At 59.0% G+C, this 40,587-nt stretch carries 34 protein-coding genes; 13 read left to right on the forward strand and 21 right to left on the reverse strand.

Annotated features, from left to right (window positions below; translation table 11 throughout):
- From M3436_04345 to M3436_04355, 3 genes are all read left to right on the forward strand, one after another.
- Positions 1–385, forward strand: a 385-nt coding sequence (locus tag M3436_04345) for a hypothetical protein (GenBank protein ID MDQ3563390.1), incomplete at its 5' end; no start/stop codon positions are given.
- A 142-nt stretch (positions 386–527) separates the two neighbouring features.
- Complete coding sequence (sodC, locus tag M3436_04350) at positions 528–1,043, forward strand: superoxide dismutase [Cu-Zn] SodC (protein MDQ3563391.1); 516 nt, start codon at positions 528–530, stop codon at positions 1,041–1,043.
- A gap of 316 nt (positions 1,044–1,359) precedes the next feature.
- Positions 1,360–1,932 (forward strand): TIGR04211 family SH3 domain-containing protein, encoded by a 573-nt coding sequence (locus M3436_04355; protein MDQ3563392.1) that lies wholly within the window; start codon positions 1,360–1,362, stop codon positions 1,930–1,932.
- A 167-nt stretch (positions 1,933–2,099) separates the two neighbouring features.
- Here M3436_04355 and yqeC read toward each other — a convergent pair whose 3' ends face one another.
- The 6 genes from yqeC to M3436_04385 form a co-directional block, all read right to left on the reverse strand.
- Positions 2,100–2,870 (reverse strand): selenium cofactor biosynthesis protein YqeC, encoded by a 771-nt coding sequence (yqeC, locus tag M3436_04360; protein ID MDQ3563393.1) that lies wholly within the window; start codon positions 2,868–2,870, stop codon positions 2,100–2,102.
- Positions 2,863–3,870 (reverse strand): hypothetical protein, encoded by a 1,008-nt coding sequence (locus M3436_04365; GenBank protein ID MDQ3563394.1) that lies wholly within the window; start codon positions 3,868–3,870, stop codon positions 2,863–2,865. Before M3436_04365 ends, yqeC begins: the two co-directional genes overlap by 8 nt.
- A gap of 164 nt (positions 3,871–4,034) precedes the next feature.
- Entirely contained in the window at positions 4,035–5,405 is a 1,371-nt protein-coding gene (locus M3436_04370; GenBank protein MDQ3563395.1) for a SpoVR family protein, read from the reverse strand.
- A gap of 4 nt (positions 5,406–5,409) precedes the next feature.
- Positions 5,410–6,594: a DUF444 family protein gene (locus M3436_04375; GenBank protein MDQ3563396.1), complete on the reverse strand. Its 1,185-nt coding sequence runs from the start codon at positions 6,592–6,594 to the stop codon at positions 5,410–5,412.
- 32 nt (positions 6,595–6,626) lie between these two features.
- Entirely contained in the window at positions 6,627–8,561 is a 1,935-nt protein-coding gene (locus M3436_04380) for a serine protein kinase (GenBank protein ID MDQ3563397.1), read from the reverse strand.
- Between the two features lie 172 nt (positions 8,562–8,733).
- Entirely contained in the window at positions 8,734–9,900 is a 1,167-nt protein-coding gene (locus M3436_04385) for an aminotransferase class V-fold PLP-dependent enzyme (GenBank protein MDQ3563398.1), read from the reverse strand.
- 124 nt (positions 9,901–10,024) lie between these two features.
- On the opposite strand from M3436_04385, the gene M3436_04390 reads away from it, so the two are divergent.
- Positions 10,025–10,675, forward strand: coding sequence for a TIGR02281 family clan AA aspartic protease (locus M3436_04390; GenBank protein ID MDQ3563399.1), 651 nt, complete (start codon positions 10,025–10,027; stop codon positions 10,673–10,675).
- A 190-nt stretch (positions 10,676–10,865) separates the two neighbouring features.
- Here M3436_04390 and M3436_04395 read toward each other — a convergent pair whose 3' ends face one another.
- From M3436_04395 to M3436_04405, 3 genes are all read right to left on the reverse strand, one after another.
- Positions 10,866–11,060, reverse strand: a complete 195-nt coding sequence (locus M3436_04395) for a hypothetical protein (GenBank protein MDQ3563400.1) — start codon at positions 11,058–11,060, stop codon at positions 10,866–10,868.
- Positions 11,061–11,220: 160 nt separating this feature from the next.
- Positions 11,221–11,622 (reverse strand): hypothetical protein, encoded by a 402-nt coding sequence (locus M3436_04400; protein MDQ3563401.1) that lies wholly within the window; start codon positions 11,620–11,622, stop codon positions 11,221–11,223.
- Between the two features lie 98 nt (positions 11,623–11,720).
- Positions 11,721–12,497, reverse strand: a complete 777-nt coding sequence (locus M3436_04405; protein ID MDQ3563402.1) for a fatty acid desaturase — start codon at positions 12,495–12,497, stop codon at positions 11,721–11,723.
- Positions 12,498–12,626: 129 nt separating this feature from the next.
- On the opposite strand from M3436_04405, the gene M3436_04410 reads away from it, so the two are divergent.
- Both M3436_04410 and M3436_04415 read left to right on the forward strand, forming a co-directional pair.
- The gene (locus tag M3436_04410; protein ID MDQ3563403.1) at positions 12,627–14,000 is read left to right on the forward strand and encodes a peptide MFS transporter; all 1,374 of its coding nucleotides are present in this window, start codon (positions 12,627–12,629) and stop codon (positions 13,998–14,000) included.
- Between the two features lie 325 nt (positions 14,001–14,325).
- A complete protein-coding gene (locus M3436_04415) occupies positions 14,326–14,613 on the forward strand; it encodes a hypothetical protein (protein MDQ3563404.1) in 288 nt (95 codons plus the stop codon).
- A 34-nt stretch (positions 14,614–14,647) separates the two neighbouring features.
- On the opposite strand, the gene glk is transcribed toward M3436_04415, so the two are convergent.
- Entirely contained in the window at positions 14,648–15,631 is a 984-nt protein-coding gene (gene glk, locus M3436_04420) for a glucokinase (protein MDQ3563405.1), read from the reverse strand.
- Positions 15,632–15,852: 221 nt separating this feature from the next.
- A complete protein-coding gene (locus M3436_04425; GenBank protein ID MDQ3563406.1) occupies positions 15,853–17,067 on the reverse strand; it encodes a glycosyltransferase family 4 protein in 1,215 nt (404 codons plus the stop codon).
- 65 nt (positions 17,068–17,132) lie between these two features.
- Here M3436_04425 and M3436_04430 point away from each other — a divergent pair, with 65 nt between their 5' ends.
- Positions 17,133–17,660 (forward strand): disulfide bond formation protein B, encoded by a 528-nt coding sequence (locus tag M3436_04430; GenBank protein ID MDQ3563407.1) that lies wholly within the window; start codon positions 17,133–17,135, stop codon positions 17,658–17,660.
- 8 nt (positions 17,661–17,668) lie between these two features.
- Here M3436_04430 and M3436_04435 read toward each other — a convergent pair whose 3' ends face one another.
- Genes M3436_04435 through ffh form a run of 3 tightly spaced genes read right to left on the reverse strand, consistent with a single transcriptional unit; the run spans position 17,669 to position 20,608 of the window.
- Positions 17,669–18,484 (reverse strand): ABC transporter permease, encoded by an 816-nt coding sequence (locus tag M3436_04435; GenBank protein MDQ3563408.1) that lies wholly within the window; start codon positions 18,482–18,484, stop codon positions 17,669–17,671.
- Complete coding sequence (locus M3436_04440; GenBank protein MDQ3563409.1) at positions 18,481–19,245, reverse strand: ABC transporter ATP-binding protein; 765 nt, start codon at positions 19,243–19,245, stop codon at positions 18,481–18,483. The genes M3436_04435 and M3436_04440 overlap by 4 nt, the downstream gene beginning before the upstream one ends.
- 10 nt (positions 19,246–19,255) lie before the next feature.
- Positions 19,256–20,608 (reverse strand): signal recognition particle protein, encoded by a 1,353-nt coding sequence (ffh, locus tag M3436_04445; GenBank protein ID MDQ3563410.1) that lies wholly within the window; start codon positions 20,606–20,608, stop codon positions 19,256–19,258.
- Positions 20,609–20,732: 124 nt separating this feature from the next.
- Here ffh and ccsA point away from each other — a divergent pair, with 124 nt between their 5' ends.
- On the forward strand, positions 20,733–21,545 hold the full coding sequence (ccsA, locus tag M3436_04450; protein MDQ3563411.1) for a cytochrome c biogenesis protein CcsA: 813 nt from the start codon (positions 20,733–20,735) through the stop codon (positions 21,543–21,545).
- A gap of 5 nt (positions 21,546–21,550) precedes the next feature.
- Here ccsA and M3436_04455 read toward each other — a convergent pair whose 3' ends face one another.
- From M3436_04455 to M3436_04470, 4 genes are read right to left on the reverse strand one after another with little or no spacing between them, the layout of a single operon-like run.
- Positions 21,551–23,278: a hypothetical protein gene (locus tag M3436_04455; GenBank protein ID MDQ3563412.1), complete on the reverse strand. Its 1,728-nt coding sequence runs from the start codon at positions 23,276–23,278 to the stop codon at positions 21,551–21,553.
- Complete coding sequence (locus tag M3436_04460) at positions 23,279–23,668, reverse strand: GtrA family protein (protein ID MDQ3563413.1); 390 nt, start codon at positions 23,666–23,668, stop codon at positions 23,279–23,281. It abuts the gene before it with no gap.
- A gap of 12 nt (positions 23,669–23,680) precedes the next feature.
- Positions 23,681–24,655, reverse strand: coding sequence for a glycosyltransferase family 2 protein (locus tag M3436_04465; GenBank protein ID MDQ3563414.1), 975 nt, complete (start codon positions 24,653–24,655; stop codon positions 23,681–23,683).
- Positions 24,652–25,680 carry a sterol desaturase family protein gene (locus M3436_04470; GenBank protein ID MDQ3563415.1) on the reverse strand — a complete coding sequence of 343 codons (1,029 nt, stop codon included), beginning with the start codon at positions 25,678–25,680 and terminating at the stop codon, positions 24,652–24,654. The genes M3436_04465 and M3436_04470 overlap by 4 nt, the downstream gene beginning before the upstream one ends.
- A 403-nt stretch (positions 25,681–26,083) precedes the next feature.
- On the opposite strand from M3436_04470, the gene M3436_04475 reads away from it, so the two are divergent.
- The 5 genes from M3436_04475 to thiD all read left to right on the forward strand — a co-directional run bounded on the left by M3436_04475 (position 26,084) and on the right by thiD (position 33,196).
- Positions 26,084–27,325 (forward strand): succinylglutamate desuccinylase/aspartoacylase family protein, encoded by a 1,242-nt coding sequence (locus M3436_04475; protein ID MDQ3563416.1) that lies wholly within the window; start codon positions 26,084–26,086, stop codon positions 27,323–27,325.
- Between the two features lie 683 nt (positions 27,326–28,008).
- Positions 28,009–28,209: a hypothetical protein gene (locus tag M3436_04480; GenBank protein ID MDQ3563417.1), complete on the forward strand. Its 201-nt coding sequence runs from the start codon at positions 28,009–28,011 to the stop codon at positions 28,207–28,209.
- 176 nt (positions 28,210–28,385) lie between these two features.
- The gene (locus M3436_04485; GenBank protein MDQ3563418.1) at positions 28,386–28,655 is read left to right on the forward strand and encodes a DUF4389 domain-containing protein; all 270 of its coding nucleotides are present in this window, start codon (positions 28,386–28,388) and stop codon (positions 28,653–28,655) included.
- A 27-nt stretch (positions 28,656–28,682) separates the two neighbouring features.
- Positions 28,683–32,441, forward strand: coding sequence for a pyridine nucleotide-disulfide oxidoreductase (locus M3436_04490; GenBank protein ID MDQ3563419.1), 3,759 nt, complete (start codon positions 28,683–28,685; stop codon positions 32,439–32,441).
- 5 nt (positions 32,442–32,446) lie between these two features.
- Positions 32,447–33,196, forward strand: coding sequence for a bifunctional hydroxymethylpyrimidine kinase/phosphomethylpyrimidine kinase (thiD, locus tag M3436_04495; GenBank protein MDQ3563420.1), 750 nt, complete (start codon positions 32,447–32,449; stop codon positions 33,194–33,196).
- 95 nt (positions 33,197–33,291) lie between these two features.
- Here the strand turns inward: thiD and icd are convergent, their stop codons facing one another.
- The 3 genes from icd to M3436_04510 form a co-directional block, all read right to left on the reverse strand.
- Positions 33,292–35,058, reverse strand: coding sequence for an isocitrate dehydrogenase (NADP(+)) (gene icd / locus M3436_04500; protein MDQ3563421.1), 1,767 nt, complete (start codon positions 35,056–35,058; stop codon positions 33,292–33,294).
- Between the two features lie 148 nt (positions 35,059–35,206).
- Positions 35,207–36,496 (reverse strand): serine/threonine-protein kinase, encoded by a 1,290-nt coding sequence (locus tag M3436_04505; GenBank protein MDQ3563422.1) that lies wholly within the window; start codon positions 36,494–36,496, stop codon positions 35,207–35,209.
- 4 nt (positions 36,497–36,500) lie between these two features.
- Entirely contained in the window at positions 36,501–40,166 is a 3,666-nt protein-coding gene (locus tag M3436_04510) for a DUF1631 family protein (GenBank protein ID MDQ3563423.1), read from the reverse strand.
- Positions 40,167–40,587: the final 421 nt, after the last annotated feature.

The raw sequence follows: 40,587 nt of genomic DNA on the forward strand, positions 1-40,587 counted from the left end.
TGTCTTGATCGGTCCCTCGGCGTATAGCTTTTTCGGCGGCCAACGACTCGCCCGGCTCGCCGAGAGCGGTTCCTTTTCCCCGGTGATCCAGACCCTTTCGTTGGCTGCCGTGCATGCTCTCTTCGGGAGCTATGCGCTCGCGGGAGCTAGCATAATCCGCCGCTTGCCCTTGCTTACGGTTGCTCTATTTACGATCGGCGGTATGTATGCATTCCGCGGGTTAAGCTTCATCGAACAGGCGCTGCAACTTCTTCGAGATCCTGACTCACTCCCGTTTCGCGTCCTCTTCTATTCCCTCGTGTCCTTCGCCACCGGTTGCGCCTATATTGTGGGAAGCGTAAAGAGATGGGGGTGGCTTCACGGCGAGGGAGAGATCGAAGCATGAGCGGCGCTATGCTCTGATCGGCGCGCCGCCTAGTGCTAAAACGTGTACACGAGCCGGTCGACGCAGCGAGCCTGTCTATTACCTGCTTATGAATAGGACCGATTCGGAATCCGATCACAAATTAAGGAGCGAGACGATGAAAATGCGCATCTATCTTGGCGTTCTTACTCTCTTGGCGAGCCAACTTCTGCGGGCGGAGGTGCTGATTGTCAACCTACACAACATCGATGACCGCGGTGTGGGGACCGTCCTCGGGTACCTGACGTTTTCGGAGCGATCGGGGGGGCTCCTGATACAACACGAGATTGGCGGGTTGCCCCCCGGGGATCATGGCTTTCATCTCCATGAAAATCCGAGCTGTGATCCGGGCGAGAAAGACGGCGCCGTCCAGCCCGGGTGGTCGGCCGGAAACCATTACGATCCGGCCAAGAGCGGGCGTCATGAGGGTCCGCTAGGCGCGGGCCATTTAGGCGACTTACCGATCCTCAACGTGGACGAGGCGGGGCGGGCGATCGGCGCGGTCACCGTGCCGCGGCTGAAGATGAGCGATCTCAAGGGGCGGGCAGTGATTATCCACGCGGGATCGGACAACTATTCCGATCAACCCGAGAAGGGCGGCGGCGGAGGTGCGCGCATCGCCTGCGGCGTTATCCAGTAGACCTGCTGAAGGGCGGGCTATCGGCTATCGCAAGCTAAGATGGCGATTTTTCTAGCTGTTCGAAAGCGATATTCGTGTCTCCTCAGAGGCCGAACGCGAGTCGGTTTGATAGATGGCGCGGTTTGCTGACTGCCGCTTGACCAATATCTCTTGAACGCATAGCCGCGGGTCGAGTTTACCGAAAGGGTAGGGCGGTACCGATCACATCGCGCACCGTTGCACCCCGGCATTTTTCACAGTACCGTGTTGCTGCCTATAATTATCATCACGGCTTCGAACGTCTATCGAATCTCGCCAGAATTGAGGGGGAATCGTTGTGTACAAAGCACTCTTAGGTTTCGCCTGTGTGCTGTTAAGCGCCATCGCGGCGGGAGCGCAGACTGTCTATATCAGCGACGATGTGGGCGTTTATCTGCGCCGTGGGCCCAGTAATCAGTTTAAGCTTATTGGAACCGTACCCGCCGGGTCGCGCGTGACCCTAGTCGATCGGAACGAGACGACGGGCTACGTAAAGGTCGTGGATGGGGAGGGAAAATCGGGCTGGCTGGAAAAACGTTACGTCAGCACTGAGATCAGCCGGCGCGAGCGCTTGGCGAGTGTGGAACGCGAGCTGGAACAACTCAAGGAACGATTCAAGGGATCAGGATCGAAGCTCGCGGCTTATCAATCGGAATTGACCCAGTTGAAACACCAGAATCAAACCCTCGATCATGAGGCCAAGCTACGCAGCAGCGAGGTTATGCGGCTCCAAAACGAGTTGGCCGGTAAGGACCAACAAAATCAGATCGAATGGTTTCAGATCGGCGCGGTGGTGCTTGCGGCGGGTATTGTGCTGGGATTGCTGGCGCCGCACTTGACGAAACGGCGCCGCCGTAATGACGGCTGGTAGGTTGCTTTAGCGCGCGAGGCCGGTACATCGCTTGGCGCCGGCGCTCGAGCCGCGCAGGCGAATCGCGTGGGCTGCGTGCGTTACTGGCCGAGGGGATCCATTTACTTCCGGACCGATGCCGATAAGAGCCTCGCCCGGAAACCTCCCCCGCAGGCCCTGGAATCGGATTAGCGTGTGATCACAGCGACGATCGGATTATCTCGAAGCATGGATGCAAGCACGACCCGATCAAAGCGCCGTGTCAGCGCCAGGGCCCATTTGGCGACCTGACGGGCGAGCGCTTCTTGCTCGGGCTCGTCAACCATATTGATGAGGGGGACGACCGCGGCCTTGCCGATCCCTTTAAGCGCGCCTTGCTCATCGGTGAGGAGGCGCGCCACATGCTCCGGGGTGATGGTCTCGCCGGGTTCGACTCCGGTCACCGCACTGATGCGATCGGCGCGATGCGCGATCGAGTCGCTAAGCCGTTCGCCGATGGCGCGGGCGGAAACTATCGGCACCACCGTGGAGGGGTGCTCGGGAAGTTGCGGCTCATCGGACGCCGGGGCTTTGATCAACCTGGAACGCGCACCGTCGGCTTTAACCAGGGTTACGTCGAAGGCGCCGGCTTCATGAATGTGCGCCACCTCACTCGGCGCCAGCCCGCGTAGACGCCCGGGTTTGATGGAGGGTTGCGCGAGCGCGACGGTACGATGCATGCGCGTATGCCTCACCGCCTCGAGGAGCGTGCTGTATTCGGCGACGATCCTATGGGCGTTCAAAGCTTCCGGAAACGGCGGGATGTGCACCGTGGCGGTCACGGCGACACGGCCCGTACACGCCGCCGCAAGCCGGTAAAGCGTGCTTTTTTTTCCGCCGGCCCCCACAAAACAAACGATGCCGCCTTGAATGGCGAGGGCATCGACCAGCGAGATGCGAACGCCCGTCGATCTATGCATGGGTGCTTACTTGGACGGAGAGAATGCGTGGCAAATAGCTCGCGATCAGATCCCAGTGATCGCCCGCATCCCGGCTCGCGAACAAATGTCCGCCGGAGGTCCCGAAATATACCCCACCGGGATCAAGACCATCGGTGGCCAAGGCTTCTCGCAGCACGGTGACATAAACATGCTCCTGGGGTAAGCCGTGTGTCAGAGCTTGCCAACTGGTACCGGCATCGCGGCTGCGATAGACGCGCAGATTGGCGCCGGCCGTGGTGCGGACATGGTGATTGTCCTCGGGGATCACATAGACCATGTCGGGATGTTCCGGGGCGGCCGCAATGGTATAGCCAAAATCGCTCGGTAGACCCGCGGTGATTTCAATCCAGGTGGTACCGCGATCATCGCTCCGATAGGTGCCGTTATAGCATTGGCGGTAGAGGCGGCCGGGTAGGGTAGGGTGCACGACCAAACGGTGAATGTTATGGCCGGTCTCCGGATGCGGGCGTGGGATGTTCTCCGCGCGTACGCCGTGGTTGATCGGGATCCATGTGTTCCCCTTGTCATTCGATCGAAACGCGCCGCCGGCGGAGACCGCGGCATAGACGCAATTCGAGTCACTCGGATCGCTATAAATGGAGTGAACCGCAAAGCCGCCGCGGGCCGGTTCCCAGGTGTGACGCGTCGGGTGCCGGTTGAGCCCCATTAGCGGTGCCCAGCTTTCACCGCCATCGGCGCTTGAAAATAAACCGGGCGGATCGATCCCGGCATACAGGCGCCCGTGATCTTCTCGATCAGCGGCCGCGACAAACCAAACCGCATCGAGGCTTGAACGGTATTCACCCGGGCTATGGCAGGGAACCGCCGGCAACGGGTACCAACTGCGACCGCCGTCCGTGCTGCGATAGACATGGGCGCCCCAGACAGGGTGGTTCGCCGCCGCGTACCCGAGACGCGGGGCTCTCGGATGCAGCCAGGCATGCATGATCTCGTAGCCGACGATGTGGGGCCCATCCATTTCCCACTGTTCCCGGCGATGATCGGAGCGCATACAAAACAAACCCTTTTGTGTGCCCACCAAGAGCGTGGTGCGGAAATTTACCGCTCGCATTTTGCACGTTAGCCCGGCTCGCCCTGGAGGAGGGGCCGATGGTCCCCGCGGCAGGGCTGCGGGGCGTCTGTTTAGTGACTTTTGATTCCAACCTTAATGACGGTTTCCCTGTTGCGCTCATCGAGCGTGTGCATCTCGACAGGCCGGCGCCAAACGCAGTGGACGTATTCGAGCACCTTGCGGGCGTACTCGCTATCGAGTCCGCGTCCGTCCGCGATGGCGTCGTGCTTGAGATTCAAGGTGCCGTCGGTCCGTAGCTGCGTCACTCCGATCCGCGGCGCGCCGAAATGATACCGCGGGGACAAGATCTGTTCGCGGATTGCGTTGATATCCGCATCATTGACTTTGATCTCGCCGCAGCGTTTGGCGCTATAGCTGAACAGTCCTAGCTCCGCCGCCAGCTCCTCGTCAAGATAATTATGCACGAAGCTAAAGTCATCTTCTTCCCGCATGATCCTGCGGGCTTTATCCAACCCGCGGTCCTCGACGAGGCGATCCCACAGAACGAACCCGAGATGATAGGGATTGATCTGCAGTGCGATCTCGTGTTCTCCGGCGAACGGACGAACGACGTCGGAATGGGCCCGGAGCGCGTCTAGGTAAAGGTCGTTCGGCAGAAAACGCGCTTCTCTGAGCAAACGCGCATGCCAATAGGACGCCCATCCTTCGTTCATGATCTGACAGGAAAATACCGGGTAGAAATAGAACGATTCCTCGCGCACGGCGAGAAAAATATCGCGTTCCCAGTCCTCCATTTCCGGGGCATAGTGCGCGATAAACCACAGTAGGTCATACTCGGGATGAGGGGGAACGGGAGCATGCACATGTTCGTGGCCGCTGACTTTCCGTAGGGCCTCGCCCGGTAGCGAGGTGAATCGCTTTCGAAATCCCTCGGCGGGAGGCGGATCCTCGGCGGCGGCATGCGCCGGATACGGCGGCCGCGACAAGGTTTGATTGTCGTCGATATGCTGTTCCAGTGCGAGCGCCGCATCAAGCACCATTTCCACCCGCTTTTGGCCATGGGCCGAAGCAGCGTTTTCGATATGCAGCGCGTGCGCCGCGGCTTGCTCGACCACATGGTACCCGGCTTGCTCCTGCGCACGCTGAAACAGAAGATTGTTTTTTGAAAAATCCGCGTGTCCCAGCACGTGCGCGATCACCAAGGCGTTTTCCTGAATCGTATTGGTGTTCGCAAGATAGGCGCGTCCCGGATTTCCCGGGAAGACCACCTCGAAAATCTTTGAATGCCCCATGCGATGCTGAACCAACTGATAGATGTACCGCACCCCGAAGGACCAGTGCGGCATGCGCACGGGAAATCCATAGACAGCGACCTCCATCATGAAGCTCGGGGGTACCAACTCAAACTCAACGGGATAAAAATCAAGCCCCTGATCGTACGCGAGTTGCTCCAATGGACCGCAGTAGGGATTGCGCTTCATGTTACTAGGGAGTGCCGTGCTGTGCTTGGTGGTTGAAGAAATTTTTTATGCCGGGCCAGATATCTTCCTGCCCCCCGACCACATAGCTCCCGACGCGTAGCCCCCGGTTTAGCAAACTCTGAAATAGGGCGCTCATCTGAGTGTCGAGGGCGTCCGACAAGGTTTGCGCGATCTCGACGTAGCCGACGAAATTTCCGGCCGCGGCTACTTTCTCCAAGGCAGCCTCCGATGGCTCGCGATCCTCGATAAAATTATCGCCGTCGGAGGCGTAGAACAGATACGTGTTGTAACGGCTCGGGTGGAATCGCGTCTCCAGTATTTCCAGCGCCAAAGCGAAACCGCTCGAGGCCTGGGTACCGCCCTGGGCGGTGACTTTGAAGAACTCCTCCTCGGAGAACTCCCATGCGGTCGCTGTGTGGGCGATAAATACTGTACTTATATTCAAATATTGGCGCCTCAGACCCTGCAGAACCCAGAAGAAGAAAGCCTTGGCGAGCTTGCGGTCGGCCTCCTCCATACTTGAGGAGGCGTCCAATAGAAAGAAGACAACGGCGTTCATTGCCGGCCTCTGGCGTTTCGCGAGTTGCCGAAAACGCAGATCCTCATTGGTGAAATCGGGCGCATCATCTTGGACCGAGCGGCGTTTGATCGCCTCTTTCAAGGTGCGCCGTCTATCCAGACGCGAGCGGGCGCCGCGCCGATCCCAGCCTTCGCGTACGAGTTGCTCATCGATCAGCGTTTCCCCGGGCCGCGGCTCAAGGTTCGGAAGTTCAAGCTCCTCCCAGAGCCAATCAACGATATCGTCAACCTTGAATTCGAGCAGCAACTGGACGCCGCCCGGTTCGTTCCCGGCTTGCCTGCCGGCGCTGTCGAAGAGTCCACGCGCCGGCCGCAAGATGTCTCCGGCCTTCACCTTACCCGGTTGCCCTTGCCCAACGCCGTCTCTTTGATCCGAGTCCTTCAGGCGGAAGCGGTAATGCTCTAAAAGCTTTACGGGCACCCGCAGCGTACGGTTATCGGGACGGGAGATCACGTCGGAACCGGCAATCAGCTCGGGCAGGCGTTGCTTAACGCTGTCGCGGATCTTTTCGTTGTGCCGCAGCCAGTCGCGGGCCCCGCGTGAAAACAAATCGTACCACTCCGTGTCCTTGGATTGCGGGATTCGCTCGCGGTGCTGATCCTTGTTCATTGGTAGTGTAATCCTTGCCGCTAATTCCGCATTCATTCCTGAGACAACAAGGTGGTTACGTAATTCAACGCTTCTTTAGCGCTGTGCTCATCATAGCCGTATTCGTCGACTAAGCGTTGATGCACGGCCGATATCTTTTGCTTCGCAACTTCGTCCGGACGGGTGGTCGAGGCGACAAGCCGGAGCACGTCGCGGCGTTCCTCGAATAGATACTGCTCGATCGCTTCGTGAAGCCGCGCGTGACTGTCGAGCGTGAACTTTTCGCCTTGCTTATATGCGACCATCGCCTTACGCACCACCTCCTGACGAAAGGACAGCTTGCCGGAGTCCGAGATATTAATCTTCTCTTCCACGGCGCGCTGGAACCGTTCATCGGGCGATCTGCGTTCACCCGTGATCGGATCGGTGATTTCACGGTGATCGAGCGTCGCCTCCACCTCATCGAGATACTTATCCAGCAAGGATTGCGCTTCTTGCTCGAAGGAGGCAAACAAGGCCTTATGCACGTCTTCCTTGACCCAGCGGTTGTAAAAATCCTTGCGCGCAACCACCAAAAAATCCAGCCACTGGCGTTTCTGCTTGGCGTCCATGCGGGCATCGGATTCGATCGCGTCTTTCAATGCGAGCAGGACTTCCATGCTGGTCAGGCTGCGCGCCTCGCTTTTCGTGATCGCTTTCGAGAGGGCGTTGATCACGAATCGTGGACTGACGCCCGACATGCCTTCTTCCGGCGTCTCAGCGCGGATGCGGTCCACTTCGGCCAGGCTCACCCCTTCCACCTGTTCTCCGGTGTAGAGGCGTGCTTTCTTGCTGAGATCCAAACCCTCGCGCTCGGATTTATGCAAACGCGTCAGGACCGCAAAAATAGCGGCACTATCAAGGGCATGGGGGTCGAGATGCACCTCCCGGAAGTTGGGCGCCGAAGAGATTAGCTTCGTATAGATTCGGCTTTCATCTTGGTACGACACGGTATACGGCACCTTGATGATGACCATGCGATCCAACAAGGCTTCATTCTCCCGTTCCTGCAGGAATTTTTGAAATTCCGCGAGGTTGGTGTGCGCCAGAATGGTCTCATCGAGGTAAATCAACGGGAAACGGGACACCTTGACGTTCTTCTCTTGCGTCAGAGTCAGTAGTAGATAGAGAAATTCCCGCTTTACTTTAAGAATCTCAATCATCTCCAAGATCCCGCGGCTGGCGGCATAGACGGCTCCCGACCAGGACCAGGCGCGCGGATCACCTTCGTCGCCGAACCTACTGACCTTCGATAGGTCGACGGAGCCCACCAAATCGGCGATATCCGCGGTGGTGGGATCATGGGGCGCATAGGTCCCGATCCCGGATCGGCCCGCTTCCGAGATGAAAATACGCTGGACCGGGAAACGCATGAAATCGCCGGCAAACTCGTCCGCGAGACGAACGCGGCAGAACGGACAAAGCTCCCCCGCGATCTCTACCCCATAGGTCTCCCGGAAGTTGCCTCGAAGCGTGTGCGGGATAAGATGAAGAGGGCTCTGATTGACCGGACATCCCTTGATGGCATAGAGCGCTCCGGCGTCGGTATGACTATATTCTTCCAGGCCGCGTTTCAACAGGATCACCATCGTGGACTTTCCACCCGAAGGCGGTCCTAAGAGCAGTAACAAACGGCGCCCGACCTCCGAGCCTGCACTCGCGGCTTTGAAGTAATCGGCTATGCGTTCGAGCGCATCCGTAATGCCGAAAAGCTCATCCGTGAATAGACCGTGGGGCCGCGCGTCGTTGCCGTTCTCGCGTTCCTTGATCCCGGTACGGCGCAGCATACTCCAAAGGTACTGGTGACTGTTGCGCGTAAAGCGCTCAGGCTGTTGCGGTAGAATGTCCTGTAGAAACTCTCTGAAATCGCCTTCCCAATGTTTCGCCCGGTGCTCTTGTGTGAAAGCCGTCAGCGATTCGAGAAACTGTCCCCGCGGATCCGTGGTCATATGTTCTCCGAATAATCTGAAAAGCGCGTGCCTAAAATTGAGTACCCGGTTCGTCTACGCGTTTATCTCAATGGTAGTAGCAATGGTGCCCTCATTACTAGGTCGTTGTGACGCTCTGTTAGTTCCACCGCACAGAGTTTAGTCTAGCTCGCTGAAAAGCACGGGCCGCTCGTTAGCGATCCGTGACCAGCTCAAGGGCGCGGTCAAGTTGATCGCGCGGAGTATAAAAGTGAGGTGAAAATCGAATTGCGCCGCCGCGAATCGCGCAAACGACACCCTCCGCGCGAAGTTTTCGATAGAGGCTTTCGCTCGGAACACGGCGGTGACGGAAGCTCACGATACCAGACTGGTGCGCCAGATGTGCCGGGGAGCACAGCTCTAAATCATGATGTAGTATAATAAGATCAGTAAGATAACTCGTATTATTCAACACTATTCTAGAGATAGCGGCCATGCCGATCTCGTGCAGCAGCGACAAGCTGGCCGACAAGGCATGTACTCCAAGCAGGTTCGGGCTCCCGCATTCAAACCGCCGCGCCGAATCCGCAGGAAGCCAGTCCTTGCGGTCGAAGTCGTTCGGATCCTGTGTCATGTGCCAGCCGAACTCGCTCAGCGCGATTTCGTCGCGGATGGCCGAATTGACATAAAAAAGGGCGATGCCCTCCGGGCCGAGCATCCATTTGTGGGCGTCGGCGGCGACAAAATCGGCGTGACAGGCGCTCACGTCGAAATTCAACGCTCCGAGCGTTTGAATCGCGTCAACGCAAAGTAATATCCCATGTTTTCGGCAGTGGGCCCCAATCAAATCGAGATCAACCCGAAAACCGCTCGCGTATTGCACGGAGCTGATCGCAAGCAGCCGGGTACGCCTGTCGCATGCATCGAGCAACGGCTGTTCCGGACAGGGATGGTCATTCAGCAACTCGATCGGACGCACGGCCACACCGCGCGCTTGCAGCGCTTCCCAAGGAATACGATTGCTCGGAAACTCCTCGGCTGAAATCACGATGTTGTCACCGGCGCTCCACGCGATCCCGCTGGCGACAAAAGACAGACCTTCGGAGGTGTTTTTCAGCAACGCTATATCATCGCTGGACGGGGCGTTAATGAGCTGCCGTAGCTGCTCTCTAATTCGCCGTTCCGTCTCCAACCAATGGCTATAGTTCGAAGCGCCATGGTGGACATTGTGTTCCGCGAATGTTTTTACCGCTTCGGCGGCACGCCGGGGCCACGGCGCAATACCCGCGTGGTTTAAATAAATGGTATTTTTTGTGAGGGGGAACTCGTCCCGCCACAGGGACGCATCTATTTGAGGATACGGATCTCGTATAATGCGCATAATGTGTATTATGTTAACTAGTATTTTTCTGTATCCTTTCAACTTCCCACGATAAGCATAAGTAAACCGGTACCGCAAACGCGCCGATACCAAGGCCGATTTCCGAACGACTCAGGGATGCGTTATGCATGGCAATAGGATCTGGTGTTTGATTTTCCTTCTGTTTCTGTTCCCAGGGTTGAGTTTCGCGGCCCCGAAGTTCATGGTTGTCGGTCTGTTTAAAGATAAGGCCATCATAGATATCAACGGCAAACAGCGTCTACTCGCCGCTGGACACCAGGCTCCCGAGGGTATTACGCTCATATCCGCCAATAGTAAAGAAGCCGTGATCGAGGTCGAGGGAAAACGCGGAACCTACGCTCTCGGCAACCGTATCGGCAGTCGATTCGCAGCCGCACCGGCAGGCGCCACGGTGCAAATCTCGCCTAATCACATGGGAATGTATAACGTAGGCGGCGCTATCAATGGATTCGCGGTGAGTTTCATGGTCGACACCGGCGCCACGCGGGTAGCGATGAACAAACACCTTGCCCGGCGACTTGGCATCGACTATAGGCTGATCGGAAGCGAAGGCGTTAGCTCGACAGCTTCGGGAATCGTAAAATCCTTCGGGGTTACGCTCAAGAAAGTTCGGGTCGGGGACATTGAGCTTGTGGACGTCCCTGCCACAATCATCGACGGCGACTTCCCTACCGAAACCTTGCTCGGAATGTCGTTCTTAAGCCGGGTCGATATGGACCGCGAGGGCCGGCTCATGGTGCTGCGAAAAAGATAATAGGTTCGCGTCGCTATCGCCCGGGGATCTTAGAGAAGCGCTACGGCGAATTGATCGTACTTATGCTAAGGCGCGACTTGAAGCTCTTGCCCGAAAATATAGAACAAGAGGTGCTGGCCGGTATGCCGGGCGATGCCGATGAGGCTACCGTGGTAGCACGGCCGCGTGATGGGCCTTGATGCGCGTGCCCTTAACGCGATTGCCGTGTTTCGACATAGACGATCCTTAAGGCCGCGTCTTCCCGATGCCAGAGGCCCGATATAGGATCTCGCCATTCCGTGTACTGCTGGGTATGGCCCTTGATCCGCCGGTGCTTCCAACCCGATCCCCACAACATAAACGCCCGCGCCGCATGTCTTAAAACCAGGTTAAATGGCGTACTCATAGTGAACACCTCGCCTGCTTACATAGCATTTTGGACCCGCGAGCCCCATGCGGGACTCATGGGCTATTAGCAGCATTATTTGTGCCGCGGCAGGGTGATTTTGAGACTATGAGTGGTGCGCCTTAACACCGCTTACAGATGCCGGTGAGGCGAGGAGCGTTCAGTCTTCGTCTCGCGAGCGGTCGTTATCATCGAGGCCGTCGGCCCAGTCATCTTCCTCTTTTTCCTCATCCTCCTCTTCCTCATTTTCTTCCAACGGCCGCTTAGGATGTTTAGAACGTGGCCTCCAATCGTCGCTCGGCTTGGATCCTTTCTCTTCATCCTCATCGCCGGAGTCTAGGCCGCTCGGCACAACGCTCTGCCCGATCCACTCCTCGGGAATCTCGATCGGTTCGATATCTAAATCGTACCATTCGTCAATATCCATTTCGTCAATTTCGCCGTTGGCATACTGAACCTCAACGACCCCACGCTCATCGTCCACATCGACGACCTCGAACTTCTGGCCACGCTCGATGTGTTCGTACCATCTCCCCGCGACCGGGTCAACTTCGTTGCTCATTGTTCTCTCCCGTGGCCTGTCCGCGCCCCCTGATAGGACGTATTGGTTTACTGCGAAGCATAGAGCATCTTTCGCGAATTAACCTAAGGCAAGGCCATTTACTCACGCAACCCCCATATGGCGCCTAAACGCTGCATAGGCCGCAACACGAGCCGGTAAGGCAAATCGGGCCCCGGCCGTCTTGCCTTACCGGGGAAGTCATGATGATTCCGGTGTTCGGATTCCCCGAGCAGTACCGCCGACGGCACGCGATAGCTGCGCGCCGTGCACCCCTCGGGATCCGGCGCGCCGCGGTGGGACATGACGTTAAACCAAAGCGTGCCGAAAGGCGACAAAAAGGCGGGGATCAAAATCACCAGGGTGGACAACGCCCGCGATCCGCTCAGTCCCCAGACCGCCAGCCATTCCACCCACGGGATAACAAAACACCACTTGTCGAGCCACGCGGTCTCGGGATAGCGCAGCTTGATACGGCGGCGCGCATTCCTCAGGTCATAGGGCCAACCCAACCAAGCGTAAAGGACCGAGCGGGCCACCGGTGAGTGCGGGTCCTCTAGGGTATCGCAGTGGCAGTGGTGATGGCGGTGATTCGCGGCCCACCAGGACATGCCTCCTTGGTTGGCCGCCGCGCACGAATAGGTGATCACGAACTCGAACCAGCGTTTGGCCTTGAACGCATTGTGTGAAAAGTACCGATGTAACCCGAGCGTCATGCCGAGGATCGAGTGCCGGTTTCCTTGCAGGATAATCAAGATCCACATCAGGGGCTCAAACAGCAGCGGCTTGACCGCCTCAAGGTCAAGGAAGATCAAGGGCACGATGTAAACGATGATCGTGCAAGTGCCGAAAATGCGCTGAAGGGTCCAGAACAACATTGGGTTATGATTTCGGGCTTAGGCGGCGCGTGCGCCCATTTAATTCAGTGATTATATTAGAAGACCAAGACGGAGGTTACACAATCGGTGCGCGGAAATCATACACTGCAAGCCTCCCAGGCCCGAAGCATGCCGCGTCAGCCGCGTGGTCTCCGGCTTTTGTTCGTAGTGGAGATGTGGGAGCGATATTCGTATTACGGGATGCGGGCGCTGTTGATCCTGTTTCTGGTCACGGAGACCGGGCGCGGCGGCTTGGGTTGGACGGTCGAGCGCGCGGGACAATTGTACGGTTGGTACACGGGACTCGTGTATCTCACTCCGGTCATCGGCGGCTACCTCGCCGACCGCTACCTCGGTACCCACCGCGCTCTCGTCGCTGGCGGCATCTTGATCGCGCTCGGGCATTTCTCTCTCGCGCTCGAAAATACCGTGGCGTTTTATTCCGGCTTGACCCTCTTGGTGTTGGGCACGGGGTTTTTTAAATCCAATATTTCCACGATGGTCGGCCAGCTCTATGGGCTGCATGATCCCCGCCGCGACAGCGGCTTTACCATTTACTACATGGGGATCAATCTCGGAGCGCTCATCGGCCCGCTCATCTGCGGCTATCTGGCGCACAGCAGCCGCTTCGGGTGGGGCTACGGTTTCGGGGCGGCCGGGGTCGGGATGCTGGCCGGGCTTGCGATTTATCTCGGCGGCAAAAAACGGTTTCTAGGAGACATCGGTATAGCGAACGCGCCACGCACGCCGGATGTTCAAGCACATCTGCCGTTAAACCGCGAGGAAAAAGAGCGGATCGCGGCGATGCTGGTGATGGCCTTCTTCGTGATGTTCTTTTGGCTGGCGTTCGAGCAAGCCGGTTCCTCCATGACGGTGTTTGCCGAGCGAAGCACCGATCGCACCACGCCGGGATGGTTACGCTGGTTGCTGGCCGAGGAGCAATTTCCGGCGGCTTGGTTTCAAGCGGTCAACCCCGCCTTCATTTTGTTGCTCGCGCCCCTTTTTTCCATGCTGTGGCTACGCCTCGGATCCGCCGGTTTGGAGCCGCGAACTCCGGTAAAAATGGCATCGGGATTGATCCTCCTCGGAAGCGGTTTCCTGGTCTTGGTGTTCGCCGCGGCGCAGAGCGACCGCGGTATGCCGGTAAGCCCGCTGTGGTTGGCTGGGGCCTATCTCTTACATACCTGCGGCGAGCTGTGCCTCTCCCCCGTGGGCCTCGCCCTCGTCACTCGCATCGCACCGCTCAAGTATGCCTCAATGTTGATGGGAGTGTGGTTCTTGGCCAACTTTGGAGCTAATCTCGCGGCCGGCTATTTCGCGGGCATGCTCGATGCCTTTCGCGAGGGCCGCGTGGTGACGATCCTAGGCGGCCAAGCGGACTTTTTCCTGATCCTGGTTGCAACTTCGTGTGCCGCCGGAATTCTTCTGTGGCTGATCGCTCCCTGGCTTAATCGGCTCATGCACGGCCGCGACCAGCATAGCGCATCCGTGCCGCCGGCCTAAACCATCTCCCATTTCGTGAATTTGTTACAGAAATTTTGTGACAAATTACCGCGATTCTTACGCGCATCATTCGGTATTCTACGAACCAATTCGTTATCCACTTAATCGCGGGTAACGCGATTGCCTCCTCCCCCGCCGCGACATGCGGCTCATTTTGGCACAGGGATGTGCCACCTTTTTTTTCAAGCGACTCCCCTGCCCCGCCGCCCGCGTGTAACGCCTATGGTGCTGACCAGATCTTTAATGCATACTGCTGCGGCGAGCTTCGCATGAATCGATAGCCGCTATCGGATCGACCTTGGCTTTTCGCCACCTTCACATTGCCATGAACAATTTGCATGAAAAAATCCACGGCAAGCCATGGCTCGCCGCCCTGCTCCTAGTCCCGGCCTTTGCAATCACGATCCTCTTCGCGGGTTTTTTTCTTGCGCTTTTTGTTAGTGTTTTTTTGGTGCTGGGGGCGATCGTCGGAATGCGCTTTTGGTGGATCAAACGCCGCATAAAAAAATCCGGCGGCCCAGAGATCATCGATGGCGAATTCATCGTCGTTGATAAACGGATCACCATTGTCAAGGAAGAGCACGCCCGCGATCGTGGCGCCGCGGATGACTGAAAACTTGCACTCACGGCTAAGACGCGGCCATTTGTTAATCAGCGCGATCGATCACGAACCCGCCGAAACGAACCAGCGCCCGCAGCCCGAGGAAGGCGGGAAAGGGATGGGTGAGGAGATAGGTCGGCAGGGTCTCTAAGTAACGCCGATACCGCCCTTTGTCGACAAAGCGTTCGCGAAAACGCGATCTCGTCAGCGCTTCGGCGATTTGCGGCAAGATCCCGCCCGCCAAGTAAATCCCACCCCGAGCCGCCAAGGTCAGGGCGAGATCGCCCGCCACGGTGCCGAGAAAGCAGAAGAACATGTCCACGGCTTGCGCGGCATAGCGGTCCTCTCCGAGTAGGGATCTAGCCGTGATCTCGGCCGGAGTTCGATCCGAGGCCACATCACCGGCGAGCGCCGCCAGACTTTGATAGATCTCCACCAACCCGGGTCCAGACACCGCGCGCTCCGCGGACACGTGCCCAAAGCGGGCCCGAAGACGCCCGAGCACAGCCGCTTCGGCGTCGTTCATCGGCGCCAAGGTAACATGCCCTCCTTCGCTTGCAAGCGGGACCCACCCCGAGCGGTAGGGGATGAGCCCGGACACCCCGAGGCCGGTGCCCGGCCCGATCACGCCCAGCGGCGCGTTCGCTTGCGGTTCCCCCGCGCCGATCTGATGTCGATGCAAAGCGTCGAGCCGCGGCAACGCATGGGCAACGGCGGTAAAGTCATTGATCACCTCAATGCGCTCCCAGCCGAGGGCCTCCTTGGTCCCCTGGATAGAAAAGGACCAACCGCGATTGACCATGCGCACGCGATCCCCCACGATGGGCGCGGCGACCGCCAGCGCACCGGCACGAATAGACGGCTGTGTCCCCTCCTCCTCCAGGTAGCTACGCAGCGCCGAGATCAGGTCCGGCAGAGCGTCATTCGACAGGACCCGGATCGCCGTGATTTCGTCGCGATCGTTGAGGATGCCGATCCGGGTCCGCGATCCACCGATATCAGCCAGCAACCACGGGCGCGCTGTGTTCATACTTTCAAGTTGCGAATGACGCCGAAGGGCGATCCGCCGCGTGGAAGCACAAGCCGGTTGCTCCCCTGTACACGCGGATTAGCAAGGCGCGGGACGGCCAGTACTCTTTTCACCCTAGAGGGCCCAGGCTCTATTACCTTTTCAGGTTCATTTTAGGATTAGAGAATACTGAGGTTGAATGTTCCTGTTCCAGCGCCCAGCGGGTTGCTTCGAGGTGGCGGCTATGCAGTACGAGCCGCATCCTCTAAGACCTGAATAAATCGCGCGGCGAGCTTGTCTATATCAAACTCCTCCGCCGCGAGCCGCTGGGAAGCCAACTCGGCCCTGCCGACCGCTTCCGAGTCCATCAGGAACTCGACCAACATCGCAGCGGCCTTCGCGGGGTCATCGGGCGGAACCACGATGCCGGCACCGGAACTCCGCAAGAGATCCGCCTGCCAGCCCGAGTAATTTATCATGACCGGTTTACCCGCGGCCAGCGCATCGAAAAACTTGTTTGCTGCGTTGTTCCACATCTCGGGCAGGTCGATGAATAAGGACGTCGCGACGTCCGACCCGGCGAGAACCAGGGGCATTCTGTGTTTTTCGACGGGAGGACACACGAAAACCGTCTTATTCAACAACCCCAATTGCTCGGCTTCGCCCTCAATGAGACCGCGCTCTGCCCCATCGCCCACGATCAAGAACTTGACATAGGGTGCGACGGCCGCCGTGTGGCCTGCAACCCTCACTAAATACGAGACGCCGTTAATGCGGCCACACGTCCCGCCGTAGAGGACCAGGCGGTCCGAATCGGCGAGCCATAGCCCCGGAAACACATCGCGGATACCGCCGCGCACGTTCTGAAACCGCGCCCGGTCGCAACCGTTAGGCACGATCGCGAGGCGTTTACGGGGATATCCCGCCCTGACAACCCCCTCTGCCATGCCCGGAGATAAGGCGATAACCCTCGCGGCGTGACGATAGGCCATGCGCTCGAGCCACCTCGCAAGGACAATTAGCACGGGATTTCGCAGATCCCCAACCGCCATCGGAAGTTCCGGCCACAAGTCCCGAACCTCGAACACCATAGGCCTCCGAAGCCTCCACGCCGCGTAGATCCCGGGAAGAGCGATGGTCAAAGGGGTGCTGGTCGCGAACACCAGGTCGCCCCGGATGGAGGCGGCGACCCGGGCGCTTTTGAAGGCGAACTCCGCAAAGGCCCTGATCCGCTGCCGGAACCCCATGTGATTGGAATACCTGACAGGGATCCAGTGGATATGGATACCATCCACGTGCGCTTGCCACACGCCTCGGCGAGCCGAGGGATCCCGAAAGGCCGTCACCACATGGACCTCATGGCCGGCCTGAACCAAGCGCGCGGCCATCGTGTAGGACCGTGTCCCCCCCGCCATCTCAGGCGTATTGAAATATTGGTGTAGGTAGACGACCTTCATCGTACCGGCCATGTCCCTCGACGGCCGAAGTATTTCACAACAGCATCGCCGCGTATAATACGCGCTTGACCAACAGGCGATACCGCTCGGCGGCCATGATCCCGAACCGCGTTGCATTTTTACTCATCTTTCTGCTCTGCGGAGCGTCGCTGGGGTTTGGGATTTATCTCGAGATCGTTCAAGGACTCGAACCTTGTCCCTTGTGCATGATTCAACGGCTGTTCTTCGCGGGCGCGGGTCTCGTGGGGCTCCTCGCCGCCGTGCACGGTCCGGCCCGAACCGGCAGCCGCGTCTACAGCGCCTTCATCGGCTTATCCGCGCTCGCTGGAGGCGGCGTCGCCGGGCGGCAGGTGTGGCTACAGCACCTGCCGCCGGATCAGGTACCGCAATGCGGTCCGGGCTTCGACTATTTGATGGATACCTACCCCATGCTCGAAGCCCTCGCCAAGATCCTGCGCGGCAGCGGGGAATGCGCGGAGATCGGGTGGAGCTTTTTGAGTCTCTCGATCGCGGAGTGGGCGCTCGGGTTATTTATCGTGCTGCTCGGGCTTTGCATTATTCAGATCGCGCGGCCCCCGGCGATAAGCGGCTAAGCTTGTGCCTATTCACCGCTTTGCAGAAGCAATCCGCGCGCGCGGGCGACTTCGAACACCCGCAGGAACACAATCGCCGCCAACACGATATAAAGGACATTCAATTCCGCCGCGGCGGCGAATCGATCGACATCGAAGCGGTGCTCGAACATCACCGTCCGCATTCCCTCGAACACATGGCTGCTGGGCAAACACCACGCCACCGGTTGCAGCCAGGCGGGTAAGGTGGCGATCGGGTAATAGATCCCGCTGATCGGGGCGATGGCAAAAATCGAGGCCCAGGCGAGCGATTCCACACCCAAGCCGAAACGCAGCAAGAGCGCGCAGATCACAAGTCCGATGGCCCAGCCGAAGATCAGCAAGTTGGCGAAAAACGCGATGAGCGGCATACCCATCGCAAAAATGGAGTACTGATAGAGCGGGATCGCGAGCAGCGCCGCCGTTCCCACCCCGATACAGGTACGCACGAGGCTGATGCTGATCAACGCCAGCACCAGCTCGTAAGGACGCAACGGACTCGCGAACAGCTGACCGAGGTTGCGCGCGAACATCTCCTCCATGAACACGACCGAAACCCCGAGCTGCGCCCGAAACAACACGTCCCAGAGCAGCACGGCCGCAATCAAGACCCCGGCGGCCTGGGCCACCCAGGAACTATTGGTGACGAAAAATTCCGTGACCAGCCCCCACATGATCATCTGCACGGTGGGCCAATACGCTTGTTCGAGGATCCGCGGCCACGATCCGCGCAGAAGATACAGGTAACGCAGTATCATTGCCCCGATCCGGCGCGCCGAGAAGACCTGCTCCGGAACCGCGATCATCGCACGCTGTACCGTGTCTGCCTGTCCGCGGGATCCCCGTTGCGGACGATGTGCAAGAAGACCTCTTCCATCGTCTTGCGGCCATATTTTGCGATCAGATGCATAGGCTTCCCGCGATCGACGATCTCCCCCGATCGCATGATCAGGACCTGGGTGCAAACCCGCTCGACCTCCGTCATGTTGTGCGAGGCCAAGAGTATGGTCGCGCCGTTGTTGCGCTGATAGTGAACTAAATACTGACGGATGCGATCGGCGCTGTCCGGATCGAGGGAAGCCGTGGGCTCATCGAGTAACACCAACTCGGGTCTATTCAGCAGGGCCTTGGCCAGCACCACGCGGGTCTTTTGGCCGGCCGACAGCGTCCGGTACTCACGCCGCATCAAACCCTCGATGTCGAGGTGCTGCCCAAGCTCCGTGACGCGCGCTTGGATATCACGCACCCCGTAGAGACGTGCGTACACATCGAGGTTTTCAGCGACGGTCAGCCGTTGCGGTAGATCGACGTAAGGCGAGGAAAAGTTCATGCGCGCCAATACGCTATAACGATCGTTCCGCAGATCCCTCCCCAAGACGCGGATCACGCCCGCCGTCGGGGTGATCAAGCCGAGGAGCATGGCCAGCGTCGTTGTCTTACCCGCCCCGTTCGCGCCGAGTAGCGCACAGATGGATCCACGCTCGATGCTGAAGCTGATATTCTCCACGGCCACGACGGCGCCAAAGCGTTTCGACAGGCCCTCGACCGCTACCACCGGATCGGGCATGCGGCTCGGGCTATGCCGGCGGGACGCGCCCGGACATGGAGCGCATGAGCTTCCCCAGCCCGCCTTTTTTTGAGACCTGCTTCATCGCGCGTTGCATCTGGGTAAATTGCTTCAACAGGCGGTTCACATCCTGGATCTGGGTGCCGGACCCGGCGGCGATCCGGCGTTTATGCGAGGCCTTGATGTTGTCGGGATAGCGGCGTTCCTTGGGTGTCATCGAATTGATGATGGCCTCGGTCTTACCCAGCTCTTTGTCATTGACTTGGTCCATCATGTGTTGGGGGACATCCGACAGTCCCGGTAAGCGGCTCATCAAGCTCCCCAAGCCGCCCATCCCCCGCATCTGCCGGATCTGATCGCGAAAATCCCGGAGATCGAATCCCTGGCCTTTGTGCAGTTTCTCGGCCATGTCCATGGCCTGCTCACGATCGATCTTCCGTTCCACCTCTTCGATAACCCCGAGCACATCGCCCATTCCCAGGATGCGCGCGGCCACGCGATCCGGATAAAATGGCTCGAGGGCCGTGCTCTTCTCGCCGGCGCCGACGAATTTAACCGGCTTACCCGTGACATGGCGCACCGAGAGCGCCGCCCCTCCACGCGCATCGCCGTCGGTCTTGGTAAGAATGACCCCGGTCAAGGGCAAGGCCGCATCGAAGGCCTGCGCCGTATTGACCGCATCTTGGCCCATCATGCTATCGACGACAAACAAGGTCTCGGCCGGATCCAGTACCCGGTGGAGGCGCGTGATCTCATCCATCATCTCCGCGTCGATGTGCAATCGTCCCGCGGTATCGACGATGAGCACATCGTGAAACCGCCTTTTCGCATGCGAGAGCGCTTCGGAGGCGATCGCCGCGGGCTCGTGCGCCGGGTCGGCCGGGTAGCATTCGACACCGATTTCGCTTGCCAACACGCTCAGTTGATCGATGGCCGCCGGTCGATGCACATCGCAGCTCGCCACGAGCACCGATTTTTTCTCGCGCTCCTTCAGGTAGCGGGCCAATTTCGCGGCCGATGTGGTTTTGCCCGACCCCTGCAAGCCGACCATCAGCACAACAGCCGGCGGCGGCCGGTTCAGGTCGAGGCGTTCGCATTGTTCGCCCATCAATGCCGTTAATTCGTTGCGGACGACGCGAATGAATGCCTGTCCGGGGGTGAGGCTGGCGACAACCTCCTCGCCCACCGCGCGCGTCCGCACATGCTCGACAAACCAACGCACCACGGGCAAGGCTACATCGGCCTCGAGCAAGGCCATGCGCAGCTCTCGCAAGGTCGATTGGATATTCTCGTCCGTCAGACGGCCTTGCCCGCGGAGTTCTTTGACAATGCGCGTTAGGCGTTGGGAGAGGTTGTCAAACATGGCGGCGCGATCCCGGGTTTGCTAGGAGCCGAATCATACTAACATAATCCCTTGAACAGGCCGCGAAGAACCCGCCTTCTACCTCGAATCGCTTTGTGTCATCATGCGCCGGAGCTTTGCAGCTATGAACATCGCCGTTTTCGCAGTCCTTGCCATCGTCTTTTATCTTGCCGCCGCCATGCAATTCGCCCGCGGCATCGTGGAGCGCGCACGGGGCGGATCCGCCGCCACGCGTCCGGCACCGCTCCTCGCGCTCCTCGCGCTCGCCTTGCATGCCGCGGTGTTGTACCAAGGGATCCTCACCGGCTCGGGCTTGAACCTGGGGATCTTCAATACGGTTTCGCTCGTGGCCTGGGTCGTGGCGGGTGTCGTCGTCGTGGCATCATGGGTCGCGCCGGTAGAGAACCTCGCTTTGGTGCTACTGCCGAGCGCGGGCCTTGGGATCGTGTTGGAGCTGCTGTTCCCGAACGAACGCTTGCTGCTGGCATCGGCGCCGCTCGGGCTGAGGATCCATGTCGTGCTGTCCGTGACCGCGTACAGTCTCCTGACCATCGCGGCGCTGCAAGCGGTCGTGATTGCCGTGGAAGAACGGCTGCTGCGGACGCCCCGTTACCTGGCCGCGATGCAACTCTTGCCGCCCTTGCAAATCGCGGAATCCTTGATGTTCCAATTCATCATCGCGGGTTTCTTTCTGCTGAGCCTAGGACTCTTAAGCGGTCTCATGTTTGTGAAGGATATTTTCGCTCAGCACCTGGTTCATAAAACCGTGCTTTCATTTGCCGCCTGGTGTATCTTCGCGGTGCTGCTCTGGGGGCGTTATCGATTCGGCTGGCGCGGCAGGACCGCCCTCCGCTACATGTTTGCGGGTTTCCTAGCCCTCCTACTGGCCTATTTCGGCACCAAGGTCGTGTTGGAGCTGATCCTGCACCGGGTGTAAGGGTTTCACTCTTGGTGCGCCGAATTTTCGCTCGTTGCGCCCGGTTTCAGCACCAGATAGCGCTTATTGGTAAAAACGACCTCGCCTTGCAGTTGGCGCGCATCGAAGGGCTGCTCGAACACGGCGTAGTCGATCTCGAATTCCCTCGCCAGCGAAGCCAAACGCGATTGATCCATGCGTAGATAACCGGCCTCGGCTTCATTCAGGTTCCTCACCTTGGGATCGCCGCTCACACGCCCCAGGCGGCGATACCATTCTACAAGCTCGGTGGGCTTGATGGGGGTGGACTTCCAGTCCACGACCACCGCCCGGGCGGCATGCAGCCGAAAGGTCTTTAAGCTCGGTGGGATGAGAAATTGTGCCTCCGGGGCGGTAGATTGCGCCCACTGAAACAGCTCCTGCTTGGGCGCCGAGAGGCCGCGCAGGACATTGGACGCTTTGTAGGCGGGGGCCGCCGAGAAGGCAAGTTCCACAACCACCAGCCCAAGCGGCACCATCGCCGACGGAATCATTGTGAGATAGCGCCGGGTCTTAGCGTGCATAAGCAACACATAAGCAAACAAGGTAAGAACAGCGATGACGACATAGAGAGCATTGACCTGCAGGAGACCGACCTCGGTTGGCTGTACCTTCGAGCCATGGTGGATGAGAATGAGCCCGCCGCCGGCGGCCGCTAAGACCCACTGCCAGTTAAAACCTTTGGCGGTCTCGCGTTCCGCGCTCGCGCTGAAATACGGCGCGATCTGAGTGATGATTACGAGCTGGGCCAGCAAGACCGAAAACGGTGCCATGCGCCAGAAAAACAACTGTGAAACAAAGGGGACATAGAGCAGCGTGGTCAGCACCGTGGCGGTCATGACGAGGCCAAGAAACACCGCATAGACCTTAGCCAGGCGGGAGGAGATCCGCGCTTCGGAGGATTTCAGGTCGAGACAACTCATGGCCAACAAATGCCATCCCGCGAAGGGAATAAAGTCCGCGAGATATTTCTGCGGGACATAGTGATGCGGCGAGCGTATGAACTGAAAGATATTGCGCGCCTCCCCCCCCAGGGGATCGGTCGCCATGGCATAGAGCATGGGAAACTCGAAGAGCAAGACGGCGACGCTCGGCCCCAACTGTTGACACAGGCGGCGCGCGATGTCCTCGCGCCCGAGGGCGAGATGAACAAGACCGAAGAAAACGAAGTCGAGCAGCAAAAAATTAGTATGAAAAAAGCCGCCTATTGCCACCAGCACGCCGGACCAGAGGTAGCGTTCCGCGAGCAGCAATAGGATCCCGATCACGACCGCGGAGGCCGCGACCGAGGAGGGTTCGAGAATCGAGGTCAGGATGTGGCTGCTGGCTACGCTGCGGGTCTTCTCCAAGAGCACAAAGCACATGAGGAGCAGGATCGCGACTAGAGCATCGCGCCGATAATGGCGATTCAAGAAGCCATAAATCGTCAACATCAGCGCGGCTACCAGCGCCACATTCGCGCCGGCGACCGTCCAGGGCGCCGGACCCAAGGATGCCAAAAGCTCGATCAACAGTGCGAAATTTCGATGATACGCCGTGGTCTGCGCGGCGAGCCAGTCATAGCGCAGGAACTCCGGATCGAGCTCCCGGAGCGGGTACAGAAGATAGGTATTGTGGTTCGCTAGCCCATAGCACAAACCAAAGCTCAACCCCACCGCCACCGCGAGCAGTAGAACCAGCGCATGCTGAAACGCAGCGCCTTCACGCCCTGCCATTTAGAATACCCAGTACTTCAGCGATAAATAATTCAGGACAGTGATGAGGGCCATCACGGTGATCCACGTGGGGGTTGCCGGCCAGCTCCACATGTCCACGGTAACGCTCATCAGCACACTGCTCGCCATGAGCAACAGGCCTTGCACGAACGTGAAGCGTAGCGCCTGTCGCAGGACTCGGCCTTCGGCTCCGAAGGTCCAGCCGCGGTTCCAATAGAAGCTCCACGCTGATCCAAGCGCATAACTCGCCATCTGCGCCACCCCGGCGCGGTAGGAATAACCGTCCAATAACGACAGGGCGAGAACGAAGACGGCGTAGCTGAGTGCCGTGTTCGTGATGCCAACGGTGATAAAACGCGCGGCCGGTGAGTTCCAGAGACGCACTCCCATGAAGTCCTCGATTCAGGTCGGTGGCAGATTGACGCTGTCGCGGATGATCACGGTCGGGCGGTTCTGCAAGCTTTGGTGGATCCAGGCAAGATAACTGCCGATGATGCCGAGGATGATAAACAGCACCCCGAACAAGAACGACAGGATCCCCACGGTGGAGGCCCAGCCCGAAACCGTCTCCCCTCGGAAGTACCGCGCCAGCACGTAAGTAATCTCGATAAAGGCCAGGAGACTGGTGGCGATCCCGAGCCAAATCCCGATGCGCAGCGGCTTGGTCGAAAACGATATGATGGCGTCGCCGGCGAAGCTGAGCATCTTTCGCAGCGTGTATTTGCTCGACCCGTGTAAACGCCGCTCGGGCTGGAAGGGCACTACCGTCGCAGGAAAACCCAGCCACTGGACCGCACCCCGCAAGAAAAGCTCCGCGGCTTTGAGATTCACCAAGGCATCGACCGCGGTGCGGTCGAGAAGCCGGAAGTCGGAGTTGCCTTCGGCCATCGGCACCTCGGCGAGGATCGAGAACAACTTGTAGAAGTACCTTGAGGTGAATCGCTTGAAGCGACCGGCCACCTCTTCATCGTGCCGTTGGGTGTTCACCACCTTGTAACCCTGCCGCCAAGCTTCATAGAGCGAAGGGATAAGCTCTGGGGGATGTTGTAGATCGCCGTCCATGCTGACCACGGCCTGGCCGCGAGCAAGCTGGAGTCCCGCCAGGAGGGCGCGCTGGTGACCAAAATTCCGCGATAGCGACACGCCTATTACGGCAGGGCTTTCGGCGGCAAGCCTAGCAATCCGCTTCCAGGTCGCGTCGCGGCTGCCATCATCGACGAGGACAATTTCATAGGTCGCGCCGATCCCCTCCAGCACGGCAACGAGCTCCCGCACCAATGGATCGACGCTGCCTTCCTCGTTGCACATGGGGACCACGACCGAAAGCGCGGGCCGCGCCTGAGCACCGGCCCCAACCTCTACTGCCGGCGGCGTCAAGGCGCTAAACGCGTGGACCGGAAACGGCGGGTAAGTATTTCGACCATGCTCGCCAAGGGCTCGAGATAAACTTTTGCGAGCGTTGGGTGGTATTGCGGCGCTCCGATGCCGACACCGAAGATGAGATGCTTGCGGATGTCTTCGCTCGGCAGGACCAGGGTGCCGAACATCCAGTCCCAGATCGCGAACACTTCCCCATAATTCCGATTCCAGTGCTCGGGCCGAGCGCTGTGATGGATTTGATGATGCGCGGGGCTGATGAAAATATGGTTGAGCACGGGGCCGAAAGAAAACCAAATATGGGAATGGCGCAAGTTCGCGCCGAAGATCCGGAACAGCGCGGAGATGGCGTTGATGCCGAGGATCGTCAGCGCCTCGATCTCGCCCAGAAACAGAAAGATGGTGATCCCTTGAAATACGCCCAGCACCGGCGCCCTGATGAATAACTTGACGATGTTATAGAACGGGTGCTTGCGAAAATAGGTAAACGGGGTCAGCACTTCCGCGGAATGGTGCACTCGATGGATCGGCCAGAGTAAATCCACTTGGTGATGCAGCCGGTGGTTGATATACGAGACGAGATCGCTTACCAGGGCGTAGACGATGGTAAATGCGAGGATGACCCCGCCGCCGATCGGAAAACCTTGCCAGGTCGTCGCGAACGCGGAAGCGAGCACGCCGATGACGTAACTCGCGACGAGGGCGGCGCTGAACATCTCGGCGACGGGCCCGAAGGTCACAGGACCGATGAAGCGGTAGCTAATGAATATCTTGTAATCGACGATCGCGGACGGATGCGTATAGATCCGCTTCGGGAAAACAAACTTGATAAACTCCGCGAGACGGAGCGCGCCATCCCGCTGGTAATAACGCTTATAGGCGATGGCGGCTAACAGCAGCGCCGAGAGCAGAAACACCCAATACAGGCGGTTACCGGGATTGAAGAGAGACCGTACGATGTCCAAGCTTTCATCCAGGATCCACCCGGCAAACCGCTCGCAATAGTCCAACAGGCTGTGGATCATTATTTCAGAAATCCCTCATGTCGTTACCGATTGGGCCTGCGAGCGTGCCGCATAGATGCGCCACGCGTTGGCGTTATTCAACCCGCCATCGGCCCCCGCCCTTCAATTTCCTATTATGCAGGAATAAGTTATTGTTGTTGCACTCCCCGCCTTCGGGGTGGCTTCCCTTAAGACACCGAAGGCACAAGAAGTTCTCGGGATCGGGAGCGGCCAGCTTCCCCGCCTCACCGTTGCCGACCCGAAAATTCGCCCGATTCTAGGCCGAGGCCTCGCATGTTTGACAACTTACTAGCCTCGCACTACTCTGCATCTTGACAAAAAAAGGGCGTTTATTTTTCCAGCGCGGCCTCTGGCCGAACCCAATGCCAGACGAAACTTCTTTGCCAAATGCAAAGAAGTCACGGTGAAAGAATATATGTCCATGAATGTCGTCTCGCCGGTTCCATTATCGCTGAATCGACGCCAGTATGCGCGGGCGACTGCTCGCCGGGTCGCGCTGGTCATGTTGTCGCTCACCGTTCTTTACCCGCGAACTGCGGTTCCTCAGCCGAGCGACCTTACGATCGAATCAGAGGAGGCAGCTTTTCTGGCTGAAGGCAAGAGCATCAAAACTGAAAGAAGGCACGCCGTACCGAGCGGTGCCGCCAACCCGAGGAAGCCATTCCAGTTATTGGGACAGAACGTCAAGCCTGGCTCGATTGAACGGCTTTTCTGGGCGCCTTTCTCCGGCATCACCGAGGCGACGCCCGTCGTCGTAGTAAGGGGCGTCACGCCCGGGCCGACGCTGTGTCTGACCGCTGCTGTCCACGGTAATGAGATCAACGGTATCCAGATCGTGCAGCGAATCATACACTCGCTCGAACCGGACAAATTGAGCGGCAATGTCATCGCGGTGCCGATCGTGAACCTGCAAGGGTTTCGCCGAAAATCCCGTTATCTGTCGGATAGGCGTGACCTGAACCGATACTTTCCGGGCCATCCGCAGGGCAGCGCGGCCGCCAGGATAGCTTACTCGTTCTTCCACGGGATCGTGATGCAATGCGACGCGCTAGTCGACATTCACACCGGATCGTTGCAGCGTCCGAACCTGACACAGTTGCGCGCCAACGCGCTTAAGCCCGCGGTTAAACGACTGACACAAGGCTTTGGCCCGATCGCCGTCTTACAGAGCAAGGGGGTCCGTGGGACATTGCGCCGCGCTGCTGATGCCGCAGGCGTGCCTGCCGTGACACTGGAACTCGGCGAATCGCACCGGATCCAGCCCGTCAAAGTGGAGCAAGGGTACAGGGGGATTCAATCCCTGATGGCCGCGTTGGAGATGGTCGCTGAGAAAAAGCCGGCCGCCGAAGCCCCTTTATTCTTCCATCGTTCGAAATGGGTTCGCGCCAACGACGGCGGTTTATTCTTGTCGCGCGTCAGCCTGGGGGAGGCCGTACGCGCCGGGCAGCTATTGGGCATCGTGACCGACCCCATCAGCGAGGAGCGTAATGAGATCTTGTCTTCCCATGATGGACGCGTGCTGGGCATGGCCATCAATCAGGTCGTCATGCCGGGCAATAGGTTGTTTCGGATCGGGATGCAAACGCAGAAGCCGGTAAAAAATCCGCTGGCTGCCGGTGGACGCAAGGAACGGCAGCGCTACTAGCCCCCGGCACGCGATGAACCCGATACGCGGGCATATCGCCGTTGATGTTTCTGACCTGTTCGCAAGCTGAGGCAAGAGATTAAGACAAATTCCGAACCAACGTGTGGTAGTGCGTGATATCGAGGTCTGTACCGGATGCCCGATATGCCGTATTGACCATGTCATGGGGCTTGAGCTTGTCGCGGAATCCGTGGAATCACAGACCACCGTGGAGATGCTACGGAAGGTCGGCGTAAATTATGGGCAAGGAAACGGGATCGCCCCGCCCATTCCCCTTCGTGATGCCATCAAGCATCTTATCCCGCAGAAAGACCCTGCCCTCAGGATACCCTGGTTCGGCGCCTGCCCGCGTGGCCTACGCAGGCCGGCACGCACAGCGTGTAATTTCGATCCTCCCCCTGACGCCGCGATCCGATGGGCGGCCCGGCCGGGCTTGCGGCGGCGAAGCGGTGCCGCCCGTGAATCGTGCATAAGTTACAAACCAGGTGGTAATTTTTCGCAGAACTCTCCGTTCCTGTCGCTTATTCTAGCGAGCGTCATGACTACCCGCAGCCTAATCTTCCCGCGTTTAGCGTCGATAGGGAACATCGGCGTGCGCTAAATCCATTGGCACACAATCCGCGTAGAGATCGGTGAGAATCCGGAACTTCACGATGCGAACCGAGGTGAGAGGCGAACGAGAGATGAAGACGTTCGAGGCGATGGCGGCAAGCACCGGCGAGTTCGCGCGGCTGTTAAACCATCATTATGGAGACGGCACCGTCTATGTACCGAGCGGAGGATCGCTCCAGCTCTACCACGCCTGCGTCGACGTTGGGCTCATAACCGAGGACGGGTTCATTACCCGCCAAGGCCGGGAGCTCATTGCCCGTTCCCCGACTTAGCAGCCGTTCTTAATCCCCCGATTACCGCTACGGTGCCCGGGGGCGGTATCATCCACCTCGGCGCTACGCTCACCGGCCCCAGAGTCATCCAAGCTACCCCCCCCGGCCGCGCGCGAGCATGGCATTGCGAGTTTTTTGTGTCTATCATGAGCGCCTTTTAGCAAGGGGAGAATGACATGAGCTTTGCGGAGCATTTTCAGAACGGCGAGACCTGGAAGCGAGGCGCTTACATGTTGCTGTTTGCGGTCCTCTATACCGCCGCCGAGCTCGTCGCTTGGGGAGTCGCGCTGTTCCAGTTCGGTTCAAAGCTCGTCACCGGGGACATCAATCCGCGCCTCGTGGATTTTGGCCAGCGGCTCAGTACCTATATCTATCAGCTATTGGTGTATGTGACTTTCAAGTCGGACGATAAGCCTTATCCCTTCAGCGATTGGCCCGCGGCGTAGTGACGCGTTTACGTTAAACCATTTGTCATGGAGTTTTCCGAACGCCTGCCGGCATACCCCGCGGCCGGCGCCTCAGCATCCGTGCAAGTAGATCTAGCCCTCGGATTTACCGCGGTTGCGTATGCGGACTTATACGAGCCCCACCGGCTACGGGATTTGCTTGCTGTTTTCGATGATTACGTCGCGGACCGAAACCCCGCTCTGGCTACCGAGTTCGGGCGATACCGCGCCACATTGGGCGAAGGACTGCCGCCGCAAACGATATCGGACTTGCTCGTGCGCATGGCGCCCTACGTCGGGGGATTTGTCGCCAAGCTCTTCGGGGTCGCGAGCGAGCGCGACCGCCAGCGTGCTGCCATACAAGAAGAACTGGACACGGTTTTTGTCTTCCGCAACGAAGTCCTGGCGCAAGCGCAAGAAAAGTTCAGGCCGGAGGATCTGATCACCTGGGACCTCCAGCAATTGCAGCGGCAAATCGAGATTCTTAAACACATCATCGCTCCCGGCGCCCACGCGAGCGATCCTGAGCGGGCCCTCGCCGGCGTCGCGAGCAAGCTTTGGCGTCTGCGCGAGCGCTGTGCCGCACGGACCTCTAGGCAAGAACCGGCGGACAAGCGCTTAGAGCAAGACCTGTGCGCCGTTCGCGCCCGTATCGAGGCCGACCCCGAAGCGCGGGCGGCCTTTGCCGGTTGCTTAATCGAAACGCGCGCGCATGCGTTCGTTCTTCTGCTGCTCGATCGCATCGAGCGCTGGAGCTTCGCCGCACGCCACGATGCGGGATTAAACGCAACCGTGGCGAATTGGGTAAGCTTCAAGCAACCAAAGAAAACCGACTTCCAGCACCTGGTCCATGCCGAGCAGCGCCAACGCGACGGCTATCAGGCCCTCAGCGGACCGATGGCGCGACGCCGGCGGCGCGACGGCTTTGGTCTGACCGATGCCCGCTACGACGAGCGCCACGTGCTATATGAAGTAGATCACTGTATTTATTGTCACGACCGCGATACCGATTCCTGTTCCAAGGGCATGCGCAACCGCAGAGACGGAAGCTACAAGATCAACCCGCTCGGGGTGACGATCACCGGCTGCCCGCTGGAGGAGAAGATCTCCGAAATGCACGTGCTCAAGCGGCAGGGGGACAATATCGGAGCGCTCGCGCTTATCATGATCGACAATCCGATGTGCCCGGGCACGGGTCACAGGATCTGCAACGACTGCATGAAGGGATGCATCTACCAGAAGACCGAGCCCGTCAATATTCCACAGATCGAAACCAATGTCCTGACCGAGGTTTTGTTCATGCCGTGGGGGTTCGAGATCTACGGGCTTTTCACGCGCTGGAATCCGCTCAATGTCAAACGCCCGGTGGCCCTGCCCTATAACGGTAAGAATGTGCTCATCGCCGGCCTCGGCCCCGCCGGCTACACCTTGGCCCATTACCTTCTCAACGAGGGGTTCGGCGTGGTCGGCATCGATGGTTTGAAGATCGAGCCTCTGCCGCGAGACCTGAGCGGCGATTGGAGTCAGCCACCGCGGCCGGTCCGGGATTTTGGCGAGCTTTACGAGGACTTGGATACCCGCGTCATGACGGGTTTCGGCGGGGTGGCGGAATACGGCATCACCGTGCGTTGGGACAAGAACTTTCTCAAGGTCATCTATCTCACGCTCGCCCGGCGGCGGACGTTTCGCTGCTACGGCGGCATCCGTTTCGGCGGCACGCTGACCATCAACGAGGCCTGGGATCTCGGGTTTCACCATATCGCCGTCGCCAGCGGCGCCGGCAAACCCACGATAATCGAGCTTGGGAATAACCTCATGCGCGGGATCCGCAAGGCCTCGGATTTTCTCATGGCGCTGCAACTGACCGGCGCCGCCAAACATTCCTCCCTCGCCAACCTTCAGGTGCGTCTGCCCGCGGGGGTCATTGGCGGCGGACTCACCGCGATCGACACGGCGACCGAGCTGCTCGCTTATTATCCGGTACAGGTCGAGAGGGTCCTGCGCCGTTACGACGTGCTAGCGAAGCGTTATGAAGAGCAATCCGTGCGTGCCCGTTACGACGAAGAGGAACTGCTGATCCTGGATGAATTGCTTGATCACGGACGCGCCGTACGCGCCGAGCGCTCGCGCGCTCTTGCGGTCGGCGAAACCCCGAATTTCCTGCCGTTGCTCGAACAATGGGGCGGCGTGACATTATTCTACCGCAAGGGTCTGCGCGACGCTCCGGCGTACAGACAGAACCACGAGGAGATCGAGAAGGCGCTGGAAGAAGGCATTGCCCTCGCGGAAGGCATGAGTCCTAGCGAGGCCATTGGCGATCGCTTCGGCCATCTGCGGGCGGTGCGTTTCGAGCGTCTGGCTCCAAAGGACGGCCGCTGGATCGCCGCGGACGATGCGGTTGAAGTGCCGCTGCGCAGCCTTTTCATTGCCGCCGGCACCTCGCCCAATACGATCTATGAGAGCGAACACCCCGGCAGCTTCGAGATGGACGCCAAGGCTCACTTCTATCAAAGATACGAGCCGAATGCGCGCGGGCTGGAAGCGATGCGCGATCTCACCGCGCCGAAAATCGGCAAGCGCGCGCCCTTCACCTCGTATCAGCGGCAAGGTAAGTTTATTACTTTCTATGGGGACAACCATCCCGTGTACGCGGGGAACGTTGTCAAGGCGATGGCCAGCGCCCGTGACGGCTACCCGTACATCGTGAGATTGTTCGAACGCGAGCTGCGCCAACTCGATCCGGCCGATCAGCGCCGCCGCGATCAAGCGCTGCGGGCGTTTCACGCCGCGCTCGATGAGTCGCTGCTCGCGACCGTGGTGGCGGTGCGGCGGCTCACGCCCACCATCATCGAAATCGTGGTCCATGCGCCGATGCAAGCGAGCAAGTTTCGTCCCGGTCAGTTTTATCGAGTTCAAAACCTCGAGACGCTCGCACCAAAGGTGGAAGGCACTGTTTTGGCCGCGGAAGGCTTGGCGCTCACCGGGGCCTCGGTGGACAAGGAGAAGGGGTTGATAGCGCTGATCACCCTCGAGATGGGAAGCTCCTCCCGGCTCTGCCGGTTGTGGCAACCGGGGGATCCGGTCGTAGTGATGGGCGTGACCGGCGCGCCGACCGACATCCCCTCGGGTAAAACCGTCGTGCTCGCGGGCGGCGGATTGGGCAATGCGGTGCTGTTCTCGATCGGTAAAGCCTTGCGCGCGGCCGGCAATCGAGTGATCTATTTCGCCGGTTACAAGAACCGCGATGATGTCTTCAAGGTTGAGGACATCGAGGCCGCGGCGGATGTGATCGTGTGGTCCGTGGATCCCGCACCCACGGTGCGGCCGATCCCGATCACGCGGCCCCAAGACAAGAGTTTCATAGGCAACATCCTCGAGGCCATGGTGGCCTATGCCAAGGGCAAGCTCGGGGATACGCCGATCCATCTGGATGATGTCGACCATATCATCGCCATCGGTTCCGATCGGATGATGGCGGCCGTGAAAGAAGCCCGCGATGGAATACTAAAACCCTATCTGAAACCTAAGCACGTCGCCATCGGCTCGATCAACTCTCCCATGCAGTGCATGATGAAGGGCGTGTGCGCCCAATGCCTGTGCAAGCACATCGATCCCGGTACCGGCCAGGAATATTTTGTCTATTCGTGTTACAACCAGGACCAAGAGCTCGATCGCGTCGACTTTCCGCACTTGAATGCGCGGCTGCGGCAGAACTCCGTTCAGGAAAAGCTCTCCGCCCTGTGGTTGGACTACCTGTTGGAGAAACGCGGCACCCCCAGCGTCTGAATCGCGTGCAGGGCCGCGTACTGGTCATCGCCGGGTCCGATTCGAGCGGCGGGGCCGGAATTCAGGCCGACATCAGGACCATCGCGGCCCTCGGCGGGCGCGCGGCTACCGCGATCACCGCGCTGACGGCGCAAAACACACAGCGCGTCCATGCGATCGTCGGCATCGATCCCGCTTTCGTCGCCCGCCAGGCGGAGGCCGTGCTTCACGACATCGGCGCCGACTGCATCAAGACCGGGATGCTCTACAGCGCGGAGATCATTGACGCCGTCTGCGATCTGATCGAAGCCCAAGCGCCCGGCATCCCCTGGGTGGTCGATCCGGTGATGCTTGCGACTAGCGGCGCGAGCCTTCTCGATCCTCCGGGAATTGGGCGCCTGGTGAGGCGCGTTTTCCCGCACGCGGCTGTTTTAACCCCCAATGTTCCCGAGGCCGAACGGCTCACGGGCATGCGCATTACCACGGACGAGCACATGATCGCCGCCGCCAAGCGCTTGCTCGCACAAGGTCCGCAGGCGATTCTATTGAAAGGCGGCCACAGATCCGGGGATACTATCAGCGATTTCCTAGTTACCGGCGCGGACCTCCAGATATTTCAACATCCTCGCATCGAAACGCCGCACTTGCGCGGCACGGGATGCACGCTGGGCTCCGCCATCGCCACCGGCTTGGCCCAAGGCATGACCATCGGCTCGGCGGTGGCGCGCGCGACGGAGTACCTGCTGTACCGGCTCAGGTCCGGCGACTCCAAATGACGTCGAGCTTGCTCTTCGGGCAGAGCAGGAGCGGGTGCGGTACCGGCTAAAGGTAACTGGTGGAAGCGCATTGCACCCGGCGGCGCGCCATGGCGCTACAAAACCACCGGTTCCCAACCGAGCTCATCCACGATGCGGAACAGATCCGTGTCGCTCACGATACCGACGGGCAAACTGCTCTGTTCTACGACCACACGGCGAATATGCGACTCCACCATCCTGGAGGCGCACTCTTGCAAGGACATGTCGACAGGCACGGTAACCAGAGGTTTGGTAGCGATCTCCTCCACCCTGACGCGCGCCGGGGAACGATTGGCGTGAATAATCCGGCCGATGATATCCCGCTGGGTCATGATTGCCCACAGGCCGTCCCTGCCGGGTTCCACGACCACGCTGCTGATGCCGTGCTCGCGCATCAAGTGCATCACTTGATCGACGAATACCCCGGGCTTCACGGTCCTGATGTGATTCATGATGTCGGCCACCGTATGCGGCGTGCGTCCCGAGGCGCGCATTTCGACGAAGGGCTCCGCAATGCGCCGCGCCTCGCGCTCTTCTCTCTCGGATTGAACGGCCGCGTACCACTCCCTGCGCTGTGCTTCGATATCAACCTTCGCGTTGATCTGATCGATCAACGCATCCGCGAATCGGCTCGTGGAAACTTCGGTCGCGACGTCCATCAAGCGCGCGAAATCATAGGTCACGATCTTCCGCTGAATGACTTCGGGATACGCGAAGGTAATGAGATCCGCTACCTCGTTCCAGCCGATGTATTCGAACATCATGACGCCGCTGAACAAGAGCGAGCCGGGGTTGACCTTATCCTGGTTGGTGTATTTAGGCGCCGTGCCATGGGTGGCCTCGAACACCGCCACGAAGTCGGCCATGTTCGCGCCCGGGGCGATCCCCACCCCGCCCACCTCGGCGGCGATGGCGTCGGAGAGATAGTCGCCATTGAGGTTGGTGGTCGCAATCACGTCGAACTCGTTCGGCCGAAGCAACATCAGTTGAAACATAATATCCGCGATCCGGTCCTTGATGACCACCTTGTCCTTGGGTTGCTTACCGCCGTGGATGCTGTAAAGGTCGGCCTCGGTGATGGTCCAATCGCCGAACTCCTCGCGCGCAACCTCATAGCCCCAGTTGCGGAACGCGCCTTCCGTATACTTTTGAATATTCCCTTTATGTACGAGCGTGACGCTCTCGCGATCGTGATCCAGGGCATACTGGATCGCCTTGCGAACTAGGCGTTTGCTGCCAAAGGCACTGATCGGTTTAACGCCGATTCCGGAGTCATCGAAGAATTCGGCCCCCATCTCATCCTTCAGGAACCGCTCGACCCGTTTGGCTTCGGCGCTCCCGGCCTGATATTCGATCCCCGCGTAAACGTCTTCGGTATTTTCGCGAAAGATCACCACATCCACTAATTCCGGCTGGCGCATAGGCGAAGGCACCCCCGGGTAATAGCGGACCGGGCGTACGCAAGCATAGAGGTCCAGGTCCTGGCGCAGAGCCACGTTCAGCGAGCGTAATCCGCCCCCCACGGGGGTGGTGAGCGGTCCCTTGATCGACACGATGATCTGCTGTAACGCCTCCTTCACCTCGTCGGGAAAGACGTTGCCGTCGTATTTCTCGGCGGCCTTCCCGCCCATGTAGAGTTCCATCCAATGGACCTTGCGCTGGCCGCCGTAGGCCTGCTCGATCGCCGCATCCCAAACTCGCAGACAAGCGCGCATGATATCCGGACCGATACCGTCACCTTCGACGTAAGCGAGGATGGGATGATCGGGGATGACGAGCCGGCCGTTCTCGATGGATAGGCGTTGACCCTGTTGCGGAAACTCGACGTGTTTATAGGCCATTTGACCGGCGACCGAATAAGCTCGGGTGGCGCGCGGCGATTGCTTCCTTCGGACGCCCGCGCGATGCGGGACATTTTCCGCCGTCACGCGGACAATGTCCACGCTGGCGGCGGTGCCCGCTGCTGTCTGACCGCGATTTCCCGGTGCTTTAAGGTAACGCCTTCGCGAGCGCCTTACCGGACTCGATCAAGCGCTCGATCAGGACTTGCTGAAACACTTTGCCCAACCGCAGTTGCGTGGGCAGCGAGGCCCAGTCTCGAACCGGGGCGCCGATCTTCATTACCGTGGCTGCTTGGATAGCGACCACCGTTGCGCTACGGCGTCCCTCGGTGAGATAGCCGATCTCACCGAAACATTCGCCTTCCCCTGATACGGCGATGTCCTTGCCGTCTTTTTGGATTGCAACCTCGCCGGAAACGAGGATATAAAAGGCGGCTCCGGTAGCGCCCTGCTGCAGAATGCACGCGCCCGGATAATAAGACTCCCAGACAGAGATCTTCACAAGATCGCTCACTTCCATCGCCGAGAGGGTCTTGCAAAACTTCAAGGAACGGGCAATCCGGACCTTCTCTTCCTGCGGCAGCGCCAACTGAGGATCGTTGATCTCGTTGGCAAGCGTTTCGAGCTCGGTGCCCAGATCCACCGCACGCTGATAACGAAGCGCCTGATCTTTCTGTAAACAGCGTTTGACGATAGCGGCTAAGCGTTTGGGCACCTCGGGCCGCAACGCTTCGAGGGGCTCCGGATCTTTTTTTAGTATGTTATTGATCACCACCGGTATATCTCGCGCGGCAAACGGCGTCTTTCCGGTGAGTAGCTGATAGCTCACAACCCCGAGTGAAAAAATGTCCGATTGTCCTGTGAGATCGCCCCCTCTCGCCTGCTCGGGCGACATATAGAGCGGGGATCCAAACCAGCCCATAACCTGCGTTTGATCGCTATTAGCGCGCTGCGAGATGCCGAAATCGCCCAATTTAACGACGTCTTTGGAAGTCAGCATAATGTTAGCGGGTTTGATGTCGCGATGGGTGACCCCTTTGCCGTGGGCATACACCAAGGCATCGGTACACTGGCGTATCAGTTTTACTGCCTGCTCGACGGGCAACAGCGTGCTCGCTTCGGTGTAGGTCTTCAGGGTGCGCGCTTGCTCGACGTATTCCATCGCGATATAACACAGACCCTGTTCGTAATTCGCGTCGTAGATCCTGAGAATGTTCGGGTGATCGAGCGCACCCGCGGTCTGGGCTTCATTGAAGAAGAGCTTTTGCTGTTGCCGTGCCTCGACATCTTCCTCGAGGGTCGCCGGTATTTTGCTTACCTTAATCGCAACCTTGCGGTCGATGACGGGATCATAAGCGACGTAAACCGTGGCCATGGCGCCCTGGCCCGCGATCCCTGTGATTTGGTACTTACCGATCTTCGCCGGCAAGGCTGACATTGTATTAACGCTCCGACAAATGCAGCGCTGTTGGCGTCAACTCAACGGCGTAATCCACCCCGATGTTGCGGAGCGCGGTGAGGGCCTCCTCCCCCTCGGCGTTTTCGGCCACGGTCTTGGCGCCGAATAATCGGCCCAGCTCATGCGCCGATTGGACCACCGCGTGCGCCTTTAAATTATGCGTCATGTCGCTGACGAACGTCCCGCTGATCGCGACAAAGTCGACCGGAAGATCGCCAAGAAGCGCATGCTTCGCAGCATTCTGGCCTAAGCACGCCAAGGAGAATCGGCAGCCGAATTCATGCACGGTGCGGATAAAATGGTGTACCGGTTCCGCATTTGCGAGGATCGTGTCCTCGGTGGCTTCAAAGCAAACCTTACCGGGCGGCACCGGATGTTCCGTCAGTAGATTCAGTACATATTCGATTAGCCCCGCGTCGTTCAATGAATCGCTTGACAGTCTAAAGACATACGCGCCCGTCTGCGCGGCCTGGTTGCGATGGGCCCCCATCCACTGAATGCTTTCTCGTAACAGCAAGCGCTCCAGGATGCGAACCTTAGGGGCCAAGCGGGGCGCCTCGTATTCAAGCGGAACCGCGATGACCTCCTCCGCGCATAAAAAGCGCGGGACGATCCGATAAAGGGGCGCCAGGTTTTCCGCCGACTGCAAGGCTGTGACCCGTTGCGCGTAGGGAATGATTGATTCATTGGACAGCGCGTGATCGAGGTAGGTTTCCCAGTCAATTCCTTCCTCGCGCCTGCTCGATATCCCGCCGCATCCTGACAGGTCGAGCTTGTATCCCCCAGCCGCATCTACCTGCTCCGCTAACGAGCGCGCGCGGTCGAGGTGCTCTTCGGCCGCCCCCCCGTGAGGCCCGAACGCGACGACGCCGATATGGACCCGCAATTTCGAAAGCGTGCCCGTCCGTTCAATGGTCACATTCGACAAGGCTTCGTGTTGAGCATGGACTATTGCTTCCCACTGGATGGGATCCCCCGCCGGCAATACCCATGCGAGGCTGGTTCGGTCAAGGCGTGCCAACGTGCCCGGGGCCGGCAGCGACTGCTGCAAGAGCGTGCTTGATCGCTTGAGGATTTCATCGAAGCGCTGAGGGTCTATCCGCTCGTTTGCTTCCGGCGGCGCTTTCAATTGCACGTGACCGAGCATGCCCGTTACGCCTTCCGAGCGCGCCATTGCCGCCCTTAACCGGTGGATAAATGCCTGCCGGTTTTCAAGGCCGGTGGTCCGGTCATGACAGGCGGCATGATGGATGTCATGAAAGACGGAATAGGTCGCAGCGCGAAGCGTCTGATCGATCGCCGTGACCTCGGTGGAACCGGTCAATTTGATTGCGCCACGGCGTAACTGCATGGCTAACTCGTGCAGCGTAAGTGATGCCGCCTTATTTCCCTCCTTGTCCGCGAAAACGAAAAGATTATGGTTCTCACCTATCCAAGCGAGGTAACGGCGCTCGCTCGACCCATGGCGGCCGCGGAAATGAAATGCCTGGCCTACCCGGAACTGTTTCGCGTGTTCGAGCCAGATCAGCCATTCCTTGGGAAAGTCGGGACGCACGCCGTCTGTCTTCGCCTCGGTTCGCTTACCAGCGATGCCCTGTACAACCCGTGACTGCAAGAATGCCTGCTGTTTATTATACGACTCGATTACTTGTGTAACGTTGTTCTCATAGTCACCAACCCGCTGGGCTTCGAGTGCTTGTATGTCAGCCAAGGCTTCTCGTATTGGAGCCGTGCTATCGTTGTCTCCACCGTCGATTCTCGCAGCAAGATGTTCGATCACGTCGCTTAATCTTTGCTGGTGATCCCGGCTTTGCGGTAACGCGTGTTGTAATCGGGCGAGCTCGTTGACAAACCGATAAACCGGATGCGAAGGATCGCTCAAGAACTCCGGCTCGGACAGGGCGAGCTTATGAAGGGGTACCGCTAAGCGCTGAAGCCAGGTTGGGTTACCATTAGTTGCCGCTGCATCACCGCCAATCGAGGTGGTGAGGCGACTCACAACGTCGAGCACATACTCATCGTCCGGGTGTATTGAACGCCGGTCCGCGCCGGCCTCGATCCGGCTTTCCAGAGCAGCGACTAACCCAGCCTTGACGGTCGGGCTCTGACCCGCCCCAGCCGCGGACAGGCTTAACTCGCGTTCTACCGCGGGTAATGCGGCGATTAGATCGGAAGCGTTGTAATACGGTTCGGATCCCGCGAGCGCTGGAAAATCGCCGTGTCCTTGAGCCTGGCGACCCGGATCCTGACTTCCCGGCGGGTAGGTGCCAACGGCATCTTGTCCAATCCACTGCCGGAGTTGCAGTAACTTGCCGGCCGGGTTACGCGGACTCGGGTTGTTGGGTGATGCCCGTGTTCCCTCGCCTACCGGCGGCGTTACGGCGGACTGCACCCGGCGGCCCACCGCACTCCCTGGGTCCGACTGCGTGACGCACGCATCGTGGACACCCGCCCGGGCTAGAGTCTCCGGCGCGACCGGTAATTCGCGTTGGACGCTCTGGTGTGCGGCGGGCGTCCCGTCGAGGTTGGGCAGCACATTGCGTTTTTTTAAGCATTCATTCACCCTATGATAAAAACTACCCAGGTTTGCCAGCAACGATGCGCTCACCGCTGGATAGGTGGCCTGACACTGCCGGGTAGTGAAATCGAGGTTGTGCAATGCATCGCCAATGAGGTTGCACAGGACTACCGGGCCGATCGGATTCGTCGTTCTATCGATCTCTGACCGAGACAGAAATGAGAATCTTTTTTGCAACCGGTAAAGGGCGTCCTTAAACCGCAGTTCGACCCGCACGACCGCTTCGCTCAGCGACAGAAAGTCCTCGAATTCATCTTGTTCTACCAGCACCAGCTCGTTTGCGTTTCGGAGCGGGGTGATCGCCTTGGATGGAAACGCATTGGGCGGCGACCGATCGAGAGAATCAAGCTTACGCGCCAGCGCTTCGGCTAACGCCGGCGCTAACCGGCCGCGGTTGTTGTGGATGAGAGATACCGCGTCGATTAGTTCGCTCTGGGCAACATTGCTCCCTGCAACCTTCGCTTGCTCAAACAGTTGCTCCTCGGCCTTCAGCAAACACTCGGTGCATATCTTGAGCGCGGCATCGGCAACGAGTGTCTTCATCTCTTGGATGATCAATTGCGCTTGAGTGCATTCACGTAGAGCTTGTAGCTTTCCAAGCGGCGCAACGGCCTTATCCCGGCCGGACGCTTCAATAGCCCTCTTTTCGGCGATTCTTTCGAGCGAAGCTAGCGCTTCCTTATGACTTCCAATAACGGCGATGCCGAGGCTGTCACCTACTTTCCAAGCTACGGTTGCAGCCAATTCGTAGGTGACGCTGGTATCATCCAGCGCCCCATTGAAACGCACGCTTATCGGATCTTGGGGGTGTAATTCACATGCTTGGAGTGATGGTGCACGGACATGATCGACCGCCAGCAACATCCCTTGGGCACAAAAATCTCGGATCGTGCACGGGTGCGAGTCGCGATTTGGGCCTATCATCGTCGCGGGCAAATCGATTGCTACCCGTGGCACACGGCGCCGCTCGCTGCCGGGCGGTTCACCGATTTTTCTAAAGGCAGACGCCTGGCTGACCATGACGGGTCGGTAGGTGCAAACCGCATACCGTTCCCGCATTTCGTGCCGCAATGCGCTCCTCCCGAGAACCTTATGCGCAAGGACAAACAAGGATACAACGCCAAGTACCCAAGAATAAAAGCAAATTTCCTAATGGGAACCGGGTCCGAACGGTGCGCCGATAATCGGGCGCATGTGGCCTAAGGGTCGAGCGCCAAAATTCCGCGTCCGACCGATTCGATGTGGCTAGGGTATGGTGGAGCCGGGGTCCATCGAATTAGGTTTGTAAGCTACTGACATCACACACGTTTTCGTTTCTGCCTACAGCAAGTTGCCGCCAAAGTTGCCGTCGTTTGGAGCTCGCTGACCCCCTTTTCCCTGTTTCTGGAGTCATCGAGGAATGCAAAGATACGCCGTGCTTCGCTAGGCCCCCACGATGCAGCTGGCTTTTACCGGGGGAACTCCAAGCACAGCCTCAAGGCCGGGTATCGCC

It is taken from the genome of Pseudomonadota bacterium (assembly GCA_030859565.1).
Classification (GTDB): domain Bacteria; phylum Pseudomonadota; class Gammaproteobacteria; order JACCXJ01; family JACCXJ01; genus USCg-Taylor.

Coding starts and splice junctions, on each gene's coding strand:
- sodC (MDQ3563391.1), top strand. CDS start 528: ATGCGCATCTATCTTGGCGTTCTTACTCTCTTGGCGAGCCAACTTCTG.
- yqeC (MDQ3563393.1), bottom strand. CDS start 2,870: ATGCATAGATCGACGGGCGTTCGCATCTCGCTGGTCGATGCCCTCGCC.
- M3436_04365 (MDQ3563394.1), bottom strand. CDS start 3,870: ATGGATGGGCCCCACATCGTCGGCTACGAGATCATGCATGCCTGGCTG.
- M3436_04370 (MDQ3563395.1), bottom strand. CDS start 5,405: ATGAAGCGCAATCCCTACTGCGGTCCATTGGAGCAACTCGCGTACGAT.
- M3436_04375 (MDQ3563396.1), bottom strand. CDS start 6,594: ATGAACAAGGATCAGCACCGCGAGCGAATCCCGCAATCCAAGGACACG.
- M3436_04380 (MDQ3563397.1), bottom strand. CDS start 8,561: ATGACCACGGATCCGCGGGGACAGTTTCTCGAATCGCTGACGGCTTTC.
- M3436_04385 (MDQ3563398.1), bottom strand. CDS start 9,900: ATGCGCATTATACGAGATCCGTATCCTCAAATAGATGCGTCCCTGTGG.
- M3436_04390 (MDQ3563399.1), top strand. CDS start 10,025: ATGCATGGCAATAGGATCTGGTGTTTGATTTTCCTTCTGTTTCTGTTC.
- M3436_04395 (MDQ3563400.1), bottom strand. CDS start 11,060: ATGAGTACGCCATTTAACCTGGTTTTAAGACATGCGGCGCGGGCGTTT.
- M3436_04400 (MDQ3563401.1), bottom strand. CDS start 11,622: ATGAGCAACGAAGTTGACCCGGTCGCGGGGAGATGGTACGAACACATC.
- M3436_04405 (MDQ3563402.1), bottom strand. CDS start 12,497: ATGTTGTTCTGGACCCTTCAGCGCATTTTCGGCACTTGCACGATCATC.
- M3436_04410 (MDQ3563403.1), top strand. CDS start 12,627: ATGCCGCGTCAGCCGCGTGGTCTCCGGCTTTTGTTCGTAGTGGAGATG.
- M3436_04415 (MDQ3563404.1), top strand. CDS start 14,326: ATGAACAATTTGCATGAAAAAATCCACGGCAAGCCATGGCTCGCCGCC.
- glk (MDQ3563405.1), bottom strand. CDS start 15,631: ATGAACACAGCGCGCCCGTGGTTGCTGGCTGATATCGGTGGATCGCGG.
- M3436_04425 (MDQ3563406.1), bottom strand. CDS start 17,067: ATGAAGGTCGTCTACCTACACCAATATTTCAATACGCCTGAGATGGCG.
- M3436_04435 (MDQ3563408.1), bottom strand. CDS start 18,484: ATGATCGCGGTTCCGGAGCAGGTCTTCTCGGCGCGCCGGATCGGGGCA.
- M3436_04440 (MDQ3563409.1), bottom strand. CDS start 19,245: ATGCCCGATCCGGTGGTAGCGGTCGAGGGCCTGTCGAAACGCTTTGGC.
- ffh (MDQ3563410.1), bottom strand. CDS start 20,608: ATGTTTGACAACCTCTCCCAACGCCTAACGCGCATTGTCAAAGAACTC.
- ccsA (MDQ3563411.1), top strand. CDS start 20,733: ATGAACATCGCCGTTTTCGCAGTCCTTGCCATCGTCTTTTATCTTGCC.
- M3436_04455 (MDQ3563412.1), bottom strand. CDS start 23,278: ATGGCAGGGCGTGAAGGCGCTGCGTTTCAGCATGCGCTGGTTCTACTG.
- M3436_04460 (MDQ3563413.1), bottom strand. CDS start 23,668: ATGGGAGTGCGTCTCTGGAACTCACCGGCCGCGCGTTTTATCACCGTT.
- M3436_04470 (MDQ3563415.1), bottom strand. CDS start 25,680: ATGATCCACAGCCTGTTGGACTATTGCGAGCGGTTTGCCGGGTGGATC.
- M3436_04480 (MDQ3563417.1), top strand. CDS start 28,009: ATGAAGACGTTCGAGGCGATGGCGGCAAGCACCGGCGAGTTCGCGCGG.
- M3436_04485 (MDQ3563418.1), top strand. CDS start 28,386: ATGAGCTTTGCGGAGCATTTTCAGAACGGCGAGACCTGGAAGCGAGGC.
- M3436_04490 (MDQ3563419.1), top strand. CDS start 28,683: ATGGAGTTTTCCGAACGCCTGCCGGCATACCCCGCGGCCGGCGCCTCA.
- icd (MDQ3563421.1), bottom strand. CDS start 35,058: ATGGCCTATAAACACGTCGAGTTTCCGCAACAGGGTCAACGCCTATCC.
- M3436_04505 (MDQ3563422.1), bottom strand. CDS start 36,496: ATGTCAGCCTTGCCGGCGAAGATCGGTAAGTACCAAATCACAGGGATC.